The organism is Micromonospora sp. NBC_01655, assembly GCF_026339755.1.
GTDB lineage: Bacteria > Actinomycetota > Actinomycetes > Mycobacteriales > Micromonosporaceae > Micromonospora.
In genome coordinates this window covers 5101633-5158657 of sequence record NZ_JAPEQF010000001.1, presented here as the reverse complement: position 1 = coordinate 5158657, position 57025 = coordinate 5101633, and the positions used below count along the sequence as shown (strand labels likewise).

General features: G+C 74.5%; 57 protein-coding genes (2 of these 57 running past the window's edge). 53 read left to right on the top strand and 4 right to left on the bottom strand.

What is annotated here, in order from left to right; translation table 11 throughout:
- The 17 genes from OOK41_RS23310 to OOK41_RS23230 all read left to right on the top strand — a co-directional run.
- Positions 1 to 541, top strand: partial view of a sugar nucleotide-binding protein gene (locus tag OOK41_RS23310; RefSeq protein WP_266266701.1) — the 3' portion only. It extends 275 nt beyond the left edge of the window; 541 of the gene's 816 nt are visible here — the last part of the coding sequence; the start codon falls outside the window, past its left edge; it ends in the stop codon at positions 539 to 541.
- A gap of 86 nt (positions 542 to 627) precedes the next feature.
- A complete protein-coding gene (locus tag OOK41_RS23305) occupies positions 628 to 1221 on the top strand; it encodes a winged helix-turn-helix domain-containing protein (protein WP_266266700.1) in 594 nt (197 codons plus the stop codon).
- On the top strand, positions 1218 to 2591 hold the full coding sequence (locus OOK41_RS23300) for an MFS transporter (RefSeq protein WP_266266699.1): 1374 nt from the start codon (positions 1218 to 1220) through the stop codon (positions 2589 to 2591). The genes OOK41_RS23305 and OOK41_RS23300 overlap by 4 nt, the downstream gene beginning before the upstream one ends.
- Positions 2592 to 2680: 89 nt before the next feature.
- A complete protein-coding gene (locus OOK41_RS23295; protein WP_266266698.1) occupies positions 2681 to 3250 on the top strand; it encodes a GNAT family N-acetyltransferase in 570 nt (189 codons plus the stop codon).
- An 88-nt stretch (positions 3251 to 3338) separates the two neighbouring features.
- The gene (locus OOK41_RS23290; RefSeq protein WP_266266697.1) at positions 3339 to 3551 is read left to right on the top strand and encodes a hypothetical protein; all 213 of its coding nucleotides are present in this window, start codon (positions 3339 to 3341) and stop codon (positions 3549 to 3551) included.
- Between the two features lie 75 nt (positions 3552 to 3626).
- Entirely contained in the window at positions 3627 to 5123 is a 1497-nt protein-coding gene (locus OOK41_RS23285) for a replication-associated recombination protein A (RefSeq protein WP_266266696.1), read from the top strand.
- Between the two features lie 2288 nt (positions 5124 to 7411).
- Entirely contained in the window at positions 7412 to 8029 is a 618-nt protein-coding gene (locus OOK41_RS23280) for a hypothetical protein (protein ID WP_117671763.1), read from the top strand.
- 147 nt (positions 8030 to 8176) lie between these two features.
- Positions 8177 to 8638 (top strand): DUF948 domain-containing protein, encoded by a 462-nt coding sequence (locus tag OOK41_RS23275; protein ID WP_266266695.1) that lies wholly within the window; start codon positions 8177 to 8179, stop codon positions 8636 to 8638.
- A 27-nt stretch (positions 8639 to 8665) separates the two neighbouring features.
- Positions 8666 to 8971 (top strand): hypothetical protein, encoded by a 306-nt coding sequence (locus OOK41_RS23270; RefSeq protein ID WP_117671624.1) that lies wholly within the window; start codon positions 8666 to 8668, stop codon positions 8969 to 8971.
- A complete protein-coding gene (gene alaS / locus OOK41_RS23265) occupies positions 8968 to 11646 on the top strand; it encodes an alanine--tRNA ligase (protein WP_266266694.1) in 2679 nt (892 codons plus the stop codon). Before OOK41_RS23270 ends, alaS begins: the two co-directional genes overlap by 4 nt.
- 73 nt (positions 11647 to 11719) lie before the next feature.
- The gene (gene ruvX / locus OOK41_RS23260) at positions 11720 to 12181 is read left to right on the top strand and encodes a Holliday junction resolvase RuvX (RefSeq protein WP_117671765.1); all 462 of its coding nucleotides are present in this window, start codon (positions 11720 to 11722) and stop codon (positions 12179 to 12181) included.
- The gene (gene mltG / locus OOK41_RS23255; RefSeq protein ID WP_266266693.1) at positions 12178 to 13380 is read left to right on the top strand and encodes an endolytic transglycosylase MltG; all 1203 of its coding nucleotides are present in this window, start codon (positions 12178 to 12180) and stop codon (positions 13378 to 13380) included. Before ruvX ends, mltG begins: the two co-directional genes overlap by 4 nt.
- Positions 13380 to 14222: a shikimate dehydrogenase gene (locus tag OOK41_RS23250; RefSeq protein ID WP_266266692.1), complete on the top strand. Its 843-nt coding sequence runs from the start codon at positions 13380 to 13382 to the stop codon at positions 14220 to 14222. Before mltG ends, OOK41_RS23250 begins: the two co-directional genes overlap by 1 nt.
- A gap of 278 nt (positions 14223 to 14500) precedes the next feature.
- Positions 14501 to 16381, top strand: a complete 1881-nt coding sequence (locus tag OOK41_RS23245; RefSeq protein ID WP_266266691.1) for a glycerophosphodiester phosphodiesterase family protein — start codon at positions 14501 to 14503, stop codon at positions 16379 to 16381.
- Between the two features lie 174 nt (positions 16382 to 16555).
- Complete coding sequence (locus tag OOK41_RS23240) at positions 16556 to 17050, top strand: hypothetical protein (RefSeq protein ID WP_266266690.1); 495 nt, start codon at positions 16556 to 16558, stop codon at positions 17048 to 17050.
- A 138-nt stretch (positions 17051 to 17188) separates the two neighbouring features.
- Entirely contained in the window at positions 17189 to 18367 is a 1179-nt protein-coding gene (aroC, locus tag OOK41_RS23235) for a chorismate synthase (protein ID WP_266266689.1), read from the top strand.
- Positions 18364 to 18879: a shikimate kinase gene (locus OOK41_RS23230; protein ID WP_117671636.1), complete on the top strand. Its 516-nt coding sequence runs from the start codon at positions 18364 to 18366 to the stop codon at positions 18877 to 18879. The genes aroC and OOK41_RS23230 overlap by 4 nt, the downstream gene beginning before the upstream one ends.
- 23 nt (positions 18880 to 18902) lie before the next feature.
- Here OOK41_RS23230 and OOK41_RS23225 read toward each other — a convergent pair whose 3' ends face one another.
- A complete protein-coding gene (locus tag OOK41_RS23225; protein ID WP_266266688.1) occupies positions 18903 to 19703 on the bottom strand; it encodes a cytochrome c oxidase assembly protein in 801 nt (266 codons plus the stop codon).
- A complete protein-coding gene (locus tag OOK41_RS23220) occupies positions 19700 to 20254 on the bottom strand; it encodes a DUF2243 domain-containing protein (protein WP_266266687.1) in 555 nt (184 codons plus the stop codon). The genes OOK41_RS23225 and OOK41_RS23220 overlap by 4 nt, the downstream gene beginning before the upstream one ends.
- 165 nt (positions 20255 to 20419) lie before the next feature.
- On the opposite strand from OOK41_RS23220, the gene aroB reads away from it, so the two are divergent.
- The 4 genes from aroB to nusB all read left to right on the top strand — a co-directional run bounded on the left by aroB (position 20420) and on the right by nusB (position 23126).
- The gene (aroB, locus tag OOK41_RS23215; RefSeq protein WP_266266686.1) at positions 20420 to 21499 is read left to right on the top strand and encodes a 3-dehydroquinate synthase; all 1080 of its coding nucleotides are present in this window, start codon (positions 20420 to 20422) and stop codon (positions 21497 to 21499) included.
- 112 nt (positions 21500 to 21611) lie between these two features.
- The gene (gene aroQ / locus OOK41_RS23210; protein ID WP_266266685.1) at positions 21612 to 22061 is read left to right on the top strand and encodes a type II 3-dehydroquinate dehydratase; all 450 of its coding nucleotides are present in this window, start codon (positions 21612 to 21614) and stop codon (positions 22059 to 22061) included.
- Between the two features lie 73 nt (positions 22062 to 22134).
- Complete coding sequence (efp, locus tag OOK41_RS23205; RefSeq protein WP_117671644.1) at positions 22135 to 22692, top strand: elongation factor P; 558 nt, start codon at positions 22135 to 22137, stop codon at positions 22690 to 22692.
- A 23-nt stretch (positions 22693 to 22715) separates the two neighbouring features.
- On the top strand, positions 22716 to 23126 hold the full coding sequence (gene nusB / locus OOK41_RS23200; protein ID WP_207892875.1) for a transcription antitermination factor NusB: 411 nt from the start codon (positions 22716 to 22718) through the stop codon (positions 23124 to 23126).
- 81 nt (positions 23127 to 23207) lie between these two features.
- Here the strand turns inward: nusB and OOK41_RS23195 are convergent, their stop codons facing one another.
- The gene (locus OOK41_RS23195) at positions 23208 to 23696 is read right to left on the bottom strand and encodes a transcriptional regulator (protein ID WP_091436620.1); all 489 of its coding nucleotides are present in this window, start codon (positions 23694 to 23696) and stop codon (positions 23208 to 23210) included.
- A gap of 284 nt (positions 23697 to 23980) precedes the next feature.
- On the opposite strand from OOK41_RS23195, the gene pyrR reads away from it, so the two are divergent.
- The 18 genes from pyrR to OOK41_RS23105 all read left to right on the top strand — a co-directional run bounded on the left by pyrR (position 23981) and on the right by OOK41_RS23105 (position 45294).
- Positions 23981 to 24568 (top strand): bifunctional pyr operon transcriptional regulator/uracil phosphoribosyltransferase PyrR, encoded by a 588-nt coding sequence (pyrR, locus tag OOK41_RS23190; RefSeq protein ID WP_117671648.1) that lies wholly within the window; start codon positions 23981 to 23983, stop codon positions 24566 to 24568.
- Positions 24565 to 25491, top strand: coding sequence for an aspartate carbamoyltransferase catalytic subunit (locus OOK41_RS23185; protein ID WP_117671650.1), 927 nt, complete (start codon positions 24565 to 24567; stop codon positions 25489 to 25491). The genes pyrR and OOK41_RS23185 overlap by 4 nt, the downstream gene beginning before the upstream one ends.
- Positions 25488 to 26981 (top strand): dihydroorotase, encoded by a 1494-nt coding sequence (locus OOK41_RS23180; RefSeq protein ID WP_266266684.1) that lies wholly within the window; start codon positions 25488 to 25490, stop codon positions 26979 to 26981. The genes OOK41_RS23185 and OOK41_RS23180 overlap by 4 nt, the downstream gene beginning before the upstream one ends.
- A 115-nt stretch (positions 26982 to 27096) precedes the next feature.
- Positions 27097 to 28257 (top strand): glutamine-hydrolyzing carbamoyl-phosphate synthase small subunit, encoded by a 1161-nt coding sequence (gene carA, locus OOK41_RS23175; protein ID WP_266266683.1) that lies wholly within the window; start codon positions 27097 to 27099, stop codon positions 28255 to 28257.
- Positions 28250 to 31597, top strand: coding sequence for a carbamoyl-phosphate synthase large subunit (gene carB, locus OOK41_RS23170; RefSeq protein ID WP_117671656.1), 3348 nt, complete (start codon positions 28250 to 28252; stop codon positions 31595 to 31597). Before carA ends, carB begins: the two co-directional genes overlap by 8 nt.
- A gap of 124 nt (positions 31598 to 31721) precedes the next feature.
- Positions 31722 to 32765 carry a quinone-dependent dihydroorotate dehydrogenase gene (locus tag OOK41_RS23165; RefSeq protein WP_266266682.1) on the top strand — a complete coding sequence of 348 codons (1044 nt, stop codon included), beginning with the start codon at positions 31722 to 31724 and terminating at the stop codon, positions 32763 to 32765.
- 53 nt (positions 32766 to 32818) lie between these two features.
- Positions 32819 to 34093 (top strand): adenosylmethionine--8-amino-7-oxononanoate transaminase, encoded by a 1275-nt coding sequence (locus OOK41_RS23160; protein ID WP_117671660.1) that lies wholly within the window; start codon positions 32819 to 32821, stop codon positions 34091 to 34093.
- A gap of 128 nt (positions 34094 to 34221) precedes the next feature.
- The gene (gene pyrF, locus OOK41_RS23155; RefSeq protein ID WP_266266681.1) at positions 34222 to 35058 is read left to right on the top strand and encodes an orotidine-5'-phosphate decarboxylase; all 837 of its coding nucleotides are present in this window, start codon (positions 34222 to 34224) and stop codon (positions 35056 to 35058) included.
- 179 nt (positions 35059 to 35237) lie between these two features.
- Positions 35238 to 35555 carry an integration host factor, actinobacterial type gene (mihF, locus tag OOK41_RS23150; protein WP_266266680.1) on the top strand — a complete coding sequence of 106 codons (318 nt, stop codon included), beginning with the start codon at positions 35238 to 35240 and terminating at the stop codon, positions 35553 to 35555.
- Between the two features lie 50 nt (positions 35556 to 35605).
- On the top strand, positions 35606 to 36139 hold the full coding sequence (locus tag OOK41_RS23145) for a guanylate kinase (RefSeq protein WP_266266679.1): 534 nt from the start codon (positions 35606 to 35608) through the stop codon (positions 36137 to 36139).
- A gap of 45 nt (positions 36140 to 36184) precedes the next feature.
- Complete coding sequence (gene rpoZ, locus OOK41_RS23140; RefSeq protein WP_007075826.1) at positions 36185 to 36448, top strand: DNA-directed RNA polymerase subunit omega; 264 nt, start codon at positions 36185 to 36187, stop codon at positions 36446 to 36448.
- 15 nt (positions 36449 to 36463) lie between these two features.
- On the top strand, positions 36464 to 37675 hold the full coding sequence (gene coaBC, locus OOK41_RS23135) for a bifunctional phosphopantothenoylcysteine decarboxylase/phosphopantothenate--cysteine ligase CoaBC (RefSeq protein WP_266266678.1): 1212 nt from the start codon (positions 36464 to 36466) through the stop codon (positions 37673 to 37675).
- 82 nt (positions 37676 to 37757) lie between these two features.
- Positions 37758 to 38951, top strand: coding sequence for a methionine adenosyltransferase (metK, locus tag OOK41_RS23130; protein WP_117671667.1), 1194 nt, complete (start codon positions 37758 to 37760; stop codon positions 38949 to 38951).
- Between the two features lie 59 nt (positions 38952 to 39010).
- Positions 39011 to 40921, top strand: a complete 1911-nt coding sequence (locus tag OOK41_RS23125; protein WP_323136214.1) for a primosomal protein N' — start codon at positions 39011 to 39013, stop codon at positions 40919 to 40921.
- A gap of 145 nt (positions 40922 to 41066) precedes the next feature.
- Positions 41067 to 42050, top strand: a complete 984-nt coding sequence (locus OOK41_RS23120) for an AAA family ATPase (RefSeq protein ID WP_266266677.1) — start codon at positions 41067 to 41069, stop codon at positions 42048 to 42050.
- A gap of 216 nt (positions 42051 to 42266) precedes the next feature.
- Positions 42267 to 42827, top strand: a complete 561-nt coding sequence (gene def, locus OOK41_RS23115) for a peptide deformylase (RefSeq protein ID WP_117671673.1) — start codon at positions 42267 to 42269, stop codon at positions 42825 to 42827.
- A gap of 5 nt (positions 42828 to 42832) precedes the next feature.
- Positions 42833 to 43759, top strand: a complete 927-nt coding sequence (gene fmt, locus OOK41_RS23110) for a methionyl-tRNA formyltransferase (RefSeq protein ID WP_266266676.1) — start codon at positions 42833 to 42835, stop codon at positions 43757 to 43759.
- Positions 43756 to 45294: an RsmB/NOP family class I SAM-dependent RNA methyltransferase gene (locus tag OOK41_RS23105; RefSeq protein ID WP_266266675.1), complete on the top strand. Its 1539-nt coding sequence runs from the start codon at positions 43756 to 43758 to the stop codon at positions 45292 to 45294. The genes fmt and OOK41_RS23105 overlap by 4 nt, the downstream gene beginning before the upstream one ends.
- A gap of 82 nt (positions 45295 to 45376) precedes the next feature.
- Here the strand turns inward: OOK41_RS23105 and OOK41_RS23100 are convergent, their stop codons facing one another.
- Positions 45377 to 46264: a septum formation family protein gene (locus OOK41_RS23100; protein ID WP_266267951.1), complete on the bottom strand. Its 888-nt coding sequence runs from the start codon at positions 46262 to 46264 to the stop codon at positions 45377 to 45379.
- Positions 46265 to 46528: 264 nt separating this feature from the next.
- On the opposite strand from OOK41_RS23100, the gene rpe reads away from it, so the two are divergent.
- The 14 genes from rpe to rplT form a co-directional block, all read left to right on the top strand.
- On the top strand, positions 46529 to 47209 hold the full coding sequence (gene rpe, locus OOK41_RS23095) for a ribulose-phosphate 3-epimerase (RefSeq protein ID WP_117671677.1): 681 nt from the start codon (positions 46529 to 46531) through the stop codon (positions 47207 to 47209).
- Position 47210: 1 nt separating this feature from the next.
- Positions 47211 to 48167: a response regulator gene (locus OOK41_RS23090; RefSeq protein WP_266266674.1), complete on the top strand. Its 957-nt coding sequence runs from the start codon at positions 47211 to 47213 to the stop codon at positions 48165 to 48167.
- A 405-nt stretch (positions 48168 to 48572) separates the two neighbouring features.
- A complete protein-coding gene (gene ribD / locus OOK41_RS23085; RefSeq protein WP_266266673.1) occupies positions 48573 to 49634 on the top strand; it encodes a bifunctional diaminohydroxyphosphoribosylaminopyrimidine deaminase/5-amino-6-(5-phosphoribosylamino)uracil reductase RibD in 1062 nt (353 codons plus the stop codon).
- Position 49635: 1 nt separating this feature from the next.
- Positions 49636 to 50250 (top strand): riboflavin synthase, encoded by a 615-nt coding sequence (locus tag OOK41_RS23080; RefSeq protein ID WP_117671682.1) that lies wholly within the window; start codon positions 49636 to 49638, stop codon positions 50248 to 50250.
- On the top strand, positions 50247 to 50948 hold the full coding sequence (gene pnuC / locus OOK41_RS23075; RefSeq protein WP_117671684.1) for a nicotinamide riboside transporter PnuC: 702 nt from the start codon (positions 50247 to 50249) through the stop codon (positions 50946 to 50948). The genes OOK41_RS23080 and pnuC overlap by 4 nt, the downstream gene beginning before the upstream one ends.
- Positions 50945 to 52210, top strand: coding sequence for a bifunctional 3,4-dihydroxy-2-butanone-4-phosphate synthase/GTP cyclohydrolase II (locus OOK41_RS23070; RefSeq protein ID WP_266266672.1), 1266 nt, complete (start codon positions 50945 to 50947; stop codon positions 52208 to 52210). Before pnuC ends, OOK41_RS23070 begins: the two co-directional genes overlap by 4 nt.
- A 2-nt stretch (positions 52211 to 52212) precedes the next feature.
- Positions 52213 to 52713, top strand: coding sequence for a 6,7-dimethyl-8-ribityllumazine synthase (gene ribH, locus OOK41_RS23065; protein ID WP_266266671.1), 501 nt, complete (start codon positions 52213 to 52215; stop codon positions 52711 to 52713).
- Between the two features lie 194 nt (positions 52714 to 52907).
- On the top strand, positions 52908 to 53171 hold the full coding sequence (locus OOK41_RS23060; RefSeq protein WP_117671690.1) for a phosphoribosyl-ATP diphosphatase: 264 nt from the start codon (positions 52908 to 52910) through the stop codon (positions 53169 to 53171).
- Positions 53172 to 53218: 47 nt separating this feature from the next.
- Positions 53219 to 54064, top strand: a complete 846-nt coding sequence (hisG, locus tag OOK41_RS23055) for an ATP phosphoribosyltransferase (RefSeq protein ID WP_266266670.1) — start codon at positions 53219 to 53221, stop codon at positions 54062 to 54064.
- Complete coding sequence (locus OOK41_RS23050; protein ID WP_266266669.1) at positions 54061 to 55098, top strand: DMT family transporter; 1038 nt, start codon at positions 54061 to 54063, stop codon at positions 55096 to 55098. Before hisG ends, OOK41_RS23050 begins: the two co-directional genes overlap by 4 nt.
- A 160-nt stretch (positions 55099 to 55258) precedes the next feature.
- Positions 55259 to 55720, top strand: coding sequence for a PH domain-containing protein (locus OOK41_RS23045; protein WP_117671696.1), 462 nt, complete (start codon positions 55259 to 55261; stop codon positions 55718 to 55720).
- Positions 55721 to 56121: 401 nt separating this feature from the next.
- On the top strand, positions 56122 to 56772 hold the full coding sequence (gene infC, locus OOK41_RS23040; RefSeq protein ID WP_117671698.1) for a translation initiation factor IF-3: 651 nt from the start codon (positions 56122 to 56124) through the stop codon (positions 56770 to 56772).
- 19 nt (positions 56773 to 56791) lie between these two features.
- On the top strand, positions 56792 to 56986 hold the full coding sequence (rpmI, locus tag OOK41_RS23035) for a 50S ribosomal protein L35 (protein WP_026267805.1): 195 nt from the start codon (positions 56792 to 56794) through the stop codon (positions 56984 to 56986).
- 33 nt (positions 56987 to 57019) lie between these two features.
- Positions 57020 to 57025, top strand: partial view of a 50S ribosomal protein L20 gene (gene rplT / locus OOK41_RS23030; protein WP_117671700.1) — the 5' portion only. Its footprint extends 387 nt past the window's final position; the window shows 6 of its 393 coding nt (coding positions 1-6); its start codon is at positions 57020 to 57022; the stop codon falls past the right edge of the window.

Sequence of the window (57025 nt, the reverse complement as noted above, 5' to 3'; positions counted from 1 at the left end):
GGCGGGCGCCCGGCTGGTGCACCTGTCCAGCGACGCGCTGCACGCCGGCCGGCCCGAGCCGTACGCCGACGACGAGGTGCCCACCCCGGTCTTCGCGTACGGGGCGGCGAAGGCGGCGGCGGAGACCGCGGTGCGGGCCGTCGACCCGGGGGCCGCGCTGGTGCGTACCTCGTTGATCGTCGGCGACGAGCGGAGCAAGCAGATCCGGCTCTGCCTGGACGCCCTCGCCGGCCGGATGAGCCTGTTCACCGACGAGATCCGCTGCCCGGTCGACGTGGCCGACCTGGCCGCCGCCGTGCTGGAGCTGGTGGCGGGCGACCACGCCGGCCCGCTCAACGTGGCCGGCCCGGAGGCGGTCAGCCGCGCCGAGCTGGGGCTGCTGGTGGCCCGCCGGTTCGGCGTCGACCCGGCCGGCCTGAGGACCGCCACCAGCGCCGCGTCGGGCCTGCTCCGGCCCACCGAGGTACGCCTCGACAGCGCCCGGGCCGCCGGCCTGCTGCGCACCCGCCTGCGCGGGATCACCGAACTCCTCGCCCCCTGAGCGTCCCACCCGCCAACTGTCAGGTGCCGCACACTTTCTATGCACAGAACTTGTGCATAGAAAGTGTGCATAGCTATTGTCCAGGCATGGACAGCAAAACCCCGCCAGGAGCGCCCCGCGCCGTCCGGCTGGATCACCGACAGGTGCGGGTGCTGGCGCACCCGTTGCGGCTACGGCTGCTCGGCGCGCTGCGAATCGGCGGCCCGGCGACCGCCACGGCCCTCGCCGGGAAGCTCGACACCAACACCGGCGCCACCAGCTACCACCTGCGGCAGCTCGCCGAGGTGGGGCTGGTCGTCGAGGACCCGGATCGGGCCACCGGCCGGCAGCGCTGGTGGCGCGCCGCGCACGACGTGACCAACTGGGATCCGACGGACTTCGACGACGACCCGGACGCCCGGGCCGCGATCGAGTGGATCCAGGCTGACCAGGTGCGGCTGCTCGTCGAGCAGGCCGAGCGGTGGTTCGCCGCCCGCCAGGACTGGTCTCCCGCGTGGCGGGACGCCGCCGGCATGAGCGACGCCCTGCTCCACCTGGGACCGGACCGGCTCCAGGCGCTCGAAGCGGAAATGCGGCAGGTTCTCCTGCGCTACCGCGAGGAGTCCGCCCCCGACGAGCCGGACGCCCAGCCGGTGCAGGTCTTCCTGGCCGCGTACCCGATGACCGGTCAGACCCGGTGAGCGTCCTCACCGTACGCCAGGTCCGGTTCCGCTACCTGGCCCTCTACGCCCTGCGCTGGCTGCCGACCGGCCTGCTGATCCCGGTCATGATCCTGCTGATGCAGGAGCGCGGCCTGTCGCTGTCCCAGATCGGCCTGGCCGTCACCGCCCAGGGCCTGGTGGTGCTGGCGCTGGAGTTGCCCACCGGCGGCATGGCCGACGCGCTGGGCCGCAAGCCCGTGCTGGTCACCGCCGGGGTGCTCAACCTGGCCTCCCTGGCGCTGTTCGCGGTGGCCGACTCCGTCGCCCTGTTCTTCCTCGTCTTCGCGGTGCAGGGGGCCTACCGGGCGCTGGACAGCGGCCCCCTGGAGTCCTGGTACGTCGACGCCACCCTGGCCGCCGACCCCGAGGCCGAGTACGAGCGCGGCCTCGGTCACGCCGGCACGGTCGCCGGCGTCGCCATCGCCGTCGGCGCGCTGCTCAGCGGCGGCCTGATCGCGCTCGGCCCGGTCGGCCCGGTGAGCGCGCTGACCGTGCCGGTGCTGGTCGCCCTCGCGTTGCAGGCGGTGGCGTTGGCCGCGCTGCTGGCGCTGCTGGTCGAGGTACGGCCCGGCCGGGGATCGGGGGCGCTGCGGGCCTCGGTCGCCGAGGCGCCCCGGATGGTCGGGCAGGCGTTCGGGCTGCTGCGCCGCTCCCGGGTGCTGCTCGCCCTGGTCGCGGTGGAGCTGTTCTGGGGCTTCGGGATGGTCACCTTCGAGTCGCTGCTGCCCGTCCGGCTCGCCGAGGTGGTCGGTGACCCCGAGCGGGCCGCCGCGCTGCTCGGCCCGGCCAGCTCCGCCGCCTGGCTCGCCTCGGCCGCCGGTGCCGCGCTCACCCCGCTGCTGTTGCGCTGGCCGGGCGCCGCGCCGGGCGCCGCGCTGCTGCGGGTCCTCCAGGGCGCGACCGTGGTCGGGATGGGGCTGCTCGCCGGCCCGGTCGGGGTGCTGGTGGCGTACCTGGCCTGCTACACCGTGCACGGCGCGTCGAATCCGCTGCACCTGGGGCTGCTGCACCGGCAGGTCGACGGCCCGTACCGGACCAGCGTGCTCTCGCTGAACTCGATGATGGGTCAGCCCGCCGGGGCGCTCGGCGCGGTGGTGCTGACCGCGCTGGCCGACGTCACCAGCGTCGGCACGGCGATGCTGGTCGGCGCGGTGGCGCTCGCCCTGGCCGCGCCGCTCTACCTGCCGGCGTGGCGGGCCGCCCGTCGCGCGGCACCCACCCCCGCGGCCGGTCCGCCGGCCGGTCCCGTGGCCAGACCGCTGCCCGGTCCCGACGGCGGGCCCGCCGGGACCGCGCCCGTTACCGAGGCCGCCGGTGCGCCCGCGCCCGCCCCTACTGCGGCGCGGTGAGCGGGGCGCACCTTCTGCACCAGAGAACCCGGCCGGTGCACCGGGGACGTCGGCCGGCCGGGCGCCGGCCCGGATGGAAGGAGCCAACCGTGGGAGGGATCACCTCCGGGTATCCGGTCCGGTTGAGCGGGCCGCGCTGCGCGCTGCGCGAGGCCGAGGACGGCGACGTCGCCGCGTTGCACGGGCTGACCGTCGATCCCCGCGTCCACGAGCGGTCGCTGGACGAGACCACGCCGACCCTGGACGAGGTCCGCGCCGCCGTGCCGGCGTGGCGCGACGAGGCGCGGCGCGAGCCGCGGTCCCGCTACCGGCTGGTCGCCGTCGCGGCCACCGGACTGGTGGGCCTGGGCACCCTGACCGTCGACAGCGTCGCGTACCGACGCGGCGAGATCGGGTACGTGGTCCATCCCGACCACTGGGGTCGGGGCCTTGCCACCGACATCGCCGGACTGCTGCTGCGGCTCGGATTCGACCGGCTGGGGCTGCACCGGATCGAGGCGACCACCCGGCCGGACCATGTCGCCTCCCGCCGGGTGCTGGAGAAGGTCGGGATGCGCCGGGAGGGGATCAGCCGGGACCACCTCCTGGTCCGGGGCCGGTGGTGGGACTCGGTGCGGTACGCCGTCCTGGCCACGGACCGGTCACCGACCGGTGACTGAGCCGGCCCGTCCCTGGTGGAGATTGGCGATCGGACCGGTTGGGTACATCAGGCGGCGACCCACTGGGAACCCCCACCGGAGGACCGACATGCTCGCCATTCTCGCGGCCATCGTCTTCGGCTTCGCCCTGTTGATCGACCTGCTCGACACCAGCTTCGGCGCGCCGGACCTGTTCAACGTGCACACCCTGCTGATGCTCGGTCTGCTGCTGCTCTCCCTGTACCTCGCCGGGGTCGGCAACGGCCCGCGCGGCGGTGGCGGCGGACGCTGGTACCGGGGCCGGCGCCCCGGCCGAGGCTGACCGGAATCGATCATTCCGGGCCGGGTCCGCGCCGCAGTTCCGGCGGCGCCGACCCGGCCCGGTACTGTCTTCCTGATGGAGTCCGACGCCCTCTTCTCCCTCGGTGCGCCCGCCGGGTCGCCCAGCGCCCACACGGGTTCCGTCGGCGTCGACGGCTTCACCCCGGTGTCGGCCGACTCGCCCCTGCCCGTCCGGATGCGTCCGGCCGGCATCGACGAACTCGTCGGGCAGGACCACCTCCTCGCCCCCGGCGCCCCGCTGCGCCAGCTCGTCGGCGGCACCACCCCGATGTCGGTGATCCTCTGGGGCCCGCCGGGCAGCGGCAAGACCACCATCGCCCACCTGGTGGCCCAGGCCACCGACCGCCGCTTCGTGGCGATGTCGGCGCTCTCCGCCGGGGTGAAGGACGTCCGCGCGGTGATCGACACCGCCCGCCGGCAACGCCGCTCGGGCGGCCCGCCGACCGTGCTGTTCATCGACGAGGTGCACCGGTTCAGCAAGACCCAGCAGGACTCGCTGCTCGCCGCCGTCGAGGACCGCACGGTCACCCTGCTCGCGGCGACCACCGAGAACCCGTACTTCTCGGTCATCTCGCCGCTGCTGTCCCGGTGCGTGCTGCTCACCCTCCAGCCGCTGGACGACGCCGCCGTGCGCGACCTGCTGCGTCGCGCGGTCACCGACCCCCGCGGTCTCGCCGGCGCGCTCACCCTCGAAACCGACGCGGAGGACCACCTCGTCCGCCTCGCCGGCGGCGACGTGCGAAAGGCGCTGACCGCGCTGGAGGCGGCAGCCGCCTCGGCCACCGCGCTGGGCGCCGACCGGATCGAGCTGGCCACCGCCGAGCAGGCGGTGGACGTCGCGGCGGTGCGTTACGACCGGGCCGGCGACGCCCACTACGACGTCACCAGCGCCCTGATCAAGAGCATGCGCGGGTCCGACGTGGACGCCGCGCTGCACTGGCTGGCCCGGATGCTGGTGGCCGGAGAGGACGCCCGGTTCATCGCCCGCCGCCTGGTCATCTTCGCCAGTGAGGACGTCGGGATGGCAGACCCGACCGCGTTGGGCGTGGCCACCGCCGCCGCCCACGCGGTGGAGTTCGTCGGCCTGCCCGAGGTCCAGCTCAACCTCGCCCAGGCGGTGATCCACCTGGCCACCGCGCCGAAGTCCAACTCGGCGACCAGCGCGATCGGGGCCGCGATGGCCGACGTCCGCGCGGGGCGGGGCGGGCCGGTGCCCCGCAACCTGCGCGACGCCCACTACGCCGGGGCCCGAGGGCTCGGCCACGGCGTGGGCTACCGCTACCCGCACGACGACCCCCGAGGTGTGGTCACCCAGCAGTACGCTCCGGACGACCTTGTCGGGGCCGACTACTACCGTCCCAGCGGGCACGGTGCCGAGCGGTCGGTGGCCAACCGGCTGCCGTTGCTGCGCCGGATCGTCCGGGGGCTGCCCACCCCGGCGCGTGCGGACGCGTCGGCCCCCGTCGGGAACGGCCGCCACCCGTCGGGCAACGGGAACGCCACCGTGGCGGACGAGGACGGCGCAGACGCCGTCGGGGAGGGTCAGCAGTGAGATCCCGTGGTTCGGAGCGACCGGAGGACGGCCCCGACGAGCGGCGCGAACAGCGTGCCAAGGGGCGCCGGTGGGGCCGGGGCCGACCCGACAGCGAGCCCGAGGAGCCGGTCGGCGGCGAGGAGTTCGGCTGGATCGACGACCTGCGCTCCGCCAAGCAGCAGCGCGCCGAGCTGGGCCCCGACGGCGTCGCACCCGGCCAGGCCCCGGCACCCGGCCACCCCGACCCGCAGGCCCGGCGCGGCCCGGCCGGCCCGCCGGCCGCGCCCCCGGTGCGCGGCGGTGAACCCGGTCCCGCCCGGCCCCGTCCGGTCGACGGGCCGTGGCCCGGTTCGCCGGAGCCCGGTCGCCGCCTCGGCCCGGCCGAGCCGCCCCGCCCGCCGCACGGCGCGCCCCCGCCCCCGGCGGCCCCGCCGGGCCGGCCGGCGCAGGGCCCGATCCCGCAGTCCGCGGCACCGGCCGCTCCGGCCCGCCCGCCACCCCCGCGGCGCAGCCGGCCCGCCCGCCGCACCCGGCGGACGCCGCGCCTCGGCCGCCGCAGCCGGCCCGCCCGCCGCACCCGGCGGACGCCGCGCCCCGGCCGCCGCAGGCCGGCCCGGAGCCAGCCCGCGACCAGCCTCGTCCGGCCGGTCCCGCCGGCCCGGTGGGCGGCCCGCCGGGGGACCTACCCCGGCCGCAGGGCGCCGCGCCGGTGGCCGGCGTCCCCGGACAGCCCCCCGCCCGCAGGGCCCGCCGGCCGTCCCGGCCGGCCGTGCCGGCCAGCCCCCGACCGGCGGTTGGCCGGTCGGCCCCGGTGGGTCGCCGCCCGCCGGCCGGGCCGCCGCCCCGGTCTCCGCCGCCGCGCGCCGCGCCGCTCCGGAGCCGCCCCCCGTCGTCGGCGCGCCGCACCCGGCCCCGGCCGACGCCTTCCGCCCCGAGCCGGGGGACCGTCCGGGCCGGGTCCCCGGCGGTCCCGTCGTGGCCGGACCGGACGAGCCGACCGGCCGTGGTGTCGCCGGTCCGGTCCCGCCCGTCGCCCGCCCGGCCGGCCGCCGCCGCGCCGCCGAGGAGCCGCCGCCGGTCGTCCCGCTCAGCGGCAACGCCCCCCCGATACCCGGTCCGCCGCCGACCGTGGCCGAGGGTGCGGGCGGGCGGCGGCGAGGTGGGCCCGAGCCGGGTCCGGACGAGGCCGCCGCGCGGCGCCGAGCCACCCCCGCCGGGCCGGCCGGCGAGGGCCCCGACGAGCGAGGTGGGGCGACGCCGGGTCAGGGCGACCGCCCGAAGCATCCGGCGGAGTGGCTCCGCCAGGCCGGCCGAGGCACCCACACCGATCCCGCCATGCCGATGGTGAACCGGGCCGCGGTGCCGCCCGCTCCGCCGGCCGCCGTGCCGCCGGTCGGGGAGCCGACCGGCGCCCGGCGGGTCGTCGGTGACGCCGGGCGGGCGTCCGTCGGCCGGGCCCGGCCGGGTGCCGCTCCCGGTGCCGGGCCGGCGGACTCCGGCCCATCCGCCGCCGCCCGGGCCGCCGCCCCGCCCCGCCAGCCGGTGGCCCCCCGCCCCGGCGAGGTCGAGCCGCCCCGGGAGCCGGGTACGGGCGAGGTCCGCCCGCCGCACGAGCGCGCCGCCGGTGAGGCCCGCCCGCCCCGGGACCCCGGGGCCGGCAAGCTCCGGCCGTCGGGTCCCGCGCGGGGCGCGGCCCGCCCCGGCGGGTCCGCCGACGGACCGCACCCGGGCCGGGCGTCAGTCCCCGAGGAGCGCCGGCCCCCGGCCGGTCCGACCGGGCTCGTCCCGCGTCCGGGCGCGGCCCCCGCCCCGGGTGCGACCCCCGGCGACCGGCCCGGTGCCGCCGGTCCGCGTCCGGGTGCCGAGTCCGCCCCGGGAGCCCCGCCGGAGATCGGGGGCCGCCCCGGCGCCCCGGCCGGCCGGGCGACCCCGCCCGGCGCCCCCGCCGGCCGGACCGACGCCCCCGCCGGCCCCGCCACCGCCCGGGCCGCCGCCCCCGTCGGCCGTCCCGACGGCGGGCCGGCGGACCGGCCGGCCGGTCCGCCGGCCCGCCCCAGCCCGAACCCGGGCGCGGCGAGCCCACCGCCGGCCTGCCGGGTGCGCCGCCGGCCCGGCCCGAGCAGCCACCCGCGCTGGCCCGGGCCGCCGCCGTGGTGCCGCCCGCCGTCCGGGCCGGTGCGGAGCCCGCCGGACAGGGCACGGGCGAGGTGGTGCCGCGGCGGCCCGCCGAGCCCGCGGCCCCCGCCGGGGACGCCGCCGGCGGCCCCGGCGGCCTGCGCGGTGCCCGCTCGGAGCTGCGCCGGCAGATGCGGGAGCGCCGCCGGCTCCGGATGGGCGTGCTCGCCCTGGTCAGCCTCTTGCTGCTGGGCGCGGTCCCGCTCTACTTCGGTCTCCGGACGCTGAGCCACGACCCGGTCTTCGACACCCTGGACGAGCTGAACGTGCCCGGCTGGGCGGCCACGAAGAGCGTCGACAACGTCAGCGGCAGCCGCTGGTGCCTGGAGGAGTGCCGGCTGCGCGAGCGCACCGTCGAGTCCGAGCGGCCGGTGAAGGAGACCTCCCAGGCGTACGCGCGTGCCCTGACCGAGGACGGCTGGCGGCCGTGGAAGGTGAGCCGGTGCCCGGAGCAGCAGGCGAAGGGCGAGTACACCTGCTGGCGGCGCGACGAACTGACCCTCGACCTGTGGGTGCGCGAGCCGGCCTGCGTCCCGCCACCGGTCGACGGCGAGCCCGCGCCGACGCCGCTGGCCTCGCCCGCAGCGCGGGAGTGCACCGGCTCGTTGGTGTCGGTGAAGGTCCGCAACGCGATCGACGACGAGCGGACCCGACCGCAACCGAGCACCGACCCGTCACTCACCGGCGAGGATCCCTTCCCGACCTTGAGCGAGGATCCGCTCGGTGAATTGACCCCCTCACCGTCGTGAGCCGTGTTCCATCACTGACGGTAGGGTCTGGGGCTGGCAGGCCCGCCTGCTCCGGCTGACCCGGACGGGTCGCCGAGTGCCGGTGTGGGTATGACGGTCGCGCGTTCCGGACGTCGGGTTCCGGAACTCTGCTTGAGGAGGACATGCGTGGATGGTGGACAGATCGCTGCGTTGATCGCGGCCGGCGCGTTCCTGATGCTGGTGCTCGTGCTGGCGGTGCCGATCCTGCGCCTGCGGCACACCGTGGACGCCACGACCCGGATGATCAACGATCTCAACGACCGCACCACTCCGCTGCTCGAGGACGTCAACACCACGGTGAAGAACGTGAACACCGCGTTGGAGCAGGTGCAGACCTCGCTGGACGGGGTGAACCTCCAACTGGCCAAGGTGGACACCATGACCACCCACGCCCAGAACGTCACGGCGAACGTGGCGAACCTGGCCACCGTGGTCTCCGCCGCCGCGGCGAACCCGCTCGTGAAGGTGGCCGCGTTCGGCTACGGCGTGCGGCGGGCCGCCTCCGCCCGGCGCAACGCGGAGACCGAGCGAGAGGTGCGCGACACCATCAGGCAGCAGCGCCGCGCGGCCAAGCGCGGCAACCGCTGAGCCGGCCGGCGACGGAGGGATGACATCATGAGGCGCCTGTTCTGGCTGGGCATCGGGTTGGCCGTCGGCGTGGTGGTGGTCCGCAAGGCGACCCGTACCGCGCAGGCGTACACGCCGGCCGGCATCGCCGGAGGACTGTCACAATCCGCTGGCGGGCTGGTGGAGTCGCTGCGTAGCTTCGTGGAGGACGTCCGGATCGGGATGGCCGAGCGGGAGCAGGAGATCCACGAGGCATTCGCCCGGGGCGAGGCGTTCGACGACCAGTTCGCAGAGTTGCGGGAGGACCCGCGCATCGGCGACCGAGAGATCTTTCCGGAGGAGCACCAGCGATGAAGACGGCGGAGATCAAGCGGCGGTACCTCGCGCACTTCGAGGCGAACGGCCACGCCGTGGTGCCGTCCGCTCCGCTGCCCGCCATCAGCGACCCGAACCTGCTGTTCGTCAACGCCGGCATGGTGCAGTTCGTCCCCTACTTCCTGGGGCAGCAGGCCCCGCCCCACCCCCGGGCGGTCAGCGTGCAGAAGTGCATCCGCACCCCGGACATCGACGAGGTCGGCAAGACCAGCCGGCACGGCACGTTCTTCCAGATGAACGGCAACTTCTCCTTCGGGGACTACTTCAAGGACGGGGCGATCCCGCTCGCCTGGGACCTGGTCACCAAGCCGGTCGAGCAGGGCGGCTTCGGGCTGGACCCGGAGCGCGTCTGGCCGACGGTCTACCTCGACGACGACGAGGCGTTCGGGATCTGGCGCTCGGTGGGCGTGCCGGCCGAGCGGATCGTCCGCCGGGGCCGGAAGGACAACTTCTGGTCGATGGGCATCCCCGGCCCGGCCGGGCCGTGCTCCGAGCTGTTCTACGACCGGGGCCCGGAGTACGGGCGCGAGGGCGGGCCGGAGGTCGACGAGGACCGGTACATGGAGTTCTGGAACCTCGTCTTCATGCAGTACGAGATCGCCGACGTCACCAGCAAGGAGCACTTCCGGATCGTCGGTGAGCTGCCGGCGAAGAACATCGACACCGGCATGGGCCTGGAGCGGATGGCGTCCATCCTCCAGGGCGTCGACAACCTCTACGAGATCGACGAGGTCCGGCCGATCCTGGCCCGGGCCGCCGAGCTGACCGGCAAGCGGTACGGCGCGCACTCCGGCCACGTGGCCAGCGAGTCGCACCCCGACGACGTGCGGCTGCGGGTGATCGCCGACCACGTCCGCACCGCGCTGATGCTGATCGGCGACGGGGTAACCCCGAGCAACGAGGGGCGTGGCTACGTGCTGCGCCGGATCATGCGCCGCGCCATCCGGTCGGTGCGCCTGCTCGGCTACCAGGACCGGGCGCTGCCCGAGCTGCTGCCGGTGGCGCGGGACTGCATGGCCCCGTCGTACCCGGAGCTGGCGGCCGAGTTCGACCGGATCTCGCAGTACGCGTACGCCGAGGAGGACGCCTTCCTGGCGACGCTGCGCGCCGGGACGACGATCCTGGACACGGCGATCGCCGAGACCCGGTCGGCCGGGAAGGCGGCGCTGTCGGGCGACAAGGCCTTCCAGCTGCACGACACCTACGGCTTCCCGATCGACCTGACCCTGGAGATCGCGGCCGAGCAGGGCCTGACGGTGGACGCCGAGGGCTTCCGCCGGCTGATGGCCGACCAGCGCAGCCGGGCCAAGGCCGACGCGCGGGCGCGCAAGACCGGGCACACCGACGTGTCGGCGTACCGGTCGGTGCTGGACGCGGGCGGTCCGGTGGAGTTCACCGGGTACACCGAGCTGAACCGGGAGTCCCGGGTCCGCGCGGTGCTGTCCGCCGGCGGCGAGGTCGGCGCGGCGGTCGAGGGCGACACGGTCGAGCTGGTGCTGGACACCACCCCGTTCTACGCCGAGGGCGGCGGCCAGCAGCCCGACCAGGGCCTGATCACCGTCGGCGGCGGGCAGGTCGAGGTCTTCGACGTACAGCAGCCGGTGCCGGGCCTGATCGTGCACCGGGCCCGGGTGGTCCGGGGCGAGGTGCGCGCCGGCGAGACCGGGTACGCCGAGATCGACGTGACCCGGCGGCGGGCGATCTCCCGCTCGCACACCGCCACCCACCTGGTGCACCAGACGATGCGCAACTTCCTCGGCGAGTCGGCCACCCAGGCCGGTTCGCTGAACGCCCCGGGCCGGCTGCGGTTCGACTTCAACACCCCGACCGGGGTGGCGCCCAGCGTGCTGCACGACGTGGAGCAGCAGGTCAACGAGGTGCTCCTGGCCGACCTGGAGGTGCACGCCTTCATCACCACCCAGGCGGAGGCCCGCCGGATCGGCGCGATGGCGCTGTTCGGCGAGAAGTACGGCGAGCGGGTCCGGGTCGTCGAGGTCGGCGACTACGCCCGGGAGCTGTGCGGCGGCACCCACGTGGCCCGCTCGGCCCAGCTCGGCCTGGTCAAGATCCTCTCCGAGGCGTCGGTCGGCTCCGGGGTGCGGCGGATCGAGGCCCTGGTGGGCATGGACGCCTTCGGCTTCCTGGCCCGCGAGCACCTGCTGGTCTCCCGGCTCGCCGAGCTGTTCCGGGTGCCCGGCGACCAGGTCGCCGACCGGGTGGAGCAGACCGTCACCCAGCTCCGCGACGCGGAGAAGGAGCTGGAGAAGCTGCGCGCCCAGCTTGTGCTCGGCGGCGCGGCGGCCCTGGCCGGGCAGGCGAAGGACGTCCGCGGGGTGGCGTACGTCGGCACCGAGGCGCCCGAGGGCGCGGCCGGCAACGACGTGCGGACCCTGGCCCAGGAGATCCGTGGCAAGATCGACCCGGCGCGGCCGGCCGTGGTGGCCGTCGCGGCCCGTTCGAACGGCAAGGCGTCCCTGGTGGTGGCCGTGAACGCCGCCGCCCGGGGCCGGGGGCTGACCGCGAAGGACCTGGTCAAGGCCGCCTTCTCCGGTCGGGGTGGCGGCAGCGACGAGGTCGCCCAGGGCGGCGGCCTGCCGGCCGCCGAGGCACCGAAGCTGCTCGCCACCGTCGAGAAGGCGATCGCCGACGCGTGAGCGCATCGCACGTCGAGTCAGGGCGGACCGTCCCGGTTCGCCCTGACTCGTGCCAGGGCAGGGTGGGGAACCGATGACCGAATCGTGGCGTGGAGTCCGCCTGGGGGTGGACGTCGGGCAGGTCCGGGTCGGGGTGGCCCGATCGGACCCGCACGGGGTGCTGGCCACCCCGCTGGTCACCCTCGCCCGGGACCTGACCGCCGCCTCGGACGCCGTCCCGAGCGACCTGGCCGAGCTGGCCGCGCTGGTCGCCGAGCACGAGTGCGTCGAGGTCGTTGTCGGCCTTCCGGTCAATCTCGCTGGTCAGCACGGCCCGGCGGCGCGAAACGTGAAGGCGTACGCTGACCGGTTGGCTGATGTAATAGCGCCCGTTCCGGTAACGCTCACTGACGAGAGGATGTCGACCGTGGTGGCTTCTCGTAGGCTGGCCGAGCGTGGCGTCCGGGGAAAGCGCCAACGCGCGGTGGTCGACCAGGCCGCCGCGGTCGAGATCCTGCAGAGCTGGCTGGACGCGCAGCGGAGGCGGACGCGATGATCGACGATCTGGACCTTGGTTTCGACGACTCGGAGCGGAGCGGCGACAAGGGCAAGCACCGGCGCAGCTACGTGCGCAAGCGCAAGGGCGAGTCCTCGGGCGGCCGGGGCAAGACCGTCCTCGCCCTGCTCATGGCCTTCGTGCTGCTCGGGGTCATCGGCGGCGGGGCCTTCTACGGCTTCGACCGGATCCAGAGCTACTTCGTCACCCCCGACTACGACGGGTCCGGCAGCGGCGAGGTGACGGTCGAGATCAAGCAGGGCGCGCTGCTCGCCGACATGGCCAACGCGCTCTACACCGCCGGGGTGGTCAAGAGCTCCAAGGCGTTCATCGAGGCGGCCGAGGCGAACTCGCGGAGCAAGAACATCCAGCCCGGCACGTACAAGGTGCGCAAGCAGATGAGCGGCGAGCAGGCCCTGATCATGCTGCTGGACCTGAAGAACAAGGTCACCAACGGGCTCACCATCCCCGAGGGGCGCACGGCCAAGGGCATCTACAAGCTGCTCTCGGAGAAGACCGAGATCCCGGTCAAGGAGTTCGAGGCCGCCGCGAAGGACCCGGAGGCGCTCGGCGTGCCGGACTGGTGGTTCAAGCGCACCGACGGCAAACCGGTCAAGAAGTCCATCGAGGGCTTCCTCTACCCGGACACCTACGAGATCCCGCCGAAGGCCACCGCCGAGATCATCCTCAGCCTGATGGTGGAGAACTTCGTCGCGGTCACCGGGGAGCTGAAGTTCGCCGACCAGGTCCAGAAGGAGCGCGGCGGGATCAGCCCGTACGAGGCGCTGATCGTCGCGTCGCTGGCCCAGGCCGAGGCGGGGAACAAGGACGACCTCGGCAAGGTCGCCCGGGTCGCCTACAACCGGGTGTACGGCGAGTTCTTCTGCAACTGCCTGGAGATGGACGTCACGGTCAACTACTACTTCGAGTCGATCGGCCAGGAGGGCAAGCGCTCGAAGGACATGACCCCGGCCGAGCTGGACAACCCGAAGAACCCGTACAACCGCAAGCTGCGCGGAATGATCCCCACCCCGATCAACAACCCGGGTAAGGAAGCCCTCCAGGGGGCGATGGACCCGCCGCCGGGCAAGTGGCTCTACTTCGTGGCGATCGACAAACAGGGGCACTCGGCCTTCGCCGAGACGTACGAGAAGCACCAGAAGAACGAGGCGAAGGCCAGGGAGGCCGGGATCATCTGATGACGACGCCTCGGCGGGCGGCGGTGGTCGGCAAGCCGATCAGCCACTCCCTCTCCCCGGTGATCCACAACGCCGGCTACGCCGCCGCCGGCCTCTCCGGGTGGTCGTACACGACGATCGAGTGCGCGGAGGCGGAGCTGCCGGCCATGGTCGCCGGCCTCGGCCCCGAGTGGGCCGGGCTGTCGGTGACCATGCCGTGCAAGGAGGCGACCCTCGCCCTCGCCGCCGAGGTGTCGCCGGTGGCCACCGCGATGGGCGCGGCGAACACGCTGGTCCACCGGCCCGACGGCTCCTGGTACGCGGACAACACCGACGCCGCCGGGATGGTCGAGCTGCTGGCGGCGGCCGACGTGCGACCCGGCGCCCGGGTGACCGTGCTCGGCGCGGGTGGCACCGGCCGGGCCGCCCTGGCCGCCGCCGCCCGCCTCGGCTCGGGCACCGTGACCGTGGTGGCCCGGCGCGCCTCGGCGATCGACGAGCTGCGGCCCGCCGCCGACGCCCTGGGTCTCACGCTCGCCGGCGCCGACTGGGCCGACGCGGCCGGCCACACCGACGCCGACGTGGTGGTCTCCACCGTGCCGAAGGGGGTCGCCGACCCGCTGGCCGCGGACGCCCGGTGGAAGCCGGGCGCGGTCTACTTCGACGCGCTCTACGACCCCTGGCCGACCCCCCTCGCGGCCTCGGCCGGGGCCGCCGGGTGCCGGGTGGTCTCCGGCCTGGACCTGCTGGTCGCCCAGGCCGTCGGTCAGTTCGAGCACTTCACCGGCGTCCGCGCGCCGGTGCCGGCGATGGCCGCCGCGCTCTCCGCCGAGGTCGGGATCGAGATCCGCCCGGTCCGGTGACCCGGCCGCGCCGACCCGGCCATGCCCCACGCTGGTGGGCCCGCTTGCCATGATCGACTCTGGGTCACTGACACGGCGGTATCCCGTCAACCGGATACCGCCATGTCAGTGACATCGTCGTGCCATCCCGGTGCCGGTGAGGCCCCCGCACGTAGGAGTCCACTCGCGGCCGGCGGCGCCCCGGGCGGGCAAGATCATCTGATGTACATCCGCAGGTCGGCTGCTCGTCGCCGGCTTCGACACCGGGTGTTTCGGTGCGGTCCCTAGCATCTGCGGTCATGTTGACGCTTTCCCGCCCCGCCGGGCGGCGACGCCCGCGCCGGGCCGTCGCCGTGCTCGCGGCGCTCGCCACGACCGCCGGCGTGTTCGCCGCCGTCCAGACCTCCGCCCCCGCCGCCGCCCGGCCCGGCGACGTCGTCGTTGCCGAGGACTTCTCCTCCGGTACGCTGCCCGCCGGCTGGCGCGCGATCGACGGCGAGTGGACGGTGCGCGACGGCCGGCTGTACGGCACCGCCACCAGCGGCACGAAGAAGATCACCTTCGGCCGGCACCTGACCGACTTCCGGTTCTCCGCGACCGTCCGGTTCGAGTCCGTCGCCGAGGCGACCCGGTGGACGGCGCTCGGCCTGGACGTGCCCGCCGACGGCAGCACCCCCTGGTGGATCGCCACCATGCGCAGCGGCACCACGGCCGCCAACGGCCTGGAGTTCGCCCAGCTCACCACCGCCAACGCCTGGAACGTCACCAACACCGGCTCCGCCGGGTACGCCGCCGGCACCGGGCGGGACATGAAGGTCGCCGTGGAGGTGCACGGCAACCAGGCCCGCTGGTTCCTCGACGGCCGGCAGCTCCTGCGTACCAGCAGCCTGACCCGGTCCACCGACGGTGGGCAGGCGCTGGTCGTCAACGGCGGCAGCGTCTCCTTCGACGACGTGCGGGTCACCGAGCTGCCGCCCAACGGCTACCTGCGCCCCGCCGGCGCCCCGCTGACCGTCGTCGCGCACCGTGGCGCGTCCGCCGCCGCCCCGGAGAACACCCTCGTGGCGCAGGAGATCGCCCGCCGGGCCGGCGCGGACTTCGTCGAGAACGACGTCCAGCCGAGCCGCGACGGGGTCCCGTTCGTGCTGCACGACGGCACCGTCGACCGCACCACCGACGGCACGGGCGCGATCCGGAGCCTGACCGCCGACCAGCTCAAGGCCCTCGACGCCGGCTCCTGGTTCGCCCCGCAGTACGCCGGGGCCCGGCTGCCGACGTTGGCCGAGCAGCTCACCGACCTGCGGGCCCGGGGCGGCAACCTGCTGCTGGAGATCAAGGGCGCGCACACCCGCGACGAGGTGGCCCGGATCGTCGAGGTGATCCGCGCCGAGCGGATGACCGGCCGGGTCTTCGTGCAGAGCTTCGAGGTCGACGCGCTGCGGTACACCCGCGAACTGGCCCCCGAGCTGCCGCTCGGCCTGCTCCGGGGCAGCCTGGACGCCGACCCGGTGGCCGTCTCCCGGGACCTGGGCCTGACCGCGTACAACCCGACCGGGGCGGCGCTGCTGGCCCGGCCCGCCGTGGTCGCCGACCTGCACGCCGCGGGCGTCGCGGTGCTGGCCTGGACGGTCGACTCGCCGGCCCAGTGGCAGCAGCTGGAGCGGATCGGCACCGACGGCATCATCACCAACCGGCCGGCCGAGCTGGCCGGCTGGAGCGCGGCCGGCCAGCTCGGCGCCGCCGCGCCGACCGTCTCGATCGCCGCCCCGGCCGACGGCGCGAAGCTGGACCGGGCGCAGCGGCCGGTGCTCACCGTGCCGGCCACCGACGCCGACACCGTGACCGTCACCCTCGACGGCCAGGCGGTCCCGGCGGGCCAGCCGCTCGACCTGACCCGGCTGGCGCCCGGAAAGCACCAGCTCCGCGCGGAGGTGACCGGCCCCAAGGGCACCGCGACCGCCGAGGCCGCCTTCACCGTCCTGGTCACCCCGGCCGGCCTCGGGCACCTGGTGCTCACCTCCGGGGCCCAGGACCAGGCCCTCACCGTGCTCACCAACCACCTGGTCAAGGGCCGGTACGCCGAGCTGGCCCGGTACGCCGACCAGCAGGCCGGCAAGCTCCTGCCCGCCGGCGTGGCCCGGGTGATCGCCGCCGACGCGCGCACCCTCGCCGAGCGCTGACCGGCCGTGGTTCGGGCCGTCACGGCCGGCGGCCCGCACCGCCCCTCTCATCGGATTCAGCCTGAAGTGGATGGTGTCGTACGCCGGCATCAACAACTTCGGATGCCGATAGTGTGATCATGCCTGGGTGTCGCGGATCCCACCGCGACACCCAGGCCCTCCGGGAGGGGTCAGGTGTCCCGCAAGGAACTCGTCATCCCACGGCAGGCCGCGGCCTCGCTGAGGTTCCCGCCGGTCTCGCTGGCCGACGGCAGTCCGGCTGCGCCCCTGGCTGTCCGGCCCTGGCGGGCGTCGCTGTTCCGGCGGTCGCGGACGGTCACCCTTCCCTTCGATCCGCGCTCCGCCGGCCGGATGCGCAGGGCGCTGACGGTGCAGCGGCTGGAAACGCTGCTGCTCGGCCCCGCCCGGCTGGTCGTCGTCGCGATCGGCACGGCGAGTCTGCTCCGCGCCTGGCTGGAACTGACGTTCTCGCACCTGCCGTACGTGCTCGTGTTCGCTGCGCTGGTTCTCGAGGGGGTGTCCTCGTATCTGGGAGCCCAGGTGATCCCTCCGCAGTACCCGCGGGAGCGCAGGGGCGGTGCCCTGTCGATCCGCGACGTGCCGGAGGGGGTCGCAGATCAGTGGATCGCGATGAATCCCGGAGTGCGCAGCGGCACGCCGAGAGACTGATCGGCGCGGGGCCCGGCAGGCGCCCCTGATCCGGCCGGCGGCACCGCGCACGGTCGCACCCCTCACGCCGGCGTCCGCAGGGCGGGACACGGCGGGCGGTGCCGTGGGAGGTAACCCGGTCGTGACAGACTTGCCGACGTGTTGCGTTGGCTGACTGCAGGTGAATCGCACGGTCCCGCCCTCGTCGCGATGCTGGAGGGCGTGCCCGCCGGGATCGAGGTGACCACCGGCGAGATCGCCGGTGAGCTGGCCCGCCGCCGGCTCGGCTATGGCCGGGGTGCCCGGATGTCGTTCGAGCGGGACGAGGTCGAGATCATCGGCGGCCTCCGGCACGGCGTCACCCTGGGCAGCCCGGTGGCCATCCGGATCGGCAACTCCGAGTGGCCCAAGTGGCAGACGGTGATGGCCGCCGACCCGGTGGACCCCGACGAGCTGGCGCAGCAGGCCCGCAACGCGCCGCTGACCCGCCCGCGCCCAGGCCACGCCGACCTCGCCGGCATGCAGAAGTACGGCCACACCGACGCCCGGCCGATCCTGGAGCGGGCCAGCGCGCGGGAGACCGCCGCCCGGGTCGCCGTCGGCACGGTGGCGAAGGCGCTGGTGCGGCAGGCCCTCGGCATCGAGATCGTCTCGCACGTGGTGGAGCTGGGCCCGGTCGCCGCGAAGCCGGGGCTGCGACCGACGCCGGAGGACGCCGAGCGGATCGACGCCGACCCGCTGCGCTGCCTCGACCCGGAGGCCAGCGCCCGGATGGTCGCCGAGGTCGACGCCGCGAAGAAGGCCGCCGACACCCTCGGCGGCGTGGTCGAGGTGCTGGCGTACGGGGTGCCGCCGGGCCTGGGCAGCCACGTGCAGTGGGACCGCAAGCTCGACGCCCGGCTCGCCACGGCGCTGATGTCCATCCAGGCGATTAAGGGCGTGGAGATCGGCGACGGCTGGCAGCAGGCCCGCTCCCGGGGCTCCGAGGCGCACGACGAGATCATCCCGACCGCGACCGGGGTGCGCCGGGTGACCGACCGGGCCGGTGGCCTGGAGGGCGGCATCACCACCGGCGAGCCGCTGCGGGTGAAGGCGGCGATGAAGCCGATCTCCTCACTGAACCGGGCCCTGGCCACCGTCGACGTGACCACGGGGGAGCCGGCGACGGCGATCAACCAGCGCTCCGACGTGTGCGCCGTGCCGGCCGCCGCCGTGGTCGCCGAGGCGATGGTGGCCCTGGTGCTCGCCGAGGCCGCCACGGAGAAGTTCGGCGGCGACTCGGTGGCCGAGATCCGCCGTAACCTGGCCGGCTACCTCGACCACCTGGTGATCCGATGAGCGGGAGGACCCGGCCGGTCTGTGTCCTCGTCGGGTCGCCGGGGTCCGGCAAGAGCACCGTCGGGGAGGCGCTCGCCGCGCTGCTCGGGGTGCAGTTCCGGGACACCGATGCCGACATCGAGCGGCTGGCCGGCAAGCCGATCCCGGAGATCTTCATCGACGAGGGCGAGGCGCACTTCCGTGCCCTCGAACGGGCCGCCACCGCCGCGGCGCTGGCCTCCTGCGCGGGCGTGCTCGCCCTCGGCGGTGGCGCGGTGCTCGCGGAGGAGAACCGGGCCGCCCTGGTCGGGCACACCGTGGTGCACCTGAGCGTCGAGCTGCCCGACGCGGTGCGGCGGGTCGGGCTGGGCGCCGGCCGGCCGCTGCTGGCGATCAACCCGCGGGCGACGCTGAAGCACCTGATGGATCAGCGCCGCCCGCTCTACGCCGAGGTGGCGACCGCGACCGTGGTGACCGACGGGCGGGCCCCGGAGGAGATCGCCGCCGAGATCGCGGCCCTGCTCAAGCCCTGAGGCCCGCCCGGCCCCGGCGAGGGTCAGGGATGGGCCGCCTCCGGCACCGGACGCGACCGAACCGCCGGCCGCGGGGCCTTCCGCACCGGTCGCCAGGTGGCGAGGAGGGCCAGGGCGAGGCCGATCTCGGCCAGGTCGCCCCCGTAGTACATGACCGTCGCCCCGGCCCGGAGCTGCTCGGGCGGGCCCGGCACGTCCACGGCCAGCCCGGCGTACAGGAGCTGGGAGAGGGTGGCGTGGGCGGCGACGGCGACGCCGAGCACCACCAGCCGGACCGGCACCCGGGGCCGGTGCGGGCCGGGATCGGGGCCGGCGACCGACCAGGTGAACAGGCAACCGGCGAGCAGGAAGTGCAGGTGCACCAGGTGGTGCAGCGGCGGCGATGTCAGGGTGGCCCGGTACAGCGGCGTCAGGTACAGCAGGTACAGCCCGCCGGCGGTCAGCGCCAGCCCGGTGACCGGGTGGGCCAGCGCGCCCACGGCCGGTCGGCGCAGCAGCCGGACCAGCGCCCGGCCGCGCCGCCGGTGCACCGTGCGCAGCAGCAGGGTGCCCGGCGCGCCGAGCACCAGGCCCAGCGGCGCGAGCATGCCGATCAGCAGGTGCTGCCACATGTGCGCGGCGAAGCCGCCGGCCGGCAGGGCGAGCCCGACCGCGAGCAGACCCGTGCCGGCGCCGAAGGCCGCCGTCCGCCGGTGCGGCCACCCACCGCCGCCCGGGCCCCGCTGCCGCAGCGCGGCGGCGAGGTAGAGCCAGAACAACGCCAGGGGTACGAGCAGCGCCGGCCCCGGGGCGAACGCGCCGTGGCCGGCGTGGGCCGGGGTCACCGCCGGTCGGCGCAGAGGTCCACGGCCGTGCCGCGGCGCCGCACCAGCCAGCCGGCGGCGACCAGCACCGCGCCGAGCGCCAGGAACCCGAGGTCCCACCAGGTCCGGTACGCGCCGCCGCGCACGTGGTGGATGCCGAGCAGGTGGTGGTCGACGACCCCCTCGACGAGGTTGAACAACCCCCAGCCGACCAGCGCCCAGCCCCACAGCACCGGCGAGCGCCACAGCCGGCCCCGGGACCGGGTCACCCGGGCGTAGAGCAGGGCCAGGCCGGCCAGCACCGCCACCCAGGTCACCACGTGGAAGATCCCGTCCCACAGGGTGTTCATCTCCAGCCCGGGCACCGTGTCCACCGGGTATGCCTTCACCCCGACGTTGTCGCTGCCGGTGCTGCTGAGCATGTGGTGCCACTGGAGCACCTGGTGCAGCACGATGCCGTCGGCGAAGCCGCCGAGGCCGACGCCGAGGATGGTGGCGGGCACCCGGATGTCGACGCCGTCGATCGTGGCGGGCGCCCGGGTGTCGGTGTCGTCGGTCGTGGGTGTGGTCATCGCGGGTACCTCCGCCTCGTAGGCCGGTGCGTGCTGAACGCTGCCCCCCGCTTCTCCTGGCTAAACGCTGCCGGGCCGTGCTGGTCACGCCCCGGTGACGATCCGCCCGCCACGGAGTGGACAGTCGCCGCCGGGGCCCCGCCGGCTGGACTAGGCTGCCGGGCGATGGACGAGGTGACCCGTATTCCGGTCGGCGGCGAGCGGCCGTACGACGTGTTGGTGGGACGCGACCTGCTCGACACGCTCCCGACGTTGCTGCCCGGCGCGACCCGGGTGGCGGTGTTGTACGCGCCGCCGCTGACGGGGCTGGCCGACGCGCTCGGCGCCCGCCTGGCCGCCGCCGGGATGGCTCCGCTGACCGTGCAGGTGCCGGACGCCGAGGCGGGCAAGGCCATCGAGGTGGCCGCCGCGTGCTGGGACCGGCTCGGCGAGGCGGGCTTCACCCGTACCGACGCGGTGGTCGGGGTGGGCGGCGGCGCGGTCACCGACCTGGCCGGCTTCGTCGCGGCCTGCTGGCTGCGCGGGGTGCGCTGGGTGCCGGTGGCGACCTCGCTGCTCGGCATGGTCGACGCCGCCGTCGGCGGCAAGACCGGGATCAACACCGCGGCCGGCAAGAACCTGGTCGGCGGCTTCCACCCGCCGGTCGGGGTGCTGTGCGACCTCGCGGTGCTCGACAGCCTCCCGTCGGCCGACCTGGCGGCCGGCCTGGCCGAGGTGGTCAAGTGCGGGTTCATCGCCGACCCGGTGATCCTCGACCTGGTCGAGCGGGACCGGGCCGCGGCCACCGACCCGACCTCGCCGGTGGTCCGGGAGCTGGTCGAGCGGGCGATCCGGGTCAAGGCCGACGTGGTATCCGGCGACCTGCGCGAGTCCGGGGTGCGTGAGGTGCTCAACTACGGCCACACCCTGGCCCACGCCATCGAGAAGGTGGAGGGGTACCGCTGGCGGCACGGGCACGCCGTCGCCGTCGGCCTGGTCTACGCGGGCGAACTGGCCCGGCTGGCCGGCCGGCTGGACCCCGCGACCGCGCGGCGGCACCGCACGGTGCTCACGGCGCTCGGGCTGCCGACGGGCTACCGGGCCGACGCGTGGCCGGCGCTGCTGGCCGCGATGCGGGTGGACAAGAAGACCCGCGGCTCGCGGCTGCGGTTCGTGGTGCTCGACGGCCTGGCCCGCCCGGCGATCCTGGAGGGCCCGGACGACGAACTGCTGCACGCCGCGTACGAGGAGATCACCTCCCGGTGAGCGCGAGGAGTGCAGCGCAGCGGAGCCCCGCAGTCGCGAACGAAAGGCGATGCCGGTGAGCGCGAGGAGTGCAGCGCAGCGGAGCCCCGCAGTCGCGAACGAAAGGCAGCACATGAGGGTGTACGTGCTGAACGGGCCGAACCTGGGCCGGCTGGGCACCCGCCAGGTCGACGTGTACGGGGCGACCAGCTACGCCGACCTGGTGACGCTGTGCGTGCGGACCGGCCGGGAGCTGGGGCTGGACGTGGTGGTCCGGCAGACCGACGCCGAGCACGAGCTGGTCGGCTGGCTGCACGGGGCGGCCGACGAGGGCGCGGCGGTGGTGCTCAACCCGGCCGCCTGGTCGCACTACTCGATCGCGGTCCGGGACGCCTGCGCGATGCTGCGCGGCCCCCTGGTCGAGGTGCACCTCTCCAACATCCACGCCCGGGAGGAGTTCCGCCGGCACTCGGTGGTCTCGGCCGTGGCGACCGGGGTGATCTGCGGGCTGGGCGTCGACGGCTACCGTCTCGCCCTGCACCACCTGGCGGCCCGAGCGGAGGCGGAAACGGCCGGCGGCTGACGGCGGGGACGGCCGGTGCCGGCAGCTAGTAGACTTGCCAGGTCTGTCCGCCAATTGATGATCAAGGCAGGAAATGGCCTCCACCAACGACCTGAAGAACGGCCTGGTACTCAACCTCGACGGAGAGCTCTGGTCCGTCGTCGAGTTCCAGCACGTCAAGCCCGGTAAGGGTGGTGCCTTCGTGCGTACCACCCTGAAGAACGTGCTGTCCGGCAAGGTGGTCGACAAGACCTTCAACGCGGGCACCAAGGTCGAGACCGCGACCGTGGACAAGCGCACGATGCAGTACCTCTACGCCGACGGCGAGGACTACGTCTTCATGGACCTGGAGACGTTCGACCAGATCACCGTCCCCGGTGGCACCGTGGGTGAGGCGGCCAACTACCTCCTCCCGGAGGCCGAGGCGACCGTCGCCACCCACGAGGGCGTGCCGCTCTACATCGAGCTGCCGACCTCCGTCGTGCTGGAGATCACCTACACCGAGCCGGGCCTGCAGGGCGACCGGTCCACCGGCGGCAACAAGCCGGCGACCGTCGAGACCGGCGCGACCGTGCAGGTGCCGCTGTTCATCACCACCGGCGAGAAGATCAAGGTCGACACCCGCGACGGCCGTTACCTCGGCCGCGCCTGATGGCCGAGGGCGCCAAGCAGCAGATGCCGGCGCGCCGCAAGGCGCGCAAGCGGGCGCTGGACGTGCTCTACGAGGCCGACCTGCGCAACCGGCCCCCGGTGGAGGTGCTCGCCGGCTACGTCGAGCGGATCGAGAAGCCCCACCCGGAGCACCTCGGGTACGCGGTCGGCCTCGTCGAGGGGGTGGCCGCGCACCTGGACCGGATCGACGAGCTGATCGCCAGCTACGCCGAGGGCTGGACGCTGGACCGGATGCCGGTCGTCGACCGCAACCTGGCCCGGATCGCGGTGTACGAGCTGCTCTACGTCGACGAGCTCGACGACGCGGTGGCGATCAGCGAGGCCGTCGAGCTGGCCCGGCAGATGTCGACCGACGACTCGCCGCGCTTCCTCAACGGGGTGCTCGGCCGGATCGCCGAGTACGCCACCCGCTGAGTCGGCGGCGTCGCCGCGCCCCACACGACGAGCGAAGGGCCCGTGCCGTCCGGCACGGGCCCTTCGCTCGGTCGACCTGGGTCAGGAGGCGAAGAACGCCCGCGGGTCGGCGACGAGCACGCCGTGCTCGGTGAGGCGCTCGATCAGGCCGGACGGCGAGGCGTCGTAGACGATCGCCAGGGCGCGCAGGTCGTCGGCGCGGATGGAGAGCACCCGGCCGTTGTAGTCGCCGCGCTGCTGCTGGATGGCGCGGGCGTACCGGGCGACGTAGGCCAGCTCCTCGGAGGCCTCGTCGTAGAGCCGCTCCAGGTCCAGCACGATCTTGCTGGTGGGCTCGTGGCGTACCCCGCTGCCGTCGGGCAGCAGCTCGGAGACGGGCACCCGGTAGAAGTCGGCCAGCTCGGCCAGGCGGGACACCGTGACGGCGCGGTCACCGCGCTCGTACGAGCCGACCACCACGGCCTTCCACCGCCCGTTCGACTTCTCCTCCACCCCTTGCAGGGACAGGCCCTGCTGCTGGCGGATGGAGCGCAGGCGGGCACCCAGCGACTTGGCGTATTCAGAGGGCATTCGGACACTCCCAGTGCTGCTCGGGGTTCTCCCAGCGATCGCTACGGAGCGTGACGGTACGGGGATTGCGACACCTGGTCAAGTGGTCGTGACCCTACCGTTGGGGAGCGCAGGGTGACTTATCCCGATTCGCCACCCTGATCCAGGGGTCAGTGCCGGCGGCGGCGTACCACGTGACCGCTGGTAACGTGGCGTGAAGCCCCGGTCCGGCCCGTTCGCGGTCCGCCGGAGGTGCCAGACATCCTTTAACGACCCGTCCCGTGAGGCGGGGAAGGAGGTCCGCCGTGGCCTACCCACCGGCTGCCCACCCGTCGCCACCGCGACAACCCTCGGTGAAGGTGATCCTCACCGCAGCGGACGTCTCGCGGGTGGTGGACCGCATCGCCCACCAGATCCTGGAGAAGACCCAGGGCGCCGCCGACACCGTGCTGCTCGGCATCCCCACCCGGGGCGCGCCGCTGGCGCGGCGGCTCGCCGCCCGGATCAGCACCTTCGAGGACATCGTCGTCCCGGTCGGTGTGCTCGACATCACCCTCTACCGCGACGACCTGCGTCGCAACGCCACCCGAGCGGTCGGCCCGACCCAGCTTCCGCCCGGCGGGATCGACGGCCAGCGGGTTGTCCTCGTCGACGACGTGCTGTTCTCCGGCCGCACGGTCCGGGCCGCCCTCGACGCGCTCGGCGACGTCGGCCGCCCCGCCTCGGTGCAGCTCGCCGTGCTGGTCGACCGGGGCCACCGGCAGTTGCCCATCCGCGCCGACTACGTGGGCAAGAACATCCCGACCGCGCTGGCCGAGAGCGTGCGGGTCACCCTCGCCGAGACCGACGGCGCGGACGAGGTCCGGCTGTACGGAGAGGCGCTCCCCTCATGATCCGCCACCTGCTCTCCGGCGCCGACCTGGACGCCGCCGCCGCCACCCAGATCCTGGACACCGCGGCCGAGATGGCCACCGTCGCCGGGCGCGAGGTCAAGAAGCTGCCCGCGCTGCGCGGCCGGACCGTGGTGAACCTGTTCTACGAGGACTCCACCCGGACCCGGATCTCCTTCGAGGCGGCGGCGAAGCGGCTCAGCGCCGACGTGATCAACTTCTCGGCCAAGGGCTCCAGCGTCGCCAAGGGGGAGAGCCTGAAGGACACCGCGCTCACCCTCCAGGCCATGGGGGCCGACGCGGTGGTCGTCCGGCACCCCGCCTCCGGCGCGCCGCACCGGCTGGCCGACTGGGTGGCCGGGTCGGTGGTCAACGCCGGTGACGGCACCCACGAGCACCCCACCCAGGCGCTGCTCGACGCGTACACGATGCGCTCCCGGCTGGGCCGGCTCGCCGGCCTGCGGGTCGCCGTGGTCGGTGACGTGCTGCACTCCCGGGTGGCCCGCTCCAACGTGCTGCTGCTGTCCACCCTCGGCGCGAAGGTCACCCTGGTCGGCCCGCCCACGCTCATCCCGGTGGACATCGCGGCGGCGCTCGCCCCCGGCACCGACGTCTCCTACGACCTCGACGTCGTTCTCCCCGACGTGGACGTGGTGATGATGCTGCGGGTGCAGCGGGAGCGGATGAACGACTCCTACTTCCCCTCCGCCCGCGAGTACGCCCGCCGCTACGGGCTGGACGGCCCGCGGATGCGCCGGCTGCCCGAGCACGCGATCGTCATGCACCCCGGGCCGATGAACCGGGGCATGGAGATCACGCCCGAGGTCGCCGACTCGCCCCGCTCCACCATCGTCGAACAGGTCGCCAACGGGGTCTCCGTGCGGATGGCCGTCCTCTATCTCCTGCTCGGGGGGAACAAGCTGTGACCGCGTACCTGATCACCAACGTGAGCGTCGTCGGCGCCGCGCCGACCGACCTGCTGATCCGCGACGGCGTCGTCGCCGAGGTAGGCCCGGGACTGGCCGCGCCGGACGCCGCCGTGCTCGACGGCACCGGGCTGGTCGCCCTGCCCGGCCTCGTCGACCTGCACACCCACCTGCGCGAGCCGGGCCGCGAGGACGCCGAGACCGTCGAGTCCGGCTCCCGGGCGGCGGCGCTGGGCGGGTACACGGCGGTCTGCGCGATGGCCAACACCTCCCCGGTCGCCGACACCGCCGGGGTGGTCGAGCAGGTCTGGCGGCTCGGCCGGGAGGCGGGCCTGGTCGACGTGCAGCCGATCGGCGCGGTCACCGTCGGACTGGCCGGCGGGCGCCTGGCCGAGCTGGGCGCGATGGCCGACTCGGCGGCCCGGGTGCGGATCTTCTCCGACGACGGGCACTGCGTCGCCGACCCGCTGCTGATGCGCCGGGCCCTCGAATACGTCAAGGCGTTCGACGGGATCATCGCCCAGCACGCCGAGGAGCCCAGGCTCACCGAGGGCGCGCAGATGCACGAGGGTGAGGTCTCCACCCGGCTCGGACTGACCGGCTGGCCGGCGGTCGCCGAGGAGGCGATCATCGCCCGGGACGTGCTGCTCGCCGAGCACGTCGGCAGCCGGCTGCACGTCTGCCACGTCTCCACCGCCGGCAGCGTCGAGGTGCTGCGCCAGGCCAGGGCCCGCGGCGTCCGGGTCACCGCCGAGGTCACCCCGCACCACCTGCTGCTGACCGACGAGGTCGTGAGCGGGAGGAGTGAGCTTGCGAGCCCCGCACTCGCGAACAGCGGAAGCTCGGTGAGCGGGAGGAGTGAGCTTGCGAGCCCCGCACTCGCGAACAGCGGAGGCTCGGTGAGCGGGAGGAGTGAGCTTGCGAGCCCCGCACTCGCGAACAGCGGAGGCTCGGTGAGCGGGAGGAGTGAGCCTGCGAGCCCCGCACTCGCGAACAACTGGAGTCCGGCCGGCGCCTACGACCCGGTGTACAAGGTGAACCCGCCGCTGCGCACCGCCGCCGACGTCGCCGCGCTGCGCGCCGCGCTCGCCGAGGGCGTGATCGACGTCATCGCCACCGACCACGCCCCGCACGCCGTGGAGGACAAGGAGTGCGAGTGGGCGTACGCCCGGCCGGGCATGCTCGGGCTGGAGACGGCGCTGTCGATCGCCCTGGCCGTGCTCGGCCCGCAGTGGGAACTGATCGCCGAGCGGATGTCCCGTGCCCCGGCCCGGATCGCCGGGCTCGACTCGCACGGCCTCGACCCGGCCCCCGGCGTGCCGGCCAACCTCACCCTGGTCGACCCGGCCGCCCGGCGGGTAATCGAGCCCGCCGAGCTGGCCAGCCGCAGTCGCAACACCCCGTACGCCCGCATGACGCTGCCAGGTCGCATCGTGGCGACCTTCCTGCGCGGCGAGCCGACGGTCCTGGACGGAAAGGCAGTCAGGTGATCCGAGCGAGGAGTGCAGCGGAGCGGAGCCCCGCAGTCCGGATCGAAGGAAGTGCGGTCCGAGCGAGGAGTGCAGCGGAGCGGAGCCCCGCAGTCCGGATCGAAGGAAGTGCAGCATGAGAAGGCGTCCCGCGATTCTCGTCCTTGAGGACGGGCGCACGTTCCACGGCGAGGCGTACGGCAGCGTCGGGGAGACCTTCGGCGAGGCGGTCTTCAACACCGGCATGACCGGTTACCAGGAGACCCTGACCGACCCGTCCTACCACCGGCAGGTGGTGGTGCAGACCGCGCCGCACATCGGCAACACCGGCGTCAACGGCGAGGACGACGAGTCCGGCCGGATCTGGGTCGCCGGGTACGTGGTCCGTGACCCGGCCCGGATCGGCTCGAACTGGCGGGCCACCGGCGGGCTGGAGGACCGGCTCGCCGCCGAGGGCGTGGTCGGCATCGGCGGGGTGGACACCCGGGCGCTGACCCGGCACCTGCGCGAGCGCGGCGCGATGCGGGTCGGCATCTCCAGCGTCGACGACGACCCGCGCGCCCTGCTGGCCCGGGTCCGCCAGGCGCCGCAGATGGTCGGCGCGGACCTGTCCGCCGAGGTGACCACGGCGCAGCCGTACGTGGTCGAGGCCGAGGGCGCGCACCGGTTCACGGTGGCGGCGCTGGACCTCGGCATCAAGCGCAACGTGCCGCGCCGGCTCGCCGCGCGCGGGGTCACCACCCACGTGCTGCCCGCCTCGTCGGGCATCGACGACCTGCTCGCCACGGGCGCGGACGCGGTGTTCCTCTCGCCCGGCCCGGGCGACCCGGCCACCGCCGACGGCCCGGTCGGGATCGCCCGGGAGGTGCTGCGCCGGCGGATCCCGCTGTTCGGCATCTGCTTCGGCAGCCAGATCCTCGGCCGGGCGCTGGGCTTCGGCACCTACAAGCTCGGCTACGGCCACCGCGGCATCAACCAGCCGGTGCTCGACCGGGTCACCGGCAAGGTCGAGGTGACCAGCCACAACCACGGCTTCGCCGTGCGGGTGCCGGGCGCGGACCAGGGGGCGGTCGTCCCCGACCAGGTGATCGAGACCGAGTTCGGCGGCGTCCAGGTGTCGCACGTCTGCCTCAATGACAACGTGGTCGAGGGGCTGCGGGCGAAGGACGTGCCCGCCTTCACCGTCCAGTACCACCCCGAGGCGGCGGCCGGCCCGCACGACGCGGACTACCTCTTCGACCGCTTCGCCGAGCTCATCGAGGGCCGGACCCACAGCGAGGGGCGCACGAATGCCTAAGCGGACCGATCTCAAGCACATCCTGGTGATCGGCTCCGGGCCGATCGTCATCGGGCAGGCCTGCGAGTTCGACTACTCCGGCACCCAGGCGTGCCGGGTGCTGCGCAGCGAGGGGATCCGGGTCAGCCTGGTCAACTCCAACCCGGCGACCATCATGACCGACCCGGAGTTCGCCGACGCCACGTACGTCGAGCCGATCACCCCGGAGTTCGTCGAGCTGGTCATCGCCAGGGAACGCCCCGACGCCCTGCTGCCCACCCTGGGCGGGCAGACCGCGCTGAACACGGCGGTCGCGCTGCACTCCGCCGGCGTGCTGGACAAGTACGGCGTCGAGCTGATCGGCGCCAACATCGACGCCATCAACCGGGGCGAGGACCGACAGCTGTTCAAGGACATCGTCGCCAAGGCCGGCGCCCGGATCGGCGTCGCCGACCCGACGGGCCTGGTGCCGCGTTCCCGGGTCTGCCACTCCATGGCCGAGGTCGAGGCCACCGCCGCCGAGCTGGGCCTGCCGGTGGTGATCCGGCCCTCGTTCACCATGGGTGGCCTGGGCTCCGGCATGGCGCACACCGACGCCGACCTGGCCCGGATCGCCGGGGCGGGGCTGGCCGCCAGCCCGGTGCACGAGGTGCTCATCGAGGAGAGCGTGCTCGGCTGGAAGGAGTACGAGCTGGAGCTGATGCGCGACCGCCACGACAACGTGGTGGTGGTCTGCTCGATCGAGAACGTCGACCCGATGGGCGTGCACACCGGCGACAGCGTCACCGTGGCCCCGGCGATGACGCTGACCGACCGGGAGTACCAGCGCCTGCGCGACCTGGGCATCGCCGTGCTGCGTGAGGTCGGGGTGGACACCGGCGGCTGCAACATCCAGTTCGCGGTCAACCCGGCCGACGGGCGGATCGTCGTGATCGAGATGAACCCCCGGGTGTCCCGCTCCTCGGCGCTGGCGTCGAAGGCCACCGGCTTCCCGATCGCGAAGATCGCCGCGAAGCTGGCCATCGGCTACACCCTCGACGAGATCCCCAACGACATCACCCTCAAGACCCCGGCGGCGTTCGAGCCGACCCTGGACTACGTGGTGGTGAAGATCCCCCGGTTCGCGTTCGAGAAGTTCCCCGGCGCGGACCCGGAGCTGACCACCACCATGAAGTCGGTGGGCGAGGCGATGAGCCTCGGGCGCAACTTCACCGAGGCGCTGAACAAGGCGATGCGCTCGATGGAGACGAAGGCGGCCGGGTTCTGGACCCAGCCCGACCCGCGGGGGGCGACGAAGGAGGACACCCTCGCCGCGCTGGGCGTCCCGCACGACGGCCGGCTGTACACCGTCGAGCGGGCGCTGCGCCTCGGCGCGTCGATCGCCGAGGTCGCCGAGGCGTCCGGCGGGATGGACCCGTGGTTCCTGGACCAGATCGCCGCGCTGGTGGAGCTGCGGGCGGAGATCGTGGACGCCCCGGTGCTCGACGCCGACCTGCTGCGCCGGGCCAAGCGGGCCGGGCTGTCCGACCGGCAGCTCGCCGCGCTGCGCCCCGAGCTGGCGGCCGAGGACGGGGTGCGCACGCTGCGGCACCGTCTCGGCGTCCGGCCGGTCTACAAGACGGTGGACACCTGCGCCGCCGAGTTCGAGGCGACCACCCCGTACCACTACTCGACCTATGACCAGGAGACGGAGGTCGCGCCGTCGGACCGGCCCAAGGTGCTCATCCTGGGCTCCGGGCCGAACCGGATCGGCCAGGGCATCGAGTTCGACTACTCGTGCGTGCACGCGGTGATGGCACTCCGGGCGGTGGGCTACGAGACGGTGATGGTCAACTGCAACCCGGAGACCGTCTCCACCGACTACGACACCGCCGACCGGCTCTACTTCGAGCCGCTGACCTTCGAGGACGTCCTGGAGGTGTGGTACGCCGAGGACTCGTCCGGGAAGGCGGCCGGCGGGCCGGGCGTGGTCGGCGTGATCGTGCAGCTCGGCGGGCAGACCCCGCTGGGCCTGGCGCGGCGGCTGAAGAACGCCGGCGTGCCGGTGGTCGGCACCTCGCCGGAGTCGATCCACCTGGCCGAGGAGCGCGGCGCGTTCGGGTCGGTGCTGGCCCGGGCCGGGCTGCGCGCCCCCGCGCACGGCATGGCCACCTCGTACGAGGAGGCCAAGGCGATCGCCGAGGAGATCGGCTACCCGGTGCTGGTCCGCCCGTCGTACGTGCTGGGCGGGCGGGGCATGGAGATCGTCTACGACGACCCGACGCTGCGCGACTACATCGGCCGGGCCACCGACATCTCCCCGGACCACCCGGTGCTGGTGGACCGGTTCCTCGACGACGCCATCGAGATCGACGTGGACGCGCTCTGCGACGCCGACGGCGAGGTGTACCTCGGCGGGGTGATGGAGCACATCGAGGAGGCCGGCATCCACTCCGGCGACTCGTCCTGCGCGCTGCCGCCGATCACCCTGGCCGGCTCGCACCTGGCGCAGGTGCGCCGGTACACCGAGGCGATCGCCAGGGGCGTGGGCGTGCGTGGCCTGCTCAACGTCCAGTACGCGCTCAAGGACGACGTGCTGTACGTGCTGGAGGCCAACCCGCGGGCGTCCCGGACGGTCCCGTTCGTGTCCAAGGCCACGGCGGTGCCGCTGGCCAAGGCGGCGGCCCGGATCGCCCTCGGCGCCACCATCGCCGAGCTGCGCGCCGAGGGGCTGCTCCCGCCGACGGGCGACGGCGGGACGATGCCGGCCGACGCGCCGATCGCGGTGAAGGAGGCGGTGCTGCCGTTCAAACGGTTCCGCACCCCGTCGGGCAAGGGCATCGACTCGCTGCTCGGCCCGGAGATGAAGTCCACCGGCGAGGTGATGGGCATCGACACCAACTTCGGTCACGCCTTCGCCAAGAGCCAGTCCGCCGCGTACGGGTCGCTGCCGACCGCCGGGAAGATCTTCGTCTCGGTGGCCAACCGGGACAAGCGCGGCATGATCTTCCCGATCAAGCGGCTGGCCGACCTGGGCTTCGAGATCGTCGCCACCACCGGCACCGCCGAGGTGCTGCGCCGGCACGGCATCGCCTGTGAGCAGATCCGCAAGCACTACGAGTCCGGCGCGGGCGAGGACGCAGTCTCGATGATCCTCGGCGGCGACGTGGCCCTGGTGGTCAACACCCCGCAGGGCTCCGGGGCGAGCGCCCGCTCGGACGGCTACGAGATCCGCAGCGCCGCCGTGACGGCCGACATCCCCTGCGTCACCACGGTCCCGGGCGCGGCGGCGGCCGTGATGGGCATCGAGGCCCGCATCCGCGGCGACATGCGCGTGCGCCCCCTCCAGGACCTGCACGCCACCCTCCGAGCCACCCGATGACCCCCACCCCCACCCCCACCCCCCGCCCGATCGGCGATGATCAAGAGGTTTCGGTCGCCCAGGGGCCCCTTCCCGGACGCAAACTTCTTGATCAACCCGGCGGTGTGGCCCGGGGGAGGGTGCGGTGATCTTCGAGAAGGTGGTGCGGCCCGGGTTGTTCCGGGTGGGGGGCGGGGACGCCGAGGCGGCCCACGAGTGGACGCTGCGGCGGCTGGCTGCCGTGTCGCGGTCGCCGGTGGCGCTGGCCGGGCTGCGGGCCCGGTACGCCGTGCGGGCGCCCCGGACGGTGTTCGGGGTGCGGTTCCCGAACCCGGTGGGGCTGGCCGCCGGGATGGACAAGGACGGGGCGGCGCTGCCGGCCTGGCCGGCGCTGGGCTTCGGCTTCGTGGAGGTCGGCACGGTCACCGCGTACGCCCAGCCGGGCAACCCCCGGCCCCGGCTGTTCCGGCTGCGCGACAGCGAGGCCGTGGTGAACCGGATGGGCTTCAACAACGCCGGCGCGGTGGCGCTGGCGGACCGGCTGGCCGCACTGCCCCGCCCGCTCGGGGTGCCGCTGGGGATCTCGCTGGGCAAGTCCAAGGTGACCCCGCTGGACGAGGCGGTGCAGGACTACCTCGCCTCGTACCGGGCGCTGCGCGGGCACGGCGACTACTTCGCGGTCAACGTCTCCTCGCCGAACACCCCGGGGCTGCGCGCGTTGCAGGACCGGTCCTACCTAGACGCGCTGCTGGCGGCCCTGGTGGGGGAGAAACCGGTGCTGGTCAAGATCGCCCCGGACCTGACCGACCCGGCGATCGCCGAGTTGCTGGAGGTCTGCCTGGCCCGGGGCGCGGCCGGGGTGATCGCCACCAACACGACCCTGGCCCGTGACGGGCTCGCCCCGGCCGACCGGGCGCGGGGCGCGGAGCAGGGGGGGCTGTCCGGGCGCCCGCTGGCTGCCCGCGCCCGGGAGGTGGTCGCCTTCGTCCACCGGGAGACCGGCGGGCGGCTCCCGGTGGTCGGGGTGGGCGGCATCGTCGACGCCGACGACGCCGCCCGGATGTTCGACGCGGGCGCGTCCCTGGTCCAGCTCTACACCGGGTTCATCTACCGGGGCCCGGCCCTCGTCCGGGCCGCCGCCCGGGCCGCCCGCCCGGCCCCCTCGGCGCTCCAGGGCGGCCGGACATGACCGGGGAGCCCCCGACAGGCGGCCGGACCCGCCCGGGGCGGGAGGGAACGCCGATGACACCCGAGGACGTCCTCGCCGCCGACCGGGCGCACGTGTGGCACCCGTACGCGCCGCTGCCGCCGGCCACGGCGCCGTACGTGGTGGACAGCGCGCGGGGGGTGCGGCTGCGGCTGGCCGACGGCCGGGAGCTGGTGGACGGGATGTCGTCCTGGTGGGCGGCCATCCACGGCTACCGGCACCCGGTGCTGGACGCGGCGGTCACCGACCAGCTCGGCCGGATGAGCCACGTGATGTTCGGCGGGCTGACCCACGAGCCGGCGGTGCGGCTGGCCGGCACGCTGGTCGAGCTGGCCCCGCAGGGGCTGGAGCGGGTCTTCCTGTGCGACTCGGGCTCGGTGAGCGTCGAGGTCGCGGTGAAGATGTGCCTGCAGTACCAGCGGGCCACCGGGCGGCCGGGGCGGCGCCGGCTGGGCACCTGGCGGGGCGGCTACCACGGCGACACGTTCCACCCGATGAGCGTCTGCGACCCCGAGGGCGGCATGCACCATCTCTGGGGCGACGTGCTGCCCCGGCAGGTGTTCGCGCCCGTGCCGCCGGGCGGTTTCGACACCCCGCCCGACCCGGCGTACGTGACGGCGCTGACGGACGCCGTGCAGCGGCACGCCGACGAGTTGGCCGCCGTGATCGTCGAGCCGGTGGTCCAGGGCGCCGGCGGGATGCGCTTCCACCATCCGGAGTACCTGCGGGTGCTGCGCGAGGTGACCCGGGCCCACGGCGTGCTGCTGGTCTTCGACGAGATCGCCACCGGCTTCGGCCGCACCGGGACGATGTTCGCCGCGGAGCACGCCGGGGTGAGCCCCGACGTGCTCTGCGTCGGCAAGGCGCTCACCGGCGGGTACCTGACGCTGGCGGCGGCGCTGTGCACGGCGGAGGTGGCGGAGGGCATCTCCCGCGACGGGGTGCTGGCGCACGGTCCGACGTTCATGGGCAATCCGCTCGCCTGCGCGGTCGCGAACGCCTCCATCGGCCTGCTGCGGGCCGGGGACTGGGCCGCCGAGGTGGCGAGGGTGGGCGCGGGCCTGCGGGCCGGTCTGGAGCCGCTGCGGGGCGCGCCGGGGGTGGCCGACGTGCGGGTGCTCGGCGCGATCGGCGTGGTCCAGCTCGACCACGAGGTGGACCTGGCGAGGGCCACCGCCGCCGCGGTGGAGCAGGGGGTCTGGCTGCGGCCGTTCCGCGACCTGGTCTACACCATGCCGCCGTACGTCACCGGCGACGCCGACGTCGCCCGGATCGCGGCGGGGATCGCCGCGGCGGTGGCGGTCGGCTGACCCGCGCCGCGGGTCCACCGGTCGGGGCGTGGCGGGTCCCGGATCGGTCAGCCGCGTGCCGGTCCCGGCGCGCGGCGGGGCGCGGCGGGCGCCGCCCCCGGGGAGAGGTCGAGAGAGGGAGAGGTCGGATGGAGAGCTTCGGTGCCCGGTTGTACCGGGCGGTGGCGGAGCGTGGGCCGCTGTGCGTGGGCATCGACCCGCATCCGGGGCTGCTGGCGCGGTGGGGCCTGTCGGACGACGTCGACGGGTTGGAGCGCTTCAGCCGCATCGTGGTGGAGGCGCTCGGTGACCGGGTCGCGGTCGTCAAGCCCCAGTCCGCGTTCTTCGAGCGCTTCGGCTCCCGAGGCGTGTCGGTCCTAGAGTCAACTATCCGACAGTTGCGGGATTCCGGCTCGCTCGTTCTGCTTGACGTCAAGCGTGGGGACATCGGATCGACCGTCGCGGCGTACGCCGCCGCGTACCTCGATCCATCCAGCCCGCTGTATGTCGACGCGCTCACGGCGAGCCCCTACCTGGGAGTAGGGTCGCTGGCCCCGATGTTCGAGCTCGCCGCCGCGCACGGCGGCGGGGTGTTCGTCCTGGCGCTGACGTCCAACCCCGAGGGGGCCGCCGTGCAGCGGGCCCGGACCGCCGACGGGCGGACCGTGGCGCAGACGGTGATCGACGAGATTACGCAGCTCAACCAGGGTGCCGAGCCGCTCGGCAGCTTCGGCCTGGTGGTCGGCGCGACCATCGGTGACACGGGCCACGACCTCTCCGCCGTGCACGGTCCGCTGCTCGCCCCGGGGCTCGGCGCGCAGGGCGCCACGGCGGCCGATCTGCGTACGGTCTTCGGCTCCGGCCTGCCGTCGGTGCTGCCGTCGTACTCCCGAGAGGTGCTGCACGCCGGGCCCGACGTGGCCGCGCTGCGGGCCGCCGCGGACCGGGTCCTGACCGAGTGCCGGGCGGCCCTGGGCGGGGCCTGACTGAGTGAAGGCTCGGTCACTTTGCCGTGGTCGCCGCGCGTCCACGTTGCCGAATGCGCGCGCGACCGCTAGTTTTCCCCGCGCTGGGAACCATGGACCCCTTTGGTTTCCGGCAACTCCACGTTTCACAGATGCGGCGTGGCGTCCCGCCCGTCGCTATAGGGACCTGAGGAGAACTGGTGCCCCTCCCGTCACTGACCCCCGAGCAGCGCGCAGCCGCGCTCGAAAAGGCTGCGGAGATCCGCAAGGCCCGTGCTGAGCTGAAGGAGCAGCTCAAGCAGGGCAAGACCACCCTCGCCGCCGTTCTCGCGCGGGCCGAGGGCGACGACGTCGTCGGCAAGCTCAAGGTTTCGGCCGTCCTGCAGGCGATGCCGGGCATCGGCAAGATCCGGGCGACCCAGATCATGGAGAAGCTCAAGATCGCCGACAGCCGCCGGCTGCGGGGCCTGGGCGAGCAGCAGCGCAAGGCGCTGCTCGGCGAGTTCGCCGCCAACTGAGCACGGCGGGTTCGCCGTCACCTGACCACGGCAGCGTGTAGAAACGAGCCGTGAGCATGGATGACGAGGCGCGCCCGGCGGCTCGGCTCACCGTCCTGACCGGTCCCTCCGGGGTCGGTGTGGGCAGTGTCGTCGAGCTGTTCCGGGCGCGTTCTCCGTCGGTGTGGACGCCGGTGCCGGCCACCACCCGCCCCCGCCGGGCGGGCGAGCGGGACGGTGTCGACCGGCTGTTCCTCGATCCGGCGGAGTTCGACCGGCTGATCGCCGCCGGTCGGCTGCTGGAGTGGGCCCGGATCGGGCCGTACATTCGCGGCACCCCGGCCGGGCCGGTCCTCGCGCGGCTCGCCGCCGGCCGGCCGGTCCTGCTCCCGCTCGACCTGCGCGGCGCGCTCGCCGTCCGCGGGGCGCGCCCGGAGACCCGGCTGGTCCTGCTCGCCCCGCCCGGTTGGCGGCCCGAGCCGGCCGTCGCGGCCGTGGCGGAGCACGTCGTGGCGCACGACCTGACCGGGCGGGCGGTCGACGAGCTGGTAGGCTTGCTCGGTTCTTCTTTCCCGGCTCCGGCTCAACCGCGTCTGCGTGGTTGAGCGACCCACCGCGTCCGCGCGGTAAAGAGACGCAGAGGTTATTTCGTGGGATCCATCGCCAACCCCGAAGGCATCACCAACCCGCCGATCGACGAGCTCCTCGAGAAGACGACGTCGAAGTACGCCCTGGTGATCTTCGCCGCCAAGCGGGCCCGCCAGGTCAACGCCTACTACAGCCAGCTCGGCGAGGGTCTGCTGGAGTATGTCGGCCCCCTCGTGGAGACCACCCCCCAGGAGAAGCCCCTCTCCATCGCCATGCGCGAGATCAACGCGGGCCTGCTCACCGCCGAGCCCACCGACCAGCCGTAGTCCCGCCGCGCGTCGATGTCCGCCGAGATCCTCCTCGGGGTCGGCGGCGGTGTCGCCGCCTACAAGGCGTGTGAGCTGCTGCGGCTGTTCACCGAGTCGGGCCACCGGGTCCGCGTCGTGCCGACCGCGTCGGCGCTCCGCTTCGTCGGTGCGCCGACCTGGGCCGCCCTGTCCGGCCAGCCGGTCGCCGACGACGTCTGGTCCGACGTGCACGAGGTGCCGCACGTCCGGCTCGGGCAGCGGGCCGACCTGGTCGTGGTCGCCCCCGCCACCGCCGACCTGCTCGCCCGGGCCGCCCACGGCCTCGCCGACGACCTGCTCACCAACACGCTGCTCACGGCCCGCTGCCCGGTGCTGCTCGCCCCGGCGATGCACACCGAGATGTGGGAGAACGCGGCCACCGTGGCCAACGTCGCCACGCTGCGCTCCCGGGGCGTCCGGGTGATCGAGCCCGCCGTCGGCCGGCTCACCGGCGCCGACAGCGGCAAGGGGCGGCTGCCCGACCCGGCCGAGATCTTCGCCGTCGCCAAGCGGGCGCTGGCCCGGGGCGTCGTCGCCCCGGCCGACCTGGCCGGCCGCCACGTGCTGGTGACCGCCGGCGGCACCCGGGAGCCGCTCGACCCGGTCCGGTTCCTGGGCAACCGCTCGTCCGGCAAGCAGGGGTACGCCTTCGCCCGCGCCGCGGTCGCCCGCGGCGCCCGGGTCACCCTGGTCGCCGCCAACGTGACGCTCGCCGACCCGGCCGGGGTCGACCTGGTCCGGGTCGGCACCACCGAGGAACTGCGCGTGGCCACCCTGGAGGCCGCCGCCGGGGCCGACGCGGTGGTGATGGCGGCGGCGCCCGCCGACTTCCGGCCCGCCACCTACTCGGCGGGCAAAATCAAGAAATCGAACGCCGGGCCACCTACGATCGAACTCGTCACGAACCCGGACATCGCCGCCGAGTTGGGCCGGCGCCGCCGACCGGAACAGGTGCTGGTGGTGTTCGCGGCCGAGACCGGCGACGCCGAAGCCAACGGCCGAGCAAAGCTCGCCAGCAAGCGGGCGGATCTCATCGTCATCAACGAGGTCGGCCCGGACAAGGTCTTCGGCGCCGAGACCAACGCGGCGACCGTCATCGGCGCGGACGGCGCGGTGCACACCATGCCCGAGCAGTCCAAGGAGGACCTCGCGGACGGCGTCTGGGACCTCGTGGTGGCGCGGCTGGCCGAGGCGTCCGCATTGTGACGTCGTCCTGACCGATCGAGCGCCGCGTGAGTGTGGGTGACTACACTTCCGCGGAACGACTCTTCACATACTTAGGAGTGCCGTGACACGCCGCCTCTTCACGTCCGAATCGGTCACGGAAGGCCACCCGGACAAGATCGCCGACCAGATCAGCGACGGCATTCTCGACGCACTGCTGGCCCAGGACGCGCACAGTCGCGTGGCCGTCGAGACCCTGATCACCACCGGGCAGGTGCACGTCGCCGGCGAGGTGACGACAAAGGCGTACGCCGACATCCCCACCATCGTCCGGGAGACGATCCTCGAGATCGGGTACGACTCCTCGAAGAAGGGCTTCGACGGGGCCTCCTGCGGCGTCAGCGTGTCCATCGGCGCCCAGTCCCCGGACATCGCGCAGGGCGTGGACAACGCGATGGAGCTGCGCACCGGCTCGTCGGAGAGCGCGCTGGACGCCCAGGGCGCCGGCGACCAGGGCATGATGTTCGGCTTCGCCTGCTCGGAGACGCCCGAGCTGATGCCGCTGCCGATCGCCCTGGCGCACCGGCTGGCCCGCCGGCTGACCGCGGTGCGCAAGGACGGCACGATCCCGTACCTGCGGCCGGACGGCAAGACCCAGGTCACCATCGAGTACGAGGGGCTGCGCCCGGTCCGGCTGAACACGGTCGTCGTGTCCAGCCAGCACGCGGCCGACATCTCGCTGGACAGCCTGCTCACCCCGGACGTGCGCGACCACGTCATCGCCCCGGAGCTGGAGAGCCTCGGCCTCGACACCGACGGCTACCGGCTGCTGGTCAACCCGACCGGGCGGTTCGAGATCGGCGGCCCGATGGGCGACGCCGGCCTGACCGGCCGGAAGATCATCGTCGACACCTACGGCGGGTACGCCCGGCACGGCGGCGGCGCGTTCTCCGGCAAGGATCCGTCCAAGGTGGACCGCTCGGCGGCGTACGCGATGCGCTGGGTGGCCAAGAACGTGGTGGCCGCCGGCCTGGCCGAGCGCTGCGAGGCGCAGGTCGCGTACGCGATCGGCAAGGCCCACCCGGTGAGCCTGTTCATCGAGACGTTCGGCACCGAGACCGTGGCGGTCGCCTCGATCGAGAAGGCCGTGTCCGAGGTCTTCGACCTGCGCCCGGCCGCCATCATCCGGGACCTGAACCTGCTCCGCCCGATCTACCGGCAGACCGCGGCGTACGGCCACTTCGGCCGGGAACTGCCCGACCTGACCTGGGAGAGCACCGACCGGGCCGCCGACCTCAAGTCGGCCGCGGGAGCCTGACCGGCGCCAGGCGCAGCGACCGGCGACCCGCAGACGGGTCGCCGGTCGCTCGCGTCTGCGTGGACGTCCCGCTGGCCCATCTCGACCGCCCCTTCGACTACCTGGTCCCCGCCGAGCTGGCCGAGGCCGCGGCCCCCGGGACCCGGGTGAAGGTGCGCTTCGCCGGCCAGCTCGTCGACGGCTGGCTGCTGGAGCGGGCCGACGACTCCGGGCACACCGGCAAGCTGGCCTACCTGGAGAAGGTCGTCTCGCCGGAGCCCGTGCTGGCCCCCGAGGTCGCCCGGCTGGCCCGGGCCGTCGCCGACCGGTACGCCGGCAACCTCGCCGACGTGCTCCGGCTGGCCGTGCCGCCCCGGCACGCCCGGGTGGAGAAGGAGCCGCACGAGCCCGGGGAGCCGCCGGCCCCGCTGGATCCCCCCGCGGCGGACGGCTGGCGGGCGTACCCGGCCGGGCCGGCGTTCCTGCGCGCCCTGACCGAGGGCCGGCCCGTCCGCGCGGTCTGGTCCGCCCTGCCGGGGGAGGACTGGCCCGCCCGGTACGCCGAGGCGGTCGCCGCCACCGTGGCCGGCGGCCGGGGCGCCGTCGTCGTGGTTCCCGACGCCCGGGACCTCGACCGCCTCGACGCGGCGCTGACCGCCGCGCTCGGCGCCGGCCGGCACGTCGTCCTCGCCGCCGCCGCCGGCCCGGCCCGCCGCTACCGCGCGTTCCTGGCCGCCCGGCGCGGCGACGTGCCCGTCGTGGTCGGCACCCGGGCCGCCATGTTCGCCCCGGTGGCCCGGCTCGGCCTGGTCGCCGTCGTCGACGACGGCGACGACCTGCACGCCGAGCCGCGCGCGCCCTACCCGCACGCCCGCGAGGTGCTGCTCACCCGCGCCCAGCTCGCCGACGCGGCGGCCCTGGTCGGCGGGTACGCGCGCAGCGCCGAGGCGCAACTGCTGGTGGAGACCGGCTGGGCCCGGGAGGTGGTCGCCGACCGGGCCACCGTGCGGGCGCGTACCCCCGCCGTCGCGCCGACCGGCGACGACCCGCAACTGGCCCGCGACCCCGGCGCGGCCACGGCCCGGCTGCCCAGCCTGGCCTGGAGCGCCGCCCGCGACGCGGTCCGCGCCGACGCCCCGGTGCTGGTCCAGGTGCCCCGCCGCGGCTACCTGCCCTCGGTCTCCTGCGCCGAGTGCCGGACCCCGGCGCGTTGCCCGCACTGCGCCGGCCCGCTCGCCCTGCCGTCGGCCGAGGGAATGCCGGCCTGCCGCTGGTGCGGCCGGGTCGCCGCCGCGTACGCCTGCCCGGAGTGCGGGGGACGGCGGCTGCGGGCCGCCGTCACCGGCGCCCGGCGCACCGCCGAGGAACTGGGCCGGGCCTTCCCCGGCGTGCCGGTGCGTACCTCCGGCCGGGAGGAGGTGCTCACCACCGTGCCCGGCGGGGCCGGCCTGGTGGTGGCCACCCCCGGGGCCGAGCCGGTCGCCGAGGGCGGCTACGGCGCGGTGCTGCTGCTCGACTCGTGGGCCCTGCTCACCCGGGCCGACCTGCGGGCCGGCGAGGAGGCGCTGCGTCGCTGGCTGGCCGCCGCCGCGCTGGCCCGGCCCGCCGCGGCCGGCGGCCGGGTGGTGGTGGTCGCCGACGGCGCCCTCGCCCCGGTGCAGGCGCTGCTGCGCTGGGACGCCGCCTGGTTCGCCGCCCGGGAGTTGGCCGAGCGCCGCGAGCTGGGCTTCCCCCCGGCGGTGCGGATGGCCAGCGTCACCGGCCCGGCCGACGCGGTGGCCGACCTGCTGGCCGAGGCCCGGCTGCCCGGGGAGGCCGAGCTGCTCGGCCCGGTTCCCGCCGACGGCGACCGGGAACGGATGCTGGTCCGGGTGCCCCGGGCCCGGGCGGCGGCCCTGGCCGGGGCGCTGCACTCGGCCGCCGGGGTCCGCGCCGCCCGCAAGGCGGCCGATCCGGTGCGCCTCCAGGTCGACCCGCTGAGCCTGTTCTGAGCGTCGTCACGATCCGTGCTGGCGGGTGCGTGATAGCATCGCCCGTCATGCCCGGGCGCACGGATCGCGCGACAATGGCGGGAGCGCGTCGAGCCGACGTCAAGTCGATGATGTCAGTCAGCCGGTGATCAGGGGTGGACCAGTCGTGACCGTTCGTCAATCGATCGTCTTCAACGGCGACCTCGGCAGCGGCAAGAGCACCGTCTCCGTGGAGATCGCCAAGCAGCTGGGGCTGCGCCGGGTCAGCGTGGGCGACCTCTATCGCCAGATGGCCCAGGAACGGCAGATGACCGCGCTCCAGCTCAACCTGCACGCCGAACTGGACCAGGCCGTCGACGGCTACGTCGACCAGCTCCAGCAGGACATCGCCGCCTCCGGCGAGAGCCTGGTGATGGACTCCCGGCTGGCCTGGCACTTCTTCACCGACGCGCTCAAGGTGCACATGATCACCGAGCCGACCGAGGCGGCCCGCCGGGTGCTGGCCCGCCCCTCCGGCCCGGCCGAGAGCTACGCCTCCCTGGAGGAGGCGAAGGCCAAGCTGCACGAGCGCAGCGAGAGCGAGCGGGGCCGGTTCGTCGTCCGCTACGGCGTCGACAAGGCCCGGTTGCGCAACTACGACCTGATCTGCGATTCCACCCGGGCCACCCCGGCGCAGGTGATCAGCCACATCATCGACGTGTACGAGGGCCGGCTCGGCGCCGACGTGCTCCGCGACGCCCCGCCGCTGCTGCTGCTCGACCCGGCCCGGGTCTACCCGACGGAGGACGTCGGCACGCTGCGCGGGCTGTGGGACGCCGGGTTCGTCGGCGAGGTCGCCGACGGCGGCGACGAGGCGCTGGAGCCGCTGACCATCGGTTACTCCGGGGAGTACTTCTTCGTCGTCGACGGCCACCGCCGGCTCAGCGCGGCCCTGCAGAACGGGTTCCCGCTGGTTCCCGCCCGGCTGGTCGCCGAGGTGGAGGAGCCGGTGGTCGGTGGGATGAGCGCGGTGGACTACTTCACCGCCCAGGTCCGCCCCGGCACGGTGTACGACTGGGAGGCGGCCCACAAGATCCAGCTTCCGCTGCCGGAGCACTGCCTGCGCGCCGGGGAAACCGTGCTCGCCGGCGACCCCGCCCCGGGCGCCTGACGGCCGTCCCGCCCTGTCGCGCCGGCTCCCGGGGCCGGCGCGGGCCGCCGGGCCCGAGCGCTGCGCCCGGCTGACCCGGCGCGGCTGCGCCACCCTGCCCGTCACCCTGCGCGACGAGTCCCCGGCCACCGATCGCGGTACGCCGGCCGGGGCCACCGAACGCACTCCGTAGACTGGTACGGCCCGACCGTCGTCCGACCGAAGGAGCCACCCCGAGTGACCGTCCAGCCCATCCGTCTGTTCGGGGACCCGGTGCTGCGCACACCGGCCGATCCGGTGGTCGACTTCGACGCCGAGCTGCGCAAGCTCGTCGCCGACCTGACCGACACGATGCGCGAGCAGAACGGCGCCGGCCTCGCCGCGCCCCAGCTCGGAGTGGGCCTACGGGTGTTCGCCTTCGACGTCGACGACGTGCTCGGCCACCTGGTCAACCCGGTGCTGGAGTTCCCGGACGCCGAGGAACAGGACGGCCCCGAGGGCTGCCTGTCCATCCCCGGGCTGTACTTCGACACCAAGCGCCGGCAGAACGTGATCGCCAAGGGCTTCAACGGCTACGGCGACCCGGTGCAGATCGTCGGCACCGGCCTGATGGCCCGCTGCGTCCAGCACGAGACCGACCACCTCGACGGCGTGCTCTTCGTCGACCGGCTGGACCCGGCCGGCCGCAAGGAGGCGATGAAGGCGATCCGCCAGGCGGACTGGTACGACCCGGCCACCCCGCCGACGGTCAAGCTCAACCCGCACACCGCCGACAGCCCCTTCGGCCTGGGTCGGTGACGCCGGTGCGTCTCGTCTTCGCCGGCACCCCGGCCGTCGCCGTCCCCGCCCTGGCCGCCGTCGCGGCCTCCGACCACGAGCTGGTCGCCGTCGTCACCCGTCCCGACGCCCCCGCCGGCCGGGGCCGGGGCCTGGTCCGCTCGCCCGTCGGCGAGTGGGCCGACGAGCACGGTGTCGAGGTGCTCACCCCGGCCCGCCCGCGCGAGCCGGAGTTCCTCGACCGGCTGCGCGAGCTGGCCCCCGACTGCGTCCCGGTGGTCGCATACGGGGCGCTGGTGCCCCCGGCCGCGCTGGAGATCCCCCGGTACGGCTGGGTCAACCTGCACTTCTCGCTGCTGCCCGCGTGGCGTGGCGCGGCCCCGGTCCAGCACGCCGTGCTGCACGGCGACGAGCTGACCGGCGCGAGCGTCTTCGAGCTGGAGGAGGGGCTGGACACCGGCCCGGTCTACGGCACCCTCACCGACGAGATCCGCCCCACCGACACCTCCGGCGACCTGCTGGAGCGGCTCGCCCACTCCGGCGCCGGCCTGCTGGTGGCCGTCCTCGACGCGATCGCGGCGGGCACCGGCCGGGCCGAGCCGCAGCCGGCCGACGGGGTGTCGCTCGCGCCGAAGCTGACCGTCGAGGACGCCCGGGTGCGCTGGGGCGACCCCGCGTTCGCGGTGGACCGGCGGGTCCGCGCGTGCACCCCGGCCCCCGGCCCGTGGACCACGTTCCGCGGCGAGCGGGTCAAGCTCGGCCCGGTCGTCCCGGTGGCGGACGGCCCCGAGCTGAGGCCGGGCGAGCTGCTGGTGGAGAAGTCCCGGGTGCTGGCCGGTACGGCCACCGTCCCGGTGGCCCTCGGCGAGATACGGGCGGCCGGCAAGAAGGCCATGCCGGCGAGCGACTGGGCGCGCGGCGCCCGGGTCGCCGCCGGGGAGGAACTCGCGTGACCGGGCCGACGGAACGGCCCGCGCGACGGTACGACGAGCAGCGCGACCCGCGCCCCGACCGGCGTCCCGAGCGGTCGTCGGGCGGCCCGCGGGGCGACCGGCCCGGCTACGGTGACCGGTCGGCCCGGGGCGGTCGGGGCGGCGAGGACCGGCGGGGCGGCGGGCGGCCGGCGCGGCCCACCGTGGACCTGCCCCGGCACGTCGCGTACCAGGCCGTCGCGGCGGTGCACCGGGACGACGCGTACGCCAACCTGGTGCTGCCGGCGCTGCTGCGCGAGGAGGGGCTGACCGGCCGGGACGCCGCCTTCGCCACCGAGCTGACCTACGGCTCGCTGCGGCACACCGGCACCATCGACGCGATCCTCACCGACGCGGCCGGCCGGGACGTGGCCCGGATCGACCCGCCGGTGCGCGACGCGTTGCGGCTGGGCGCGTACCAGCTCCTGCACACCCGGGTCCCGGCGCACGCGGCGGTCTCCTCGACGGTCGACCTGGTCCGCACCGTCGGTATCAGCGCCACCGGCTTCGCCAACGCGGTGCTGCGCGAGGTGGCCGGCCGGGACGCCGACGCCTGGGTGGCGAAGCTCGCCCCGGCGTTCGAGGCCGACCCGATCGGGCACCTGGCCCTGGCCTACAGCCACCCGCAGTGGATCGTGCGGGCGTTCGCCGAGGCGCTCGGCGGCGACCTGGGCGAGACCACCCGCCTCCTGATCGAGGACAACGAGCGCCCGCCGGTGCACCTGTGCGCCCGGCCGGGCCTGGCCGATCCGGTCGAGCTGGCCGACGAGGTCGGCGGCGCCCCCGGGGCGTTCTCCCCGTACGCGGTCTACCTCGGCGGCGGCGCCCCCGGCGAGCTGCGGGCGCTGGCCGAGGGCCGGGCACACGTCCAGGACGAGGGCTCCCAACTGGTGGCCAACGCCCTGGCGGTCGCCCCGCTGGACGGCCCGGACGGCCACTGGCTGGACCTGTGCGCCGGCCCCGGCGGGAAGTCCGGGCTGCTCGGGGCGCTCGCCGCCCAGCGCGGTGCCCGGCTGACCGCCGTCGAGGTCTCTGAGCACCGGGCCCGGCTGGTCACCCAGGCCACCCGAGGGCTGCCGGTCGACGTGCTGCACACCGACGGCCGCACCGTCGGCGCCGATCCGGAGCTGCCGGAGGGGCACTTCGACCGGGTGCTGGTCGACGCCCCGTGCACCGGGCTGGGCGCGTTGCGCCGCCGGCCGGAGGCCCGCTGGCGTAAGCAGCCGTCGGACCTGCCGCCGCTGACCCGGTTGCAGCGGGAACTGCTGGTGGCGGCGCTGCGGGCGGCCCGCCCGGGCGGCCTGGTGGCCTACGTGACCTGCTCCCCGCACACCGTGGAGACGCACGTGACGGTGACCGAGGCGGCCCGCCGTGCCGGGGTGCCGGCGGACTTCGTCGACGCCCGGCCGCTGCTGCCGGCCGGGATGCCGGGGCTGGGCGACGGGCCGTCGGTGCAGTTGTGGCCGCACCGGCACGGCACCGACGCGATGTTCCTCGCCGTGCTGCGCCGGGGCTGAGCGACGCGAGAAACGCAGGGGGGCGGCCGGACCGGCCGCCCCCCCTGCGCGCGTCAGCTCCCCGCCGTCCCGGCGGGTCGGGTCACCGGACCGGCAGGCCCCTGGGCCCGGCGCCCTTCACCGAGCGGGTGAGGTTGCGGTCGGCCCAGAGGAAGCACTGCACCCCCCGGTTGCCGTCCTTCCACTCCTCCTCGAAGGGGTGGTAGAAGATCGTCCCCGCCCGGTACTGCAGGTCGCTGTTGTCGGGCACCTTGGCGTACGAGGCGATCAGGGACCGGCACCCCTGGTGGATGCGCAGCCGGTTCTTGTCGATCTGGTTGTAGGCCACGTCCGGGGCCCGGTAGACCCCGACGAACTCGACCCGGTGCTTGCTGGTGCACGGGGTGACGGCCATCGACTTGACGACGTTCTTGACGATCTTCGGGTTGAAGCAGCGGTGGACCAGGGTGGAGTTCCCCGTCAACGCGCCCTTGAGGCTGCCGCTGCGCGGCACGACGCTGGAGTCGTCGACGCTCTCCACCTCGTTGAGGTCGCAGCGGAACCACCGCGCCCCGCCCGCCCACGCCTGCTGGGACGGGAAGACCGCGGACAGGAACAGCCGGCCCGAGCGCCAGCTGGCGCCGACGGCCTTGTCGACCTCCCGGTCGCACTCGGCGCGGGCGGTCTTCATCCCCGCCGATCCGGCGGCCGGGGGAGCACTCAGCTCGGCGGCCGGGCCGGTCAGCGTGCCGACGTGGATGGTCTCCACCCGGTGGGTCGTACCGCAGTCCACCGGGTGGTAACCGCTGAGGTAGCCGACGTCGGAAGACGCGGTGTGGCAGGCCCCGGCGGCTGGCACGAACTGCGTCGGCGCGGCCATCGCCCGCCAGTCGTCGGCGAGGTCACCGTCCACCCCGGAGGGTGTGCCGCAGGCCGCCAGCGCCACCGCCGCGCCCGCGCCCACGGCGATCGCCGTCCACCATCGCCGCATCCGTCCGACCTCCCCGTCGCCGGTGGTCGCGGTCACCGGCCTCCGTCGCCGATCGCGCCACGGTGCGGGAGCATACGGCACCGGCGCTCGTCCCGCGTGGACTCTCGCCGCGTTTCGGTCGATCGACGGGCACGGCTGCCTGGCCCTCCGGGGTGTTCCGTCCGGTCCGGGCGAATCCGCACCGGCAGTCACGGCCGAATCACAGCGCGTCTCACGTGGTGCCGCGCTGGGGGCGGCGCACGAGCGCATTCGTACACTGGCCCGGTGACCGTACCGCTGCCGATCGTCGCGCCCAGCATCCTCGCCGCCGATTTCGCCCGCCTGGCCGAGGAGGTCCGTGCCGTCGAGGGCGCCGCGGACTGGCTGCACGTCGATGTCATGGACAACCACTTCGTGCCGAACCTGACCATCGGGCTGCCCGTCGTGCAGAGCCTGCGCGCGGCGACCGAGCTGCCGTTCGACGTGCACCTGATGATCACCGACCCGGGCCGCTGGGCCCCCGGGTACGCCGACGCGGGAGCGTACAACGTCACGTTCCACGCCGAGGCGTGCGACAACCCGGTGGCGCTGGCGAAGGACCTGCGGGCGGCCGGGGCGAAGGCCGGGCTGGCCATCGACCGGGACACCCCGATCGAGCCGTACCTGGAGCTGCTGCCCAGCTTCGACACGCTGCTGATCATGACGATCAAGGCCGGCTTCGGCGGGCAGCGGTTCCTCCCGGAGCTGCTGGACAAGGTGCGCGCCGCCCGGCGGCACGTCGACGCGGGCCACCTGGAGCTGCGCATCGAGGTCGACGGCGGGATCGCCGCGGACACCATCGAGCAGGCCGCCGCCGCCGGTGCGGACGCCTTCGTCGCCGGCACCGCGGTCTACGGCGCCGACGATCCGGCCGAGGCGGTCCGCCGCCTGCGGGGCCTGGCGGAGCGCGCGGCCCCCGGGGCCTGAGGTGGAGCCGGCCGAGGAGCGACCCGACCTCATCCTGGTCGTCGACGACGACGCCGACATCGCCCGGTTCGTCGAGTTCAACCTGCGGCTGCACGGCTTCGAGGTGATCCATGCCGGCGACGGCCAGGAGGCGCTCGAGGTGATCGAGCGGCAGCGGCCGGACCTGGCGGTGGTCGACCTGATGATGCCGCGCATCGACGGGCTGGAGCTGACCCGGCGGCTGCGCGCCGACCCGATGACCTCCGCGCTGCCGGTGATCATGCTGACCGCCAAGGGGATGACCGTGGACAAGGTCCACGGGCTCAGCGCCGGCGCCGACGACTACCTGGTCAAGCCCTTCGACACCGCCGAACTGGTGGCCCGGGTCAGCTCCACCCTGCGGCGCAACAAGGAGTTCCGCGAGGTCTCCCCGCTGACCGGCCTGCCCGGCAACTCCCGGATCCGCCGGGAGATCACCGACCGGGTACGCAACGGCGTCGACTACGCGGTCGGCTACGTCGACATCGACCGGTTCAAGAGCGTCAACGACCGGTACGGCTTCGTCCGGGGTGACGAGTTCATCTCGGCGCTGGCCCGCAGCCTGCACCGGGCGGTCGTCGCGATCGGGCTGCCGCCGGCCTTCCTCGGCCACGTCGGCGGCGACGACTTCGTCATCGTCTGCACCCCCGAGCAGGTCCGGCCGCTGACCTCCCGGGCGGTGGTCGACTTCGAGACCGCCGCCGACCGGCTCTACGACCAGTCCGACGCCGAACGCGGCTACGTCGAGCTGAAGGACCGCCGGGGCAACATCCGGCGCGCGGCGCTGGTCACCCTGTCGATCGGGGTGTCCGTCTCCGACTCCGGCAAGCGGCTCACCAACCCGCAGGAGGCGATCGCGGTCGCCTCCGAGATGAAGTCCGTGGCCAAGAGCCAGCCCGGTTCGTACGTGGCGGTCGACCGGCGACGCAGCGTTTCTTGAATATTGCCCACCTCTGTGAGGTAGCTCCCCCGAGGGCAGACGCGCGGCGCGTGCCGTGCCACACTTCTGGGGTACCCACCACGCGCTGGCGGGACTCGGTGTAATTCCGAACCGGCGGTGATCCACGGTGTGACCGTGGTAAGCCCGCGACCCGGACGGCGACAGCCGCCCGGTGGACCTGGTGAGATTCCGGGGCCGACGGTTGGGGGCGGGCCAGCCCACCCCCAGACAGTCCGGATGGGAGACAGCGCGCGGGACGGGGCGGGCCCTGCCGGCCGCTGACTCAGCGCTGTCCGGGCTCTCCCGGGGCCGGCTCCGCCGTTCCCGGAATCCGCCGCCGCCTGCCCGTACCCTCCCGACCCGCCCGCGCGCGGACCGGCGAGCGAGAGGGCAGGGCAAGGGGCGATGGCCAGCGGCTCCGTGGACGAGGCGATGCGTCGGGCGATCGCGCTCGCCGCCCGTGGGCTCGGCACGGCCAGCCCCAACCCGGTGGTCGGCTGCGTGTTGCTCGATCCGGACGGCGAGGTCGTCGGGGAGGGATTCCACGCGTACGCGGGCGGACCGCACGCCGAGATCGTCGCGCTCGCCCAGGCCGGCCTGCGGGCCCGGGGCGGCACCGCCGTGGTCACCCTGGAACCCTGCGACCACACCGGCCGCACCGGCCCGTGCAGCCACGCCCTGATCGCCGCCGGCGTCGCCCGGGTGGTCGTCGCCGTGCCCGACCCCGACCCGGTCGCGGCCGGCGGCGCCGTCACCCTGCGCGCCGCCGGCCTCCAGGTCGAGTTCGGGGTACGCGCCGCCGAGGCCGAGGCCGGGAACGTCGCCTGGCTCACCTCGGTGCGCCGGGGCCGGCCGTACGTGATCTGGAAGTTCGCCGCCACCCTCGACGGACGCTCCGCCGCCGCCGACGGCACCAGCATGTGGATCACCTCGGAGGCCGCCCGGGCCGACGTGCACGCGCTGCGCGGCACGGTCGACGCGGTGATCGCCGGGGTGGGCACCGTCCTCGCCGACGACCCCCGGCTCACCGTGCGCAACCCGCGCGACGGCACCCCGGCCATCCGGCAGCCGCTGCGGGTCGTGGTGGACAGCCTCGGGCGTACCCCCGCCGGGGCCCAGGTCCGCGACGGCGCCGCCCCGACGTGGATCGCCACCGCCGCGCAGGTCGGCGCCGGCCCGGACGGCCGGGTCGACCTGCCGGCGCTGCTGGCCGAGCTGCACCGCCGGGGGGTGCGGGCCGCGCTGCTGGAGGGCGGCCCCAGCCTGGCCGGCGCGTTCCTCGCCGCCGGCCTGGTCGACCGGGTCGTCGGGTACGTCGCGCCGCGGCTGCTCGGCGCCGGGCCGACCGCGCTGGCCGACGCCGGGGTGACGACCATCGCCGACGCCATCGACCTGGAACTCACCGACGTCACGCAGGTCGGTCCCGACCTGCGGATCACCGCGTTGCCCCGGAAGAGGGAGGGCTGACATGTTCACCGGCATCGTCGAGGAGCTGGGCGAGGTCGTCGCAGTGACCGAGACCGGGGGTGACTCGGCACTGGTCGCCGTCCGTGGCCCGCTGGTCACCGCCGACGCCCGGCACGGCGACTCCATCGCGGTCAACGGGGTCTGTCTCACCGTGGTCGACGTCGACGCCGGGGTCTTCACCGCCGACGTGATGGGGGAGACGCTGCGCCGTTCCGCCCTCGGCGGGCTGGGCCCCGGCGTCCCGGTCAACCTGGAACGCGCCGCCGCGCTGAACAGCCGGCTCGGCGGGCACATCGTGCAGGGCCACGTCGACGGGGTCGGCGAGGTGCTGTCCCGGGAGCCGGCCGAGCAGTGGGAGACGGTCCGCTTCCGCCTGCCCGCCACCCTGGCCCGGTACGTGGTGGAGAAGGGCTCGATCACCATCGACGGGGTGTCGCTGACGGTGGCCGACGTCGGGCCGGACTGGTTCTCCGTCGGGCTGATCCCCACCACCCTCAAGCTGACCACCCTCGGCGCCCGCGCCGTCGGTGACCCGGTCAACCTGGAGGTGGACGTGCTGGCCAAGTACGTCGAGCGGCTGCTCGGCGACCGGGCCGCGGGCGGTGGCGGGCGGTGACCGGCCCGCTCGGCTGGCTGCTCGACGCCCAGTTGCCCGTCGCCGGCTCCCCGGTGCTGGTGCGGGAGATCGTCGGCAACGTCTTCGGTCTGGCTTCCGCGCTGCTCGGCCTGCGCCGCGTGGTCTGGGCGTGGCCGGTCGGCATGGTCGGCAACGCGCTGCTGCTGACCGTGTTCCTCGGCGGGGTGTTCGTCACCCCGCAGGCGCACGACCTCTACGGCCAGGCCGGCCGGCAGGTGTTCTTCTTCGCCGTCAGCCTCTACGGCTGGTGGCGCTGGTCGCGCAACCGCCGCCTCGGCGTTGACGGCGACCACGCCCCGGTCGCGCCGCGCTGGGCCACCGGCCGGGAACGACTCGGCCTGCTGGTGGCCGCCGCCGTCGGCACCGCCGTCGGGTACCCGGTGCTGGCCGCGCTCGGCTCCTGGGGGCCGCTGCCGGACGCCTGGATCCTCACCGGCAGCCTGCTGGCCACCTACGGCATGGCCCGCGGCTGGGTGGAGTTCTGGCTGGTCTGGATCGCGGTGGACGCCGTCGGCGTGCCGCTGCTGCTGCGCGGCGGGTTCTACCCGTCCGCCGCCATGTACCTCGTCTACGGCGCCTTCTGCGCCTGGGGCTTCGCCGCCTGGTGGCGTGCCTCACGCGTCACCCGCCCGACCCGGGCCCCGCTCCCGCCCAGCTACTCGGAGGCCGTCGCATGAGCACTTTCGCCAGCATCGAGCAGGCGGTGGCGGACATCGCCGCCGGCCGGCCCGTCGTCGTGGTCGACGACGCGGACCGGGAGAACGAGGGTGACCTGATCTTCGCGGCCGAGCTGGCCACCCCGGAGTTCGTCGCGTTCATGGTCCGCTACACCTCGGGCTACATCTGCGTGCCGCTCACCGAGGGCGAGTGCGACCGGCTGGACCTGCCGCCGATGCACCACACCAACCAGGACCGGCGGGGCACCGCGTACACGGTGACCGTGGACGCCCGGGAGGGCGTCAGCACGGGCATCTCGGCGGCCGACCGGGCGCACACCATCCGGCTGCTGGCCGACCCGTCCACCGACCCGACGGATCTGGCCCGGCCCGGGCACGTGGTGCCGTTGCGGGCCCGCGAGGGCGGGGTGCTGCGCCGGCCCGGGCACACCGAGGCGGCGATCGACCTGACCCGGCTGGCCGGGCTGCGGCCCGCCGGCGTGCTCTGCGAACTGGTCAACGACGACGGCACCATGATGCGGGTGCCCGACCTGGAGAAGTTCTGCGCCGAGCACGGCCTGACCCTGGTGACCATCGCCGACCTGGTGGCGCACCGGCGGCGCACCGAGAAGCAGGTGGAGCAGGTGGCGGCGGCCCGGATGCCCACCCCGTACGGGGTGTTCCGGGCGCTGGGGTACCGCGCCGAGCACGACCCGGCCGAGCACATCGCCCTCGTCATCGGGGAGCTCGGCGACGGGGAGGACGTGCTGGTCCGGGTGCACTCGGAGTGCCTCACTGGCGACGTGTTCGGCTCGCTGCGCTGCGACTGCGGCCCGCAGTTGCAGGCCGCGCTGGCCCGGGTCGCCACGGAGGGCCGCGGGGTGGTGCTCTACGTGCGCGGGCACGAGGGGCGCGGGATCGGACTGCTGCACAAGCTCCAGGCGTACCAGTTGCAGGACCTGGGCCGCGACACCGTGGACGCGAACCTCGACCTGGGCCTGCCGGCCGACGCCCGGGACTACGGCACGGGCGCGCAGGTCCTCTACGACCTGGGCGTTCGCTCGATGCGGCTGCTGACCAACAACCCGGCCAAGCGGGCCGGGCTGGAGGGGTACGGCCTGACCGTCACCGGCCGGGAGGGGCTGCCGGTGCAGCCGCACCCGGAGAACGTCCGCTACCTGCGCACGAAGCGCGACCGGATGGGCCACCTGTTGGACGAGTTGGACGGGGTGACCGAGGCGCCGATGGGCCGCCCGGTCGCCAGCGACGAGATCGGAGCATAGCCATGGCGGGATTCGGTGAACCCGGGGTGACGGTGGTGGACGCCGCCGGGATGACGGTCGGCATCGTCGCCGCGCGCTGGCACGGCGAGCTGACCGACCACATGGTCGACCGGGCGGTCGCCGCCGCCGAGGCGTGCGGCGCCCGCGCCGTGGTGGCCCGGGTGGCCGGTTCGGTGGAGCTGCCGGTGGTCGCCCAGGCGATGGTCCGCCGCTTCGACGTGGTGGTCGCCCTCGGCGTGGTGGTGCGCGGCGCCACCGCCCACTTCGACTACGTCTGCCGGTCGGTCACCGACGGGCTGACCCGGGTCGCCCTCGACGAGGGCAAGCCGGTCGCGCACGGGGTGCTCACGGTGGAGACCATCGAGCAGGCCCGGGACCGGGCCGGGCTGCCCGGGTCGGCGGAGGACAAGGGCTGGGCGGCCACGGTGGCGGCGCTGGACGCGGCGCTGGCCGTACGCGGCCTGGACGCCGCGGCCGGGCACCGGGTCGGCTTCGGCCACTGACGCCCGTCCCGCGCCGGCCCGGCCGGGGCACGATGTCACTGACATCGCGTGTCCCGGCCCGCCCGATCCCGCGAGGTCAGTGACGTGGTGCCGCGGCGTACACCACCGGTCGGCCCGCGCCGGCGGGTCGGCCACCGCACCGGCGGGGACCCGCTGCGCGCCCCGGCGGGCCGGTGCTGGAAGAATCGCATCCCGTGAAGACGTTCGAGGAGTTGTTCGCCGAGCTGCAGGCCAAGGCCGCCGCCGGCACCCCCGGCTCGGGCACGGTGGCCGCGCTGGAGAAGGGGGTGCACTTCATCGGCAAGAAGGTCGTCGAGGAGGCGGCCGAGTCGTGGATGGCCGCCGAGCACGAGGGCCCGGAGCGGGCGGCCGAGGAGATCTCCCAGCTGCTCTACCAGGCGCAGGTGCTGATGCTGGCCGCCGGTATCGAACTGAAGGACGTCTACCGACATCTGTGAGTGCCCCGTCCGTTGATCTTCTCCATCGATCGAAGGAGCACTCCGTCATGCTGCGTGTCGCCATTCCGAACAAGGGCACCCTGGCCGAGCCGGCCGCCCAGATGCTGCGCGAGGCCGGTTACCGGCAGCGCCGCGACCCCAAGGACCTGGTCTGCCGGGACGAGGCCAACGACGTCGAATTCTTCTACCTGCGCCCCCGCGACATCGCCACCTACGTCGGCTCCGGTGACCTGGACCTCGGCATCACCGGCCGGGACCTGCTGGTCGACTCCGGTGCCCCGGCCGAGGAGGTGGTCGACCTCGCCTTCGGCGGGGCCACCTTCCGGTTCGCCGCCCGCCCCGACACCATCGCCTCGCCCAAGGAGCTGGGCGGGCACCGGATCGCCACCGCGTACCCAGGGGTGGTCCACCGCTACCTCGACGACCACGGGCTGACCGCCGACGTCATCCGGCTCGACGGCGCGGTCGAGAACGCCGTCCGCCTCGGCGTGGCCGACGTGGTGGCCGACGTGGTCTCCACCGGGGCGACCCTGCGCCAGGCCGGCCTGGAGATCGTCGGCGACCCGCTGCTGGTCTCCTCGGCGGTGCTGGTCCGTCGGGTCGAGGCCCCCGGGCACGCCCAGGAGGCGCAGCTGCTGCGCCGGCTGCACGGGGTGCTGGTCGCCCGCCGCTACGTGATGCTCGCGTACGACGTGCCGGCCGGGCTGCTCGACCGGGCCAGCTCGCTCACCCCCGGCATCGAGTCACCCACCGTCTCGCCGCTGCACCGCGAGGGCTGGGTCGCGGTCCAGGCGATGGTGCAGCGCGACGACGTGCACCGGATCATGGACGAGCTGTACGAGCTGGGCGCGCGCGCCATCCTGGTCACCAACATCCACGCCTGCCGGCTGTGAGACCGCTGCCCCCGGCGGCCGCCCTCGCCCTGGTGGTGCTGGCCGGGGCGGCCTCCGCGGCACAGGGAGCCGGCAACGCCGAGCTGGGGGAGCGGGCCGGCGATCCGGTGCTCGGCGCGCTGGTCAACAACCTCGGCGGCTGCCTGGTGGTCCTCGTGGGCCTGCTCGGCCTGCGGTCCACCCGGGCCGGGCTCGACGCGCTGCGCCGGGCCCGGCTGCCGTGGTGGTCGTACCTCGGTGGGCTGGGCGGCGCGGTGATCGTGACGGTCGCCGCGTACGTCGTCCCGGTGCTCGGGATCGCGGTGTTCACCATCGCCCAGGTGGCCGGGGGCAGCCTCGGCGGCCTTGCGGCGGACCGGGCCGGGCTGGCCCCGCTCGGGCGGCTGCGGCTGACCGGTTCCCGGGTCACCGGCGCGCTGCTCGGCGTGCTCGCTGTCGCCCTGGCCCAGCTCGGCCGGCCGATCGGTGAGGTGGCCGTCGGCGGGATCCTGCTCGCCGTCGCGGGCGGGGCGGCGGTCGCCCTCCAGTCCGCGCTCAACGGTCGGGTCTCCGCCGCCGGCACCACCACCGCCGGCATCGCGATCAACTTCGCCGTGGGCACCCCGGTCATCGTGGCGGTGGCCGCGCTCGCCGGTGCCTTCACCGGCCCCGCGCCGACCTGGCCGCACGACTGGTACCTGTACCTCGGCGGCCTGCTCGGCGTCGGCATCGTGTTCGCCCTGATGCTCGGGGTCCGGGCGGTCGGGGTGCTGCGCACCGGGCTGGCCCTGGTCGCCGGCCAGCTCGGTGGCGCCCTGCTGCTGGACGTCGCACTGCCGGGCGGGGCGGGGCCGCGGTGGCCGGTGCTGGTCGGCGCCCTGCTCACCCTGCTGGCGGTGGTGGTCGCCGGCCGCGGCACCCGCCCACCGGCCCCGACCGCCCGGACTGCCCCGGCCGCCCCGGTTGTCCCGCCGTCCCGGGCGGACCCGGGATCCCTGGCGGGTCCGTCGGCCCCGAGGCGCCCGGGGGTCTCCTGGGGGCCGGGCGACGACTGAACGGCGGATGGTCAACTCCATGTCACTGACTTGGGGCGATCGACAGAGGTGGACGCCCCGATGTCAACGACATGGAGTTGATCTCGCCTGGGCTGGGCTGGGGACGGTGCTCGCGTGTGGCGGTGGGCGGGCCGGCGGAGTCGGATGGCAGACTGGTGGGGTGAGCGATACCGAACCGGTGATCCTGCGACCCCGCCGGATCCGGCTGGTCTGCTGGGTGTCGGCCGCCGCCCTGCTGGTGGTGTTCAGCCTGGTGGCCACCTCGTTGACCGGCCCCACCGGCGAGGGCTACGGCACCTTCCAGCGCGGCGACCAGCTAGCCATGATCGGCCTGGGCGTCTTCGGCGCGCTCGGCATCCTGCTGTTCACCCGGCCCCGGGTGGAGGCGCACGCGCGCGGAGTGCGGGTGCGTAACGTGATCGGCTCGTACGAGCTGCCCTGGGAGGTCGTCCGGGGGGTGCGCTTCGACCGGGGCGCGCCGTGGGCGAGCCTGGAGCTGCACGACGACGACCTGCTGCCGATGGTGGCCCTCCAGGCGGCCGACAAGGAGTCGGCGGTCGAGGGGGTCCGCGCCCTGCGCCGGCTGCACCAGGCCCACCTCGCGGCCCTGGCCGCCCGCTGAGCCGCCGCGTCCCGGGCCGGCCGCCGCCGCGTTCCGGGCCGGTTTCACCGGGGCTGGCCCGATGCGGGCTGACCTGCGTGCGCGGTTTGGGGTCGGATCGGGTGAGGGTGTAGTGTTGCTGAGTCGACCAGACTGCCCCGTGCCTCTACGCGCGGGCGGTCTAGAAGCGGAGCGCCTGCTCCCACCCGAGTCGCCCCAGTCGGTGGCCGGGTCCGGTCACCGGTTCCGGGCACACCCCGGGCCCGGATGCGCGATCATGTGATCGTGCCGACCGGTCGAGCGGGCCCTGGCATGCGCCGGGGCCTTCTGCTTTCCGGATCGGCCTCCACCACGGGGGCCGCGGAGTCGGCCACCAGAGGAGAAACTCGACTCGAGGAGGCCCCATCAGCGTCGAACCACGCGTGAACGAGCAGATCCGGGCACGTGAGGTCCGACTGGTCGGCCCCGAGGGTGAGCAGGTGGGCATCGTCCCGCTGGAGCGCGCCCTTCAGCTGGCCGCGGACGTCGATCTGGACCTGGTCGAGGTTGCGCCGATGGCGCGCCCGCCGGTGTGCAAGCTCATGGACTTCGGCAAGTTCAAGTACGAGAGCGCACTCAAGGCGCGCGAAGCGCGGCGTAACCAGCAGCAGACCGTCATCAAGGAGATGAAGCTCCGGCCGAAGATCGACCCGCACGACTACGAGACCAAGAAGGGTCACGTGGTGCGGTTCCTCAAGGCCGGCGACAAGGTCAAGGTGACGATCATGTTCCGCGGTCGGGAGCAGAGCCGCCCGGAGCTGGGTTACCGGCTCCTGCGCCGGCTCGAGTCCGAGATCACGGAGCTGGGATACGTCGAGGCCGCTCCGAAGCAGGACGGCCGAAACATGATCATGGTTCTCGCTCCGCACCGGGCCGTCAAGGCCTCCGCGGTCGCCGCGACGGCGTCCCGCGGCGCACCCCGGGACCGGGTCGCGGACGAGTCCGCCGCTCCGGCAGCCGGTGAGACCGCGGCAGCCGGCGAGACCGCAGCGGCCGGCGAGACCGGCGCAGTCGCCGACAACACCGGCGAGTAACAGGGGAGAAGACGTTTCAATGCCGAAGATGAAGAGCCACACGGGCATGGGCAAGCGGGTCAAGGTGACCGGCAAGGGCAAGATCGTTGCCCAGCAGGCCGGCCTCCGCCACAACCTGGAGAAGAAGCCCTCCACCCAGACCCGGCGGCTGACCGGCACGGTCGAGCTGGCCAAGGCTGACGTCAAGCGAATCAAGAAGCTGCTCGGCCGCTGACGCGCGCCACCTTCACGGATACAAGGAGTTGAGATGGCA

Excerpts from the sequence above, each read along its gene's own strand:
- OOK41_RS23305 (WP_266266700.1), top strand. The coding sequence starts at position 628 with ATGGACAGCAAAACCCCGCCAGGAGCGCCCCGCGCCGTCCGGCTGGAT.
- OOK41_RS23290 (WP_266266697.1), top strand. The coding sequence starts at position 3,339 with ATGCTCGCCATTCTCGCGGCCATCGTCTTCGGCTTCGCCCTGTTGATC.
- OOK41_RS23285 (WP_266266696.1), top strand. The coding sequence starts at position 3,627 with ATGGAGTCCGACGCCCTCTTCTCCCTCGGTGCGCCCGCCGGGTCGCCC.
- OOK41_RS23280 (WP_117671763.1), top strand. The coding sequence starts at position 7,412 with ATGCGGGAGCGCCGCCGGCTCCGGATGGGCGTGCTCGCCCTGGTCAGC.
- OOK41_RS23270 (WP_117671624.1), top strand. The coding sequence starts at position 8,666 with ATGAGGCGCCTGTTCTGGCTGGGCATCGGGTTGGCCGTCGGCGTGGTG.
- alaS (WP_266266694.1), top strand. The coding sequence starts at position 8,968 with ATGAAGACGGCGGAGATCAAGCGGCGGTACCTCGCGCACTTCGAGGCG.
- ruvX (WP_117671765.1), top strand. The coding sequence starts at position 11,720 with ATGACCGAATCGTGGCGTGGAGTCCGCCTGGGGGTGGACGTCGGGCAG.
- mltG (WP_266266693.1), top strand. The coding sequence starts at position 12,178 with ATGATCGACGATCTGGACCTTGGTTTCGACGACTCGGAGCGGAGCGGC.
- OOK41_RS23250 (WP_266266692.1), top strand. The coding sequence starts at position 13,380 with ATGACGACGCCTCGGCGGGCGGCGGTGGTCGGCAAGCCGATCAGCCAC.
- OOK41_RS23245 (WP_266266691.1), top strand. The coding sequence starts at position 14,501 with ATGTTGACGCTTTCCCGCCCCGCCGGGCGGCGACGCCCGCGCCGGGCC.
- OOK41_RS23230 (WP_117671636.1), top strand. The coding sequence starts at position 18,364 with ATGAGCGGGAGGACCCGGCCGGTCTGTGTCCTCGTCGGGTCGCCGGGG.
- OOK41_RS23220 (WP_266266687.1), bottom strand. The coding sequence starts at position 20,254 with ATGACCACACCCACGACCGACGACACCGACACCCGGGCGCCCGCCACG.
- aroB (WP_266266686.1), top strand. The coding sequence starts at position 20,420 with ATGGACGAGGTGACCCGTATTCCGGTCGGCGGCGAGCGGCCGTACGAC.
- aroQ (WP_266266685.1), top strand. The coding sequence starts at position 21,612 with ATGAGGGTGTACGTGCTGAACGGGCCGAACCTGGGCCGGCTGGGCACC.
- efp (WP_117671644.1), top strand. The coding sequence starts at position 22,135 with ATGGCCTCCACCAACGACCTGAAGAACGGCCTGGTACTCAACCTCGAC.
- nusB (WP_207892875.1), top strand. The coding sequence starts at position 22,716 with ATGCCGGCGCGCCGCAAGGCGCGCAAGCGGGCGCTGGACGTGCTCTAC.
- OOK41_RS23195 (WP_091436620.1), bottom strand. The coding sequence starts at position 23,696 with ATGCCCTCTGAATACGCCAAGTCGCTGGGTGCCCGCCTGCGCTCCATC.
- OOK41_RS23185 (WP_117671650.1), top strand. The coding sequence starts at position 24,565 with ATGATCCGCCACCTGCTCTCCGGCGCCGACCTGGACGCCGCCGCCGCC.
- carA (WP_266266683.1), top strand. The coding sequence starts at position 27,097 with ATGAGAAGGCGTCCCGCGATTCTCGTCCTTGAGGACGGGCGCACGTTC.
- carB (WP_117671656.1), top strand. The coding sequence starts at position 28,250 with ATGCCTAAGCGGACCGATCTCAAGCACATCCTGGTGATCGGCTCCGGG.
- OOK41_RS23160 (WP_117671660.1), top strand. The coding sequence starts at position 32,819 with ATGACACCCGAGGACGTCCTCGCCGCCGACCGGGCGCACGTGTGGCAC.
- pyrF (WP_266266681.1), top strand. The coding sequence starts at position 34,222 with ATGGAGAGCTTCGGTGCCCGGTTGTACCGGGCGGTGGCGGAGCGTGGG.
- coaBC (WP_266266678.1), top strand. The coding sequence starts at position 36,464 with ATGTCCGCCGAGATCCTCCTCGGGGTCGGCGGCGGTGTCGCCGCCTAC.
- OOK41_RS23100 (WP_266267951.1), bottom strand. The coding sequence starts at position 46,264 with ATGCGGCGATGGTGGACGGCGATCGCCGTGGGCGCGGGCGCGGCGGTG.
- ribD (WP_266266673.1), top strand. The coding sequence starts at position 48,573 with ATGGCCAGCGGCTCCGTGGACGAGGCGATGCGTCGGGCGATCGCGCTC.
- OOK41_RS23080 (WP_117671682.1), top strand. The coding sequence starts at position 49,636 with ATGTTCACCGGCATCGTCGAGGAGCTGGGCGAGGTCGTCGCAGTGACC.
- OOK41_RS23070 (WP_266266672.1), top strand. The coding sequence starts at position 50,945 with ATGAGCACTTTCGCCAGCATCGAGCAGGCGGTGGCGGACATCGCCGCC.
- ribH (WP_266266671.1), top strand. The coding sequence starts at position 52,213 with ATGGCGGGATTCGGTGAACCCGGGGTGACGGTGGTGGACGCCGCCGGG.
- hisG (WP_266266670.1), top strand. The coding sequence starts at position 53,219 with ATGCTGCGTGTCGCCATTCCGAACAAGGGCACCCTGGCCGAGCCGGCC.
- rpmI (WP_026267805.1), top strand. The coding sequence starts at position 56,792 with ATGCCGAAGATGAAGAGCCACACGGGCATGGGCAAGCGGGTCAAGGTG.